Origin of the sequence: Mesorhizobium sp. WSM4310 (assembly GCF_007003935.1) — a bacterium.
Taxonomy (GTDB): domain Bacteria; phylum Pseudomonadota; class Alphaproteobacteria; order Rhizobiales; family Rhizobiaceae; genus Mesorhizobium.
The window spans coordinates 56729-110225 of sequence record NZ_VFTA01000011.1; the positions used below are offsets into that span (position 1 = coordinate 56729).

Consider the following 53497-nt stretch of genomic DNA (forward strand, 5'->3'; position numbering starts at 1 on the left):
CCGCCGAACATTCGCAAGTCACCGTGCAATGCCAGACGACAGGCGACCTCCTCCAGGTGCGCGTCGCGGATCGGGGGCTGGGCGTCGGGCGAGGCGAACTCGAACGGATCTTCCAGCCATTCTCCCGCGGGAACGACGCGGCACCGGGAGGCGGCTACGGGCTTGGCCTTGCGATCGCCAGGCAGGCGATCGAGTGCCATGGCGGGCGGGTATACGCGTCGTTACCGGATGTCGGCGGCCTGGCCATCATGCTGGAGATTCCCCGGCGGCCGGCGATGAGCGGCCCGGCGAACGATCGAGGCTGATCGCAAGTTTTGGTAGTGGGTCAGTTTGAATTACAGCACCATGGCAGGCGGCCTACTCAGCCTCATGCGTTGGCGGGTTGACCGCCGACACATATTTCTCCTCGATCCAGATCGAATGCATGTAGGCGGGTTCTCCAAAGACCTCACCGACCTCCAACTCCAGCAAGTGTGTCCCCGAATCATTCGTGACGCTGATAACCTCAAATTTTCGCCCGACACATCCGAGGAAAAGTTCTTTGGTGCGCATGTAATCGCCCGGAAGATCATCCTTAAGGTCCTCAGGCGCACCAATGACGGTCACTATGCTACCCGCAGAAATCATTAAGCGCCTCCAACGCTGAGAGGTTGGCGCGCCTGTGCTTTGTAGGGCCCGCGCACCGTCGGTTTCTCGGCTTCCTTAGCTTCAACGAGCGCGACAATATCACCAATTTCCGAAAGCCTGTCAGTGACGCCAGCGGCCATAGCTGGGGGAACGCGCAGCGTCTTATGGATGCGGACGAAGTTGTAATACACTGACCCACTACCCAAGTTTTACCCAACTTTACACTGCCTTTACGGCCATTAACGCCGGCATCGCTAAAGCTGGACCGTGATCCCGGTTCTTCAAATGCGAGAGAACGGACTGATGTCGGCGACCGATGCGGTGTTCCAGCAGGGCAAGAGGATGCGGTTCCTCTGGCTGGCCGTCCCATTGCTTTTGATGCCAATCCTGTTGTCGCAGAGCGCTTGGCCGCCGGAGACTCTTCCCCGCCAAGGCATGGAATTCATGGGTTGCGCCTTTATCCTCCTATGTATCGCCGGGCGGTGCTGGGCATCGCTGTATATAGGCGGACACAAGAATCGAGACCTCATTACGAACGGCCCTTATCGATACACCCGCAACCCGCTGTACTTCTTTTCTTCCCTGGGGCTTGCCGGCATCGGCCTGACTTTTGGGTCGATCGCTATTGCGGCCTTCTACTTTTTGTTCGGGTATCTGGTCTTCGCTTATGTCTGCGCCCGCGAATCGATCGCTCTGGACGGGCTTTTCGGCGATGCTTACCGGGAATACTGCCGCGAGGTTCCCGCCTTCTTCCCCCGCCTCGGACGAAGCGCCGGCGGCGCCGCAGATCAGTTGCCCATGACGTTCAACCCAGCTGCGCTGAAGCGTACTGCAATCGACAGTTCTTGCTTTCTCCTGGCAATCCCCGCGTCCGAACTCATCGAGACGTTGCGATTTGCAAGACTCCTCAAGCCTATGTTGCCCCTTTTTTGATAGCGGCTGCCCGCCCGTTGAGACGGTTTCGAACCTGCGTGCGGTTGCAGGGCCGCGCGATCACGCTGGCGCTTCCCCGGCAGCCGGCGATGTATGCGCCGGCTAAAGATCGAGGCTGATGGCAAGTTTTACCGAACTTTACACTGCCTTTACCGCCATTAACGCTGGGGCCGGTAAAGCCTGAACCCATGATCCCCGGTTCAGGCGATTTTGACAATGATCGTTAAGCTTCGGCGACTTGAAATGCGGCCGCGGGCAGCGCTCAGCGTGGCCCTGTTCTCATGGTTGTCCGCCTGCACAAATGTGCCCTTGCCGGAGGGCACGTCCCTCGATTCCTCCGCCGGAATGCGCCCATCGGGCGGCACCCTCACGCATGCAAAATTGCGCGTGGATTCCGCACCGTTGCTCGCGGCGCAGACTGTGCGCATTGTACCGACCTCTACGCAGGTCGGCAGCCGTGGCTTTGATACCAACGACCTGGCGCTGGTGACCAACGCGATCGACCGGGCACTCTGCACCGACCTTGCCGACCGCTTCAAGGTCGTGGCCGCGAGCCAGCCGGCGGACCTCACCGTCCAAGCGACGGTCACCAACATCGTTGCGACGAACCGTACGGCAGCGGCGGGTTCCGTCGTTGCGTCGCTCGGCGGCGCGGCGGCGGGGCTCGGGGTTCCAATCCCGCGCCTTCCGATCGGCCTCGGCGGCCTGGCGATCGAGGCCGAGGCGATCGACAAGGATGGTTCGCAAAGGGCAGCCATGCTCTGGTCGCGCGGTGCCAACATGATCACGACAAAGCCTCGGGTGTCCGCTGTCGGGGATGCGTACGCCCTCTCTTCGGCCTTCGCCGCGGACTTCGCCCGCATGGTGGTCACGGGCAAGGACCCATTCAAGGGAATGCCGGCGATACCATCCATGCAAAGACTGCGCGCTTCGCTGGGCGGCAATCCGAAATACGACGCCTGCAAGGCGTTCGGGAGGGCTCCCGGCATTTCGGGGCTCGTCGCCGCCCGATTTGGCTTGCCGCCCACCTGGACCGACAAGGGCGCTGTAGTCTCCCACTAGCGACGGAGAGCACATGTCGCGAGAATCGGCCACTACGGGTCTCGACCGTAGCCGCGCAGACACCGTGCCGCGCGACAGAATCTGCTCACCACCCGGTTGCGGCCTCGTCCTCAGCGGTTATTGAGGGGCCGTAATCAGACGTCGGTTTAGGCTCGATTGGCTAAGATATTCCAAAAGGACTTCGCTTCAGGACTGTCGCGGAGGCCATGGTCAATCAATGGTCACTGGCAGGTCTATGGGTCCCAAGAGGCCGCTCTGAACCGTCTCAGTTCGTCACAATCTTTGCTGCGAACGCGACCGCGAGCCGCCCAAATCGTCAGCCAAATTTCCGGCATCGCGATGGTGGGCAAGGCCCTTATGCTGGTCGCCGAGCAGTTGTTTGGCCGATTGGAGCCAGAACGCTGAGTTTCCCCGCGGCACTGACCTCCGGTCCTGCGTAGGTGGCGAAAGCGCCGGCCTCGTACGGTCGCTCACCTTCATCGGGCCCGACACGTCCAAGCCGATTGGGCACTCCTGCCGGAACTGTCAGCCGTCACGATCGTTTCATTCATTTGCGGGGCCAGGCTTGGAAAGCTAAAGAGAGGAGGACGAAAATTGACTGTCATCCTCATCGGTGCGTTACTCATCATCGCTGGCATTGTCTACATGGCAGGCGCGGCACTCTCATACGGTCGGCTCAGCAATTTGGCACCGCACGGCACTCCAGCCGACCGGTCGGCCTCAAGGCTGGCAACGCCTGGCCCAACTCTTGAGCCGCGCCGGCGTGGGCTCGGGTTTCTCGGCTTCTCGCGCAACTGGCCAGGGCTGCTAATGATAGCGGTCGGCATCGTTCTAATGTTGTCCGGCGCAGTGCCTTAGGCGCGGGAGCTAGGCGGCCTTTCGTGTACGGTTAGGACCAGCTATGACGCGACCTTGCGGTTCACGCCCTGCGGAAGCGCATTCCAAGCGCTCTGGTCCCTCAAACAGTGAATGGTCCGGCCTGCGATCCCCGCCGCGATCGTGTTCGTGGCCGATCCGGACAGCGCGCCGCAGACCGCGCAGGACCAGTTGAGCAATCTCTGTCGGCTGACCGCGGCCGCAGCCGCCGCGGCCATGGCGATCGCACGCGGCGAAGGGCTTCAGATGGTCGCGGATGAGCTTGAAATCAGCCCGGGCACGGCCCGCACCCAGCTGCAGCACCTATCCGAAAAGACGGAGACGCGGCGACAGGCGGAGTTGGTGCGCCTTATCGCGGCCTGTGGACTTTACGACCGACAATAGCCGGAGCGCAGACCTTGCGTGACCTCCGCCTCGCGCTCAAGTCGGTGAAGCGGCCGGCCGATACCGGCCGGCAACGATACGACGAAAGAGCCACAGGATGACCGGGCAAACCAGGAGCGCGACGGCGCCGAAGTCGAGCGCGGCGCTCGCGGAGCCGACCGATGTGGAGAGCTTTCCTCCGATCGCCGGTCCGGCCAGCATGCCGGCGTAGTAGACCGTGTAGAATAATCCCATTCCGATCGGCCGCGTTTTCTGTTCGAGCACGCGCGCGGGCAGGCTCATGATCGCACCAGCCGGCAAGCCGCAGAAGATTCCAAGAGCGACGACGATGGGAAGCACGGCGCCGCTTCGCGACAGGAGAAGTGTCAGTAGCGCGAAGGCAATGCAGCCTGTGACGACGATGGTCTCTCCGCGTTTGGTCCGATCGGCGAGGAAGCCGCCGAACGGAACCGAAAGCACGGCGAGCCAGAGCACGATACTGATGGTTGGTCCGGCGGCCGCACTGGACCAGCCTCGCTCGACAAGCATCGACGGCCCGAAACTGAAGATCATCGCAAAGCCGATATTGTAGAGGCACCAGATCAAGCCGGCGGCAATCACCGCGCAGACCGTGCCGGCGGTCAGGTTGCCGCGCTCTGCTTTGACCGCGACGGGCGCATCTGGCGCGCGATAGACCAAAGTCACGAGGCAGAGACCGATCAGGATCAACCCCGCGACCGCAAGGTTGACGGCATGCAGCCCGAATGTCGCTCCGATTGCTGGCAACAGCATCAGCGAGATTGCGATGCCAGCCGGCCACGAGTTGATGAAAACGGCCATCGCGGTGGCGATTTCCCGACCGGCAAACCAGTCCGCGACCATCTTGGTCATCAGAACGTTCAGGAGAACACCGCCGATGCCCGCCGTCAGTCGGCCCGCTATCTGCGCGCTCCATGACGGTGACGCGGTCATCAGCAGTTCGCCGGCCAGCATCATCACCAGTCCGGCGAGGACCGTCACCTTGTCGCCATAGCGGCGGCCGATCGCGCCGCCAGGCAAGGCCAGCATGGCGCCCGGCGCAAAATAGAGTCCGATCAGAACACCGATATCGGCCAGGCTCGCGCCGAGAGCCTGGCTGAGCTGTGGCGCGACGGCCGCGACGCTCTGAAACTGAAAAGCGATGGCGGCACGAGCGACGAACAGGACAGCAAGAATCGTCCAGCGGCTTCGCACCTGGATTTCGCCCAATGCCATAGGCTATGCCGTCGGCTTGATATTCTGGTTGAGACGGAAGAAATTGGTCGGATCGTATTTGTCCTTGAGCGCGACAAGGCGTGCGTAATTTTCACCATAGGCGTCACGCACCCGGTCCTCGCCCTCGTCACCGAGATTGTTGGCATAGACACCGCCGGTCGAATAGGGCCTGAGGGCGCTCCACAGCTCGCGCGCCCAACCCATGTTCGCGTCGTCATCGGCCGGATCGTTCCAGATCGCGATCGGAAAGCAGTCGAAGGCCGCATCGCGATTGGCGTAGGGTGAATCCGCTATCGGAACCCGTGCGATTGCCCCGCCGACGTGCTGGAAAACCAGCAAAGACGAGGTGTTGGGAGCTCGCGCATAGGCGTCGAGCAGCGCATCAATCGCGCCTATGCTGATCTGGCGCAGGAATTGCGCCTTCCAATAGTAGCGGCGGCCGCGCGGAAACAGGGCATCGCCGCCCGACTGAATCTCAAGATAAGGGACAGTTGCCAGGCGTGTCTCGACGGGCGAGCCGAACTTGACGATCGGTGAAAGGGCAAGCTCGCCGTCATGTTGCGAACCGACATAGCTGCCGGCGATGCTGAAGAACCGGTCGCCCGACGGCAGCGTTACGAGAGCTGCATCGACGTTTACCTCATCGGCAGCGTTTCGGGCGAATTCATCATAGAACTGCATGGCGCCACGCGCCTGATCGTAAGGATGAAGCGCCGACGCGACAAGCAGTGAAGTGCCGATCGCATGCAACTGGTATTCAAACGCCGTCACGATGCCAAAATTGCCGCCGCCGCCCCTCAAGCCCCAAAACAGGTCCGGGTGTTCGGTCGCGCTGGCCCTCAGGATCTGTCCCTCGGCGGTCACCACTTCGGCGGCAATCAGATTGTCGCAGGTCAGCCCGTATTTTCGCCCGAGCTTGCCGAAGCCGCCGCCAAGCGTGAGCCCGGCGATACCGGTATCGCTGTTGATGCCCATGGTGGTCGCCAGTCCGTGCGCCTGCGTGGCACGATCGAATTCGCCCAGATCGAGGCCGGCCTCCGCGCGCGCGGTTCGACGGACCGGATCGACATCGATGCGTCTCATCCGCGACAGGTCGATGACCATGCCGCCGTCACAGACCGAGAGGCCAGCGACATTGTGGCCTCCGCTGCGGACGGCTACCGGGAGCGCGCTGGATCTCGCGAACGTCACAGCCTCAACCACATCCTGGGCATCGGCGCAGTAGGCAATCATGGCCGGCTTTTTATCGATGGCGCCATTCCAGACCTTACGCGCCTCGTCGTAACCGGCGTTCCCCTCGAGGATCACATTGCCCTTGAGCCGTGGCCGTGGGGTGGGCCGAGGTCCGGGGCGCGATTTGCCTATCAGGCCGTCATATGGCTGTCGCTGCTCCATCCGATCTGCTCCTCGCCGCAAATGCCCATGCCATCATCTCATGGAGTGCCAAACCATTTCAAAATCGAAGAATTCAGGTGCTGGATGAGAAAATCTCATCTACGCTGATGGAATGAGGAAGCTTCCACCGCTTCGCGCGCTCCATGCCTTCGAGGCCGCAGCCCGGCATCACAGCTTCGGGACCGCCGCGAAGGAGCTCGGCGTGACGCCGACGGCAATCAGCCACCAGATCCGACAGTTGGAAGAGGCCTGCGGTGTCAAGCTGTTCCAACGCCGCCCGCGGCCGTTGCTCCTGACGAGCGCGGGCGCTCGTCTCTATCCGGCCTTGCGCAATGGCTTCGACGCGTTGGCCTCGGCGGTGGCGCTATTGATCGAAGAGGATGTACAAGCGCCGTTGCGCGTGACGAGCCCGAACGCGTTCGCCAGCAAATGGCTGGTTCCGCAACTGCCGAAATGGCGTGAAGCAAACCCCGCCGTCCCTTTGGAGATCATCGGCACGGACACCGTCCTCGATCTGAGGGCGGGCGCCGCGGACGTCGCAATCCGCTATGCGCGAAAGCCGCCGCTCGATTTTGTGGCACACGAGGTGTTTCGGGACGTATACATTCCCGTTTGCAGCCCACATCTGCTGGAGCGCCATGGACCGATCACGCGGGCTGCGGATCTCCTGCGTCTTCCTTTGATCCACTATGACTGGATGAACCGCGATCCGGAAGCGCCGACCTGGCGGCAATGGCTGGCGGTTGCACGGTCGATCGATCCCGATTTCACCCCCCTCGAAAAGGTCTGGGACCTGAGTTTCCGCGAGGAGCTCCATGCGATCGATGCCGTTGTCGGCGGACAGGGAGTTGCGATCTGCAGTGACGTGGTCGTGAGCAATGAATTGAGAAACGGACTGCTGGTGAAGGCGCATCCGCTCTCCCTGCCCGGCTACGGATTTTATCTCGTCTCCATGGCCCACAGTCCGCGGATGCCGGCCATCGCGGCCTTCTCGATGTGGCTGAGGGCGCTCAGTTGAAGACGGAAAACCGGCGACTGGCGACGTTGCGGCCCTGATCGATCTCACGGTCTTGTCGTCAAAGTCGAGAGCTGATCCGTGTCATAGCGGTTTCGCAGATCGGCGAGCGCCTTTGGGTCCGGCGCACCCTGCGCAGCGAGTTTCGCGAGTTCTTCGAAATAGTGCTCATGCCCGGGCGGAGAGACTGTCATCAGCACGCGGGCCGGTTTCTCGCTGACATTCGTGATGTTGTGTGGCACGCATGGCGGGATGAACAGATAGGTTCCGGGCGTTGCGCGGATCGTTTTGTCGCCGACATGCCACTCACACTCGCCCTCGAGCAGGTAGAAGGTCTCCTCCTGCACCCGGTGAACATGCCGCCCGGTGGCGAACCCCGCCGGGATCGTCCAGTCGAACATGCTCGTGTGCTTGGTATGTTCGCCGGTGACGAGGAAGACCATAGGATGACCACGCAGCATGACTCCGTTCTTCTCATCGGGCATGCGAATGACGGCATCGGCGCTCATGTGATCCTCCATCGACCATGTGCTGATTTCTGCAGGCACGTGCGTAAGATCGGTGCTCCGTGCCGGGAAGTCGTGAATCCGTTCCTAAAAATCTGCTAAAAGCGTTGAATGACAATCGGAGGCGACATCTACCGGTTCGGCCCGTTCCGCCTCGATCCGGCGGCGGGCATTCTCTACCGAGGGACCGAGCCGACCATGCTTGGGCGGCGCGCTGTCGCGCTGCTGCGTCAACTGCTCGAAAACGCGGGCGTACCGGTGTCAAAGGACGCGCTGGTCGAGGCCGGCTGGGGCGGATTGGCGGTTGCCGACAACAATCTGACGGTTCAGATCGCAGCCTTGCGCCGGGTGCTGGCGCAGGCGGCGGATGCGGAGAGCTGGATCGAAACGTTGCCGCGGCGCGGCTATCGCTATGTCGGACCGGCCGTTACGGCCAATGATCCTGCCCCTGCCGGGTCGGCACTGACATTGCCCGACAAGCCATCCGTCGCGGTTCTGCCGTTCTCGAACCTGAGCGGCGATCCAGAGCAGAACTACTTCGCCGAAGGGATGGTCGACGACATCATCACGGGCCTCGCACGCATTAAGTGGCTGTTCGTCATCGCGCGAAACTCGACCTTCGCCTACAAGGGTCGTGCCGTGGACGTGAAGCAGGTCGGTCGCGAACTTGGCGTGCGCTACGTGCTCGAAGGCAGCGTGCGAAAGGCGGGCTGCAACGTGCGTGTGACCGGCCAGATGATCGATGCATCGACCGGCGCTCATGTGTGGGCCGAACGCTACGACCGCAGCTCCGACGATATCTTCGCGCTTCAGGATGAGATCGCGCTGTCGGCCGTTGGCGCAATTGCACCAAGCATACGGCGTGCCGAAATCGACAGGGTGAAGCGCAAGCGTCCCGACAGTCTCGATGCCTACGATCTCGTGCTCCGAGCCCAGCTCGATGTCGATTCCGGCATGCCTGAGCAGATCACGCGAGCGCTTGTGTTGCTCGAACGTGCGATCGAACTCGATCCCGCCTACGCGTTGGCGCACGGCAGCGCGGCGATGTGCCACCATTGCCTCTTCCTCCGCGCCGGCTTGCAGGAAGCCAACCGTGCCGCTTCGATCCGCCACGCCCGTTCCGCGATTCTGCACGGACAGGACGATGCGGCGGCGCTGACGCTCGCGGGGTTTTCCATTGGCATGGATGGGCACGACCGCGGCGCTGCTTTCACCGCGCTGGAAGCCGCACTCGCCATCAGTCCATCGTCGGCACTGACCTACATCCTTGGCAGCGTCATTCTCGGGTGGGCCGGCGACGCCGAACGGGCCATCGAATGGAGCGAGCGCGGCATGCGGCTCAGCCCGTTCGATCCATGGACCTTCGCCGCGTTCGACGCACAGGCGATGAGCCATCTGCTGCGCGGCCGCTATGAGGAATCCTGCCGTGCGGCCTACAGGTCAGTTCAGGCCAATCCCGCGCACAGCATCACTTATGTGCAATTGGCCGCGGCGCTCGTGAAACTCGGACGGCTGGAAGAAGCAAAGGCAGCCGCCGCGAGGGTGCTCGAACTGCATCCAGCATTCCGCTATGGCCGCCAGTTCGCCGGGGTGAATTGTGCCCCGGCGCTTGCGGCAACTCTTGGCGATGCGCTGCGGACCGCCGGGCTCCCGGAGTAGCGTGCTGCTGCGCTTTTCGCCTTCCGCCATTTCCCGATCTCGGCTCGGGCGAGGTTCCGGCGGCTATCGGCGGGAAATTGTGGCGTCGCGCGGTGGCAGTGGATGAAATGGCGCGCCCGAAGAGATTCGAACTCCTGACCCCCAGATTCGTAGTCTGGTGCTCTATCCAGCTGAGCTACGGGCGCGCATCAGGCCATGTTTTCAACGGCCCCGCGATCCGATCCGAAGGACCGGCCGCGAATGTGTGCAGTTCCCTAACGACTGAATTTGGGAAAAGCAAGCCGATCCGGCAAAAGTTTTGTCGTGGGCGTGTCATCCGGTGACGACGGCCCCGATCCCAGGGCTTTGAAGCTGCCGCGAAGCCGGTCTCGCTCAGGCAGAGAGGGGAAAAGTCTCGGGCGAAGCTCATCGAAAGCGTCAGGCTCGAAGGGCAGAAGCCTCGGGAAAACAGCGCCGAGGCCGTCACGCCGGGCGGCGCAGGCTGCCGCGGGCCTGATCGAGCCGCACCGGCTGGTCGGGAATGGTGACGGTGAAAGTGGTGCGCCCGCCGATCGATTCGACCAGTTCCACAGTACCGCCATGCGCCCGGATCAGTTCGTGAGCGATCGCCAGGCCAAGGCCGGTGCCGCCGCTGCGCGCCGAGCCGCGGAACGCCGCGAACAGGTTTTCGCGCGCCTTCGGCGGCAGGCCGGGGCCGGTATCGGTGACGGCGATGCGGCTGACGCTGCCCATGCGCTCGGCCGATACGGCGAGCCGCCGCACCACGGCGCTCTCCGTGTCGGCCGCCATCGCCTGCACCGAGTTGCGGCACAGATTGGTGAGCACCCTGAACAGCTGGTCGGAATCGGCGTCCACCTCGAAAGCCGCCTCGACGGCGTTGATGAACTCGATGCCTTCCTCGATGTCGAGCAGGCCGTGCACGTCCTCGACCAGCTGGCGCAGCCGCACCCGGCGGCGCGAAGGCGGCGGCTCCTGCGTGCGGCCATAGTGCAGCACGCCTTCCGAATAGGAGACGGCCCGGTCGAGCGCGCGCAAGAGCTTCGGCGCGAAGGCCTGCACGGTTGGGTCCCTGACCTGGCGCAGGCGGTCCGATATCAGCTGCGCCGAGGCCAGGATGTTGCGCATGTCGTGGTTGATCTTCGACACCGCCAGGCCGAGATCGGCAAGGTGTTTCTGCTCCGAAAGCATCTTCTGCAGCCGCTCCTGCATCTGCGACAGCTCGCGTTCGGCGACGCCGATCTCATCGGAGCGGGCGGCGGGACGGATGATGCGGCCGGGATCGTCGGGCGCTTCGGAGAAGGACAGCATCGAGCGCGTCATGGTGCGGATCGGCCCGATCATGATCAGGTCGATCGCGGCATAGACCAGCATGGCGGTGAACAGCGAGATCAGCAGCGAGACGAAGGCGACGTTGCGCGAATAGATGAGCATGGCCTTGCGCAGCGAGTAGTCCGGCATGATCAGCTCGAATTCCTTGTCGCTGTCGCCGACCGGACCGAAGACGCGCAGCATCCGGTCGCCGCCGAAGAACAGCGTATCGAGCGCGCCGGTCATGCCCTTGATCATGCCGACGCTGGCGAGGTCGATATGCTCGTCGACCTGAGGCGGCATGTCCGCCACCACCAGAAGCCGCGAGACGCCGCCGTCGCGCACCGCGATCGCCTTGGCGCCGATCGCCATCAGCACGTCATTCTGCGCCGTGCGCGACAGCGAAGTCGACTCGCCCTGCACCAGCACGATCGACACGGCCGCCGCTGTGCTCAGCCGTTCCTTGAGCCAGCTCAGCCGGTAGCTGGCGATCCAGGGCAGGAAGATGAGCACTTCGGCCAGAAGCACAAAAACGATCGTCAGCAGCAGCAGTTTCGTCGACAGGCCGCGCGACAGAGGTACCGTGCGGACGGCGGCGGGCGCCGTTCCGTTCCCTTCCCCCGCTTGGCTGGTTTCGCTCATGCGTTCCTGTCTTCACAATCACTTGATCGGCCAAGATTAGGCGATTACGGCATTTTTGCCAATTTCATCCTTTGGCCGGAACATTAAATTACCGTCATGAAGCCTGCGTCCACGCCGCACTGGCGCCGGATTGACTTCCAAAACCCTTCTTTCTATAAGCCCGCTCACGCTCGGGCCATTCGTCCCGGCGCGGTTTCGATCGCGCCAAAGCCGGCCCGGCAAAGCTCCTGTTACAGAGTGACAGAATCAAGAAGGGCCGCACCCCGCGGTATTAAAACAAATGAAGCGTACCTACCAACCGTCCAAACTCGTCCGCAAACGCCGGCACGGTTTCCGTGCCCGCATGGCCACCAAGGGTGGTCGTGGCGTCGTCGCAGCTCGCCGCAACCGCGGCCGCAAGCGGCTCAGCGCCTAAGCGAGACGATATCGTTGCCCGCAACCGGCAAGCCAGTGGGGCAAAATCCCAAGCGGCTTCTGAAACGCGCGGAATTCCTGGCCGTCCGTCGTGGTGAAAAGCGACGCGGACGGTTTTTCCTCGTCGAGGTCCTCGACCGCGGCGATGGCGGAGTGCCGCGCGTCGGCTACACCGTCACCAAGAAGGTCGGCAACGCTGTTGTGCGCAACCGCGTCAGGCGGCGGCTTAAAGAGGCCGTCCGCGTCCATGCCGCAGATGACATGGTGCCCGGCAATGATTATGTCATCGTCGGGCGCGATGATGCGCTGCGCGCCCCCTTCGGCCAGTTGAAGGCCGAACTCTCCCGCCGACTTCGCGGAACACGATAGGCCAAGGGCTCTCGATGGAAAACAACCGGAACTTCTTCATCACCATCGCGCTGTCGGTGCTGATCCTGACTTTGTGGCAGGTTTTCTACATGAACCCGCGCGTCGAGCAGCAGCGCGAGGCCGCCAAGATCGAGCAGCAGCGGGTGGAAGAGCAGAAGAAGGCGGCCGAGGCCGCCAATCCGGGTGCTGGAACGCCGGCTCCGGCGCCGGGCACCATTCCCAACGCGCCCGGCGGTCACACCGTCACCGCGGCCGGCCGCGGTCAGGCGCTGGCCGCTTCCAAGCGCGTCAAGATCGACACGCCGAGCCTCGAGGGCTCGATCAACCTGACCGGCGCCCGCCTCGACGACCTCAAGCTCAAGCACTACACCGAGACCGTCGACAAGAATTCGCCCGAGATAGAACTGCTCAACCCGCAGGCGCTGCCTACCGGCTATTTCGCCGAGATCGGCTTCGTCGGCAACGACAAGACCGGCATGGTGCCGGGTGCCGAAACGGTGTGGAATGTCGACGGCAATCCGACGCTGAGCCCGTCGACGCCGGTGACGCTCACTTACACCAATGACAAGGGCCTGACCTTCAAGCGCACCTTCTCCGTCGACGCCAACTACATGTTCACGGTCACCGACACGGTGCAGAATTCCGGCACCAGCGCGGTTTCGCTGTTCAACTACGGCCGCGTCACCCGCTACGACAAACCGGCCGTCGCCAGCACCTATGTGCTGCATGAAGGCCTGATCGGCTTCACCGGCACCGAAGGCCTGCAGGAACACAAATACGCGTCCATCGAGAAGGACAAGCAATACCAGCCGGGCAAGTCGAGCGACGGCTGGCTCGGCATCACCGACAAATATTGGGCCGTCACGCTTGTGCCGACAGAGAAGCAGCCGTTCCAGCCGCGCTATGCCTATTTCGAGGATGGCCGCCACCGCTATCAGTCCGACTTCCTGACCGACGCGATCAATGTCGAGGCCGGCCAGTCGGCGACCGTCGAGACCGAGGTCTTCGCCGGCGCCAAGGAAGTCGCCAAGATCAACGCCTATGCCGAAGAGCGCCACATCAAGCGGTTCGACCTTCTGATCGACTGGGGTTGGTTCCACTTCATCACCAAGCCGATGTTCTGGCTGATCGACACGCTCTACAAATTCCTCGGCAATTTCGGCCTGGCGATCCTCGCCACCACCGTCATCGTCAAGGCCATCTTCTTTCCGCTCGCCAACAAGTCCTACGCGTCGATGGCGAACATGAAGAAGGTGCAGCCCAAGATGCTGGAGATCCGCGAGAAATACGCGGACGACAAGATGAAGCAGCAGCAGGCGATGATGGAGCTGTACAAGACCGAGAAGATCAATCCGCTTGCCGGCTGCTGGCCGGTGGCGCTGCAGATCCCGGTCTTCTTCTCGCTCTACAAGGTGCTCTACATCACCATCGAGATGCGCCATGCGCCGTTCTTCGGCTGGATCCAGGATCTGGCGGCGCCCGATCCGACCTCGATCTTCAACCTGTTCGGCCTGGTTCCGATCACGTTGCCGCACATGCTGATGATCGGTGTCTGGCCGCTGATCATGGGCGTCACCATGTTCCTGCAGATGCGCATGAACCCGACGCCGCCGGATCCGACGCAGGCCGCGATCTTCACCTGGATGCCTGTTATCTTCACCTTCATGATGGCGGGCTTCCCGGCCGGCCTCGTCATCTACTGGGCCTGGAACAACACGCTGTCGATCCTCCAGCAGGGTGTGATCATGAAGCGCCAGGGCGCCAAGATCGAGCTATGGGACAATCTGATGGCACTGTTCAAAAAGAAACCGTCGCCGGCGGAATAAAAGCTCCCCTCTCTCTAAAAGCCCGGTTCGTCCGGGCTTTTTCTTTGGGCGGACATTCGTTCACGTTCCCGTGATCGGCGAAACTGCAAGCGGTCGCGGAGCGTGACTGCGTGTGCATTTCCAAAGGCTATCAATTCCGATCAGCCCTCACCCGGAGGAAGACCACATGCGCTTGCCGTCGTTCAGGATCATCGCCGTTTCCGCTCTCGTCGCCGGCGTGGCGATTGCCGCCCCCGCCTACGCCAAGAACCCTGTTGTCGGCGGGGCGCCGATGTACACCACCAAGAACATCGTCGAGAACGCCGTCAATTCGAAGGACCACACCACGCTCGTCGCCGCCGTCAAGGCCGCCGGCCTGGTCGACACGCTGCAGGGCGCCGGCCCGTTCACCGTCTTCGCGCCGACCAATGAGGCCTTCGCGGCACTTCCGGCCGGCACGGTCGATACGCTGCTCAAGCCCGAGAGCAAGGACAAGCTCACCAAGGTGCTGACCGCGCATGTCGTGGCCGGCAAGATTTCAGGCGCCGAGATGATGAAGCAAGCCAAGGCGATGGGCGGCAAATACGAGATGAAGACCGTCTCCGGCGACACGCTGACCGCCGAGGTCAAGAAGGGCAAGCTCTACATCGTGGACGAGTCCGGCGGCGAGGCGAAGGTGACCATCGCCGACGTCAACCAGTCGAACGGCGTCATCCATGTCGTCAGCAAGGTGCTGTTGCCGAAATAGCGTCTTCCGGCGAAAGGGGGCAGTGGCAGGTCGTTGGGGCTTTCTTGGCCTGCCATCCCGCCTCGTGACGAGGTGCCAAGTTTCTTGGGGAAGTCGTTATCGGCGAGGCCGGGGTCCTGTAGTCACTCACAGGGCCCCGGTTTCTTTTTGTGTACCGTGAAGACGCTGGGCTTCAGCGATCGAACATCAACCGTTTCCGGCGCATCATTCCATCACGGCACGATGGTCGAGCTTGGCCGGCGTGCCTGGCTTGCGCAGCAAGAGCGGCAACACATGAGCCTGGCACGCACGGAAGACTCGCTCCCCGGCCGATTGGTGCTATAGGGCGGATCACGTTATTTTGACCAGTCGCCTCCGGCAGCGGATGCGCCTGTCTGCCAATTCCCGGACGAACCGACATGGACGGACCCAACCCCAACATCAAGCACCCGATCCCGATGCACACGCGCGTCGGCTTCCTGAAGCCGCTGGTGACGGAGCCGAACATCGAGATCGGCGACTTCACCTATTATGACGACCCGGAGGGACCGGACAAATTCGCGCAGAAATGCGTGCTGCACCACTATCCCTTCATCGGCGACAAGCTCATCATCGGCAAGTTCTGCGCCATCGCCGAAGGCGCGCGCTTCATCATGAACGGCGCCAACCACGCAATGTCCGGCTTTTCCACCTATCCGTTCAACATTTTCGGCCATGGCTGGGAACAGGGTTTTGACCCGGCGACATGGTCGAAGGAGGTGCGCGGCGACACGGTGGTCGGCAGCGATGTCTGGATCGGCATGGAGGCGGTGATCCTGCCCGGCGTGGAAATCGGCCATGGCGCCATCATCGCCGCCAAATCGGTTGTGACGCACGATGTGCCGCCCTATGCCATTGTCGCCGGCAACGCCGCCAAGGTGGTGAAGATGCGTTTCGACGACAGGACGATCAGGCGGTTGCTGGCACTGGCATGGTGGCATTGGCCGGTGGACAAGATCGGCCGCAACCTCGATGCCATCAGGGGCGCCAACATCTCTCTTCTGGAGGCAGCAGCTTGAACGCTCTGAACAGCACTGTGATCACCACCGACCTGTTCACGCGCGGGTGGATCTTCATCCGCGGCGTGCCGGCCATGAAGTTCCTGCCGCCGGAAGGGCCGCCGGAAATCGCCTTTGCCGGCCGCTCCAATGTCGGCAAATCGTCGCTGATCAACGCGCTGGTCAACCAGAAAGGGCTGGCGCGCACCTCCAACACGCCGGGGCGCACGCAGGAACTCAACTATTTCGTGCCGGACGGATTTTCGGGCGAGGGCGCCGACCTGCCGCCGATGGCGCTGGTCGACATGCCGGGCTACGGCTACGCCACCGCGCCCAAGGAGAAGGTCGACGAGTGGACCAAGTTGGTCTTCGACTATCTCAAGGGCCGGGTGACGCTGAAGCGGGTCTATGTGCTGATCGATGCCCGCCACGGCATCAAGGCCAAGGACGACGAGGTGCTGTCGCTGCTCGACAAGGCGGCGGTGTCCTACCAGATCGTGCTGACCAAGACCGACAAGATCAAGGTCGCCGGCGTACCGCGGCTGATCGAGGAGACGCTGCAAAAGATCAAGAAACGGCCGGCGGCGTTTCCGTTCGTCCTGGCGACGTCATCGGAAAAGGGCGAGGGGCTGGAGGAATTGCAGGCCGCGATCGTGCTTGCCGCCAATGGCGGCTAGGGCAATTCCAGGAAAAGTGCGAGCGGTTTTCCCTTGGGAATTGCGTCAAAACAGTGAGTTAGAGCGGTTCGCCGTTTCCATGAAACGGTGAAACGCTCTAGGCCTTTGCCTCCAGCGCTATCATCTGGTGGCTTTCTTCCTCGGCGAGCCGTTCGGTGCCGTAGTTCTTCAGGAACATGCCGACGCCCGACCTGACGATGTGGTCGATCTCTTCGTCGCTCGGAGCCTTGGTGCGGTAGGCGAAGATGCACTGCCGGAAGAGGCCGGCCAGGCACAGTTCGGTGAACTGGTAGGCGGCAAGATCGACATCGTCGATCTTGAGCAGGCCGCGTTCGATGGCGGCATTGAGAAACTCCACCACCTTGTCATGGCCGCGTTTGGGGCCGCGTTCGTAGAACCGCGCGCCCATGTCGGGGATCCTGTCGGAGGCGCCGATCACCGTGCGCTGCGCCTGGATGACCTTGGCCGAGGTGATCTTCATCGACAGCACCGTGCCGAACTTCACCAGCGTCTGGCGCAGATCGTCGGCGCGGTCGAGCATGTCGTACATGTTCTTGAAGATAGTGCCGCGCTCTTCTTCGATCAGCGCCTCGAACAGCTCTTCCTTGTTGGCGAAGTAGACATAGATGGTGCCCTTCGACACGCCCGCTTCGCGCGTGATGTCGTTCATCGAGGCGGCCTCGAAGCCCTTGTCTATGAAGACACGGCGGGCGCCATCGATGATCTGGCTGCGCTTGACCGGGTCCTGTCCGGCCGCCGGCCTGCCACGGCGCAGGCTCTCCAGCAGATCGCCGCATTTGTCGTTTTCGACGTCGGGCGTTGTCTCGGCCATAAAAGTCACACCTCGAAAATAATTCGAACCAACCGGTTCGATTGCCTCTTGATATGGTCCTCTTTTCACGCTATGTCAACGGCCGGATCGAACCGAACGGTTCAGTATTATTACTTTAGAGAGATGTCATGTCCTCGAACGCGCCCAGCACTGCCGAAGTCCGCCCTTTCCCCAACGCCAAGGTCGCTCCGGCGACGGAAGCACCGGAAATTCCCGTCCTGCCGGTGGCACCGCCGCCGGCGGCTGAAGCTCCGGCCAAGAAGCAGCGCTCGGTGCGCTCCTTCCTGCTGCCGATCATCGGCCTTGCCCTCCTGAGCGGCGGCGCATGGTACGGCTATGACTACTGGACCACGGGCCGTTTCATGATCTCGACCGACGATGCCTATGTCCAGGCCGACATGGCGTTCGTTTCGCCCAAGATCTCCGGCTATGTCGACCAGGTCAAGGTCAGCGAGAACCAGCTGGTCAAGGCCGGCGATCCGCTGCTGACGATCGACGATGGCGACTACAAGATCGCCGTCGCCCAGACCGAGGCGCAGATCGCCACGCTGGCCAAGACGCTCGACCGCATCGACGCGCAGACCAAGGCAGCACAGGCGTCCCTGCAACAGGCCCAGGCGCAGAAGGTCGCCGACCGGGCCGCTGCCGACAACGCCGCCCGTGCCCAGCAGCGCGCCGCACAGCTGGTCAAGACCCATGTCGGTACGCAGGCGCAACTGGACGACGCGCAGACCGCGCTCGACCAGGCCAATGCAGCGCTGGTTGGCGCCGATGCGCAGATCGCCGCCGCGCAGGCCAATATCGGCGTGTTCGAGGCGCAGCGCGCCGAGTCCGCGAGCACGCTCGCTTCGCTGCAGCTCAGCCGCGACAAGGCCGCGCGCGACCTGTCCTTCACCGTGCTCAAGGCGCCTTATGACGGCGTCGTCGGCAACCGTTCCGTCGAGCAGGGCGACCTCGTCAGCCCTGGCCAGAAGCTCGCCGTCGTCGTGCCGTTGGACAAGCTCTACATCGTCGCCAACTTCAAGGAGACGCAGCTTGCCCGCCTGGTTCCCGGCGAAAAGGTCAACATCTCGGTCGACGCCATAGACGGCCATCCCATCCAGGGAACCGTCTCGTCGCTCGCTCCTGCCTCAGGCGCGGTCTTCTCGCTGCTGCCGCCGGAAAACGCCACCGGCAACTTCACCAAGGTTGTGCAGCGCGTCCCGGTCCGCATCGACGTGCCGGCCGATGCCCTGAAGGCCGGCAAGCTGCGTGCTGGCTTGAGCGTTGTCGTCAACGTCGACAGCCGCACCGCACCTGCCGCGACGACCAACTAAGCGCTTTCGGAGGGCGGCTCGGCGGCTGATGAAGCGCTGGGCCGCCCGGCCTGCCTCAAGGAGGCCCATGAAATGGCAACCGCAACCATCACCGCAGGAGCGCCGCCGGCAAGGCCGGCGGTTCCTGACACCATCTCCACGCGCCGCGTCATCGCCTTCCTGGCGATGGTGTTCGGCATGTTCATGGCGATCCTGGACATCCAGATCGTCTCCGCTTCGCTGGCCGAAATCCAGGCGGGCCTCAGCGCCAGCTCCGACGAAATTCCGTGGGTGCAGACGGCCTATCTGATCGCCGAGGTGGTCATGATCCCGCTGTCGGGCTTCCTCAGCCGGATGCTGTCGACGCGCGTGCTGTTCACCATCGCCGCTGCCGGCTTCACCGCGGCCAGCGCGCTTGCCGCGACCGCCACCAACATCGACCAGATGATCGTCTACCGCGCCGTGCAAGGCTTCATCGGCGGCGGCATGATCCCGAGCGTCTTTGCCGCGGCCTTTACCATCTTTCCGCCCTCCAAGCGCGCCGTCGTCTCGCCGATGATCGGTCTGGTGGCGACGCTGGCGCCGACCATCGGCCCGACCGTCGGCGGCTATATCAGTCACGCCTTTTCATGGCACTGGCTGTTCCTGGTCAATGTCGTGCCCGGCATCCTGGTGGCGACCGCCGCCTGGTCGCTGATCGATTTCGACAAGCCCAATCTCAAGCTGTTCAACAAGTTCGACTGGTGGGGCCTCGCCGGCATGGCGGCCTTCCTCGGCTGCATGGAATATGTGCTGGAAGAGGGTCCGAACAATGACTGGCTGCAGGACCAGGGCGTGTTCATCTGCGCCATCGTCATGAGCATCGGCGCGGTGATCTTCTTCTGGCGTGTCTTCACCGCCGAGGAGCCGATCGTCGATCTCAGGGCCTTCAGCAACGTCAACTTTGCCTTCGGCTCGCTGTTTTCCTTCGTCATCGGCATCGGCCTCTACGGCCTGACCTATCTCTATCCGGTCTTCCTCGGCCGTATCCGCGGCTATGATTCGATGATGATCGGCGAGGCGCTGTTCGTCAGCGGCCTGGCGATGTTCGTCACCGCGCCGATCTCCGGCATCCTGTCGAGCAAGATGGATTTGCGGCTGATGATGATGATCGGCTTCTTCGGCTTCGCCACCGGCACCTGGTGGATGACGCATCTGACCGCCGACTGGGATTTCTACGAGTTGCTCATCCCGCAGATCCTGCGCGGCTGTTCGATGATGCTGTGCATGGTGCCGATCAACAACATCGCGCTCGGCACCTTGCCGCCCGACCGGCTGAAGAACGCGTCCGGCCTGTTCAACCTCACCCGCAACCTCGGCGGTGCCGTCGGCCTTGCCCTCATCAACACCGTGCTGATCGACCGCAACGCCTTCCACTATGCGAGGCTGGCCGAGCATGTGCAGTGGGGCAGTGCCGCCGCGCAGACCAAGCTGCAGAACATGACGCTGAACTTCGAGCAGACATCAGGCCTCGACGCGGCCGGTGCGGCGATCTCCAAGCTGTCGGGCATGGTCCATCAGCAGGCGGCGCTGCTGTCCTTCATGGACGTGTTCTACATGCTGACGGTGCTGTTCGCGACGCTCGGCCTGTTCACCATGCTGATCAACAAGCCGGCCGCGCCCAGTGGAGGTGGGGGCGGCGGGCACTAAGCAATTCCAGGAAAAGTGTGAAGCGGTTTTCCGTCAGGAATTGCGCCAAAACAGAATAACCAACACGTGGGCAGCGGTTTCGGGAAGTTCCTCCAGTCCACGCCCGAAAAGCTCTGACCGCGCAAAAAAACTCCGGGCCGCAAGACCCGGAGTTTTTCGTTTCCGGTCTAACTCGTCAGGCCGTGGCCGGCTTGAAGGTCAGTGCCACGCCGTTGATGCAGTGGCGCAGGCCGGTCGGCGCCGGACCGTCGTCGAAGACATGGCCGAGATGACCGCCGCAGCGGCGGCAATGCACCTCGGTGCGGGTCATGCCGAGCGACCTGTCCTCGGTCTTGCCGATGCCGTTGGCGATCTCCTGCCAGAAGCTCGGCCAGCCGGTGCCGGAATCGAATTTCGTCTCAGAGGGGTAGACCGGCAGGTCGCAGCCTGCGCAGGCGAAAATGCCCTTGCGGTGCTCGTTGAGCAGCGGGCTAGTGCCCGGATATTCCGTGCCTTGCTTGCGCAGCACGTCGAAAGCGGCGGGCGACAATATGGCTTTCCACTCGTCGTCCGTCTTGGTGATCTCGAACTTCTCGGCCGCCAGCGCGGGCTGCGGAGTGCCCATGCGCAGCATGGTCGCGGCGGCTCCGACGACGCCAATGGCGGCGGCCCCGCTCAAAAGAAAGTCGCGACGGTTCATGACCAGTTCCTCCGGTTGTCCTTTTGCCAAACTATACCGCCACGCCAAAATCAAAAGCCGGTGACGGTTGCCCCAAACGACACTCCGCGCCGTTCCATGGTTGACCATGCGCGGCGCGGAGCGTGCGCGTCGATTGCGGATCACGGGAGCGGGATGACGCAATCGGCGGAGAGCTCTTGCCGCAGGTTCGTCCGCGGCAAGCCCCTTGTTACATCTTCGGCAAAAGAACCTTGTCGATGACGTGGATGACGCCGTTGGACTGCTCGACATCGGCGATCGTCACATTGGCGACATTGCCGTTCTCGTCGGTGACGGTGACCTTGCCGCCCTCGGCCTTCAGCGACAGCTCGCAGCCGCCGACCGTCTTGACCTTGTGCGTGCCGCCGTCAGCCTTGGCCATCGAGGCCACATCCGCCGCCATCGCCTTGGCGCCGATGACATGGCAGGTCAGGACCTTGGTCAGCTTGTCCTTGTTCTCGGGCTTGAGCAGCGTGTCGACCGTGCCGGCCGGCAGTGCCGCGAAGGCCTCGTTGGTCGGCGCGAAGACGGTGAACGGACCGGCGCCCTGCAGCGTCTCGACCAGGCCAGCGGCCTTGACGGCGGCGACCAGCGTGGTGTGATCCTTCGACTTCACGGCGTTCTCGACGATGTTCTTCTGGGCATACATGGCGGCGCCGCCAACCATCGGGTTTTCGGCATAGGCCGCGGTGGCAAGAGCGGAAATAGCGATCGTACCGGCAAGCAAAAGGGTGGCATATCTACGCATGATGTTCAAACTCCTCGGGTTTCTCTTCCCATTTGTGGGAACGCGAGGAGATACGGCACACAAACGCACGAGTTTCAGAATATTCTCAGATTTTTGATTTTTTCGCTCGGGCAAAGAGATCTGCTGGCGTACCTTCTTGCCGGCACGCACACCTGTTCCAGGCATGTGTTACATAAGATATATTGGGAACATTCCGGAGACGGCTTCGCTGCGATATGCAGCAGGTCAGATGCCCTTCAGGTCGCCAGCGGCAACCACCGGTCCGGTCGGTTCTCCCGTCGGCGAGCCGCCGGCCGGTTCCAGGCTAACGGCCAGCACCGCGCCCTGCGCCAGCTTCTGCTGCGTGGCGGGCGAGACCCCGATATGCGCGGTCGCGCCGGCCGGGATGACGCCCATCGAGACCGGAGCGTTCTTGCCCTCGATCATCCAAAGTTCGAAGTCCTTGCCGGAAGCGAGCGTGCCGGAAACATGCGAAAGGCTGACGTCATGCCGCTCGGAATCATAGACGGCGAGATATTTTACATCGCTGCCGTCGGCCGCCAGCGAGGCGACAAGCCGCGCCTGCGGCTGTTCGGCCGGCCGATTGACATAGGGCACGGCGATATAGAGCGCCAGGGCCGCGACCGCAGCCACGGCAAGGCCGCGCCAGAAGGCGAGGCTGGACCACAGGCCGGCGCGTGCCTCGGCCGATGTGGCCGCGCTCGATGCGAACAGCCGGCGGTCGACGGCGGCTTTCACCGAAGGCGGCGGCTCGACCTCCGCATAGGTTGATGCCAACGGCGAGAGGCGTACCTCCCAGCCATCGACGAGCCGCGCGAAATCGGTCTCGCTGTCGATGCGCCTGGAGGCGATCTGCCGCTCTTCCACCGGCAGAACACCGAGAACGTATTCGGCGGCGAACAGGTCGTCGCCTCCACGTTCCGGTCCATTGTCCTCTGCCAGTGTCATCGTTCCAGACATTCTCTCAGTTTCATCAGGCTACGGCGCAGCCAGGTACGCATCGTGTTCAGCGGCACGCCGTGGCGCTCCGCCAGTTCGGCATAGCTTTCGCCTTTGAGATAAGCGCCCCGGACGGCCGCCGCCCGGTCCTTCTCCAGCTCCTCGAGACAATGATGGATGCGTACGGATTCGTCGCCCGCCACCACCATCGCTTCAGGTCCCGGTGCCGGATCGGCCACGTCAAGCGCGGCATCGATATCGGCGGCAGGCTTGCGCCGCGCCCTGACGCGATCGATCGCGTGGTTGCGGGCGATTGCCACCAGCCAGGAGATCGGGCTCAGATCGGAGACGGCAAAACGATCCGCCTTCGTCCATATCTTGACGAAGACTTCCTGTAGCGCTTCTTCAGCATCTCCCCGGTCGTTCAATACACGAAGGCACACACCGAAAAGTTTCGCGCTGGTCTGCCGGTAGAGCAGATCGAACGCGGCCCGATCCTTCATCGAAGTCCGGACGATCAGCTTGGTGATGTCCTGCGGCGTCATGCGCGCCAAGTTAGGCGATTGCGTTGTATTTGCAACGCTGGAAATATTCGGTGCACCTAAAGTCCGGCGTCCTGGCGCAGGCTTCGATTGCCAAGGGATGAGCCGCTGGCTAGCTTGGCGGGGAACGGGGAAGCGCCGATGTCGGTCGAACGGATCCTGTGGCGAGAAGACGCGACCGGCCTCGCCGGTCTGGTGCGCAAGGGCGAGCTGTCGGCGATCGAGCTGACCGACGCGGCGATCGCGCGCGCCGAGGCCACAAGGCCTGACATCAATGCCACGGCCGAGCCGCTCTACGAGGCCGCGCGGGCGCGGGCGAAAACCATGGACCGCTCGCTGCCACTGGCCGGAGTGCCCTTTGCCATCAAGGACCTCGGCATCGCCGTCAAGGGTGTGCCCTCGCATGGCGGCAGCCGCATTCCGGCCTCGGTGCCCGACGTCAATTCGGTTATGACCGACCGCTACCTCGCCGCCGGGCTGATCCCGATCGTCACTTCGACATCGCCGGAGCACGGGCTGCGGCTGATGACTGAATCCAAGGCCTTCGGCATCACCCGCAATCCCTGGAACACCGGCCACACCAGTGGCGGCTCGTCGGGCGGCGCGGCGGCCCTGGTCGCTGCCGGCGTGGTGCCGGTGGCGCATGCCTCCGATGGCGGGGGCTCGATCCGTGTGCCTTCCGCCTGCACGGGCCTGGTCGGCCTCAAGACCTCGCGCGGACGCATCCCGCTGACGCCGCTGGTCAGCGAAAGCTGGTACGGCATGGTGGTCGATCATGCCGTCACCCGCTCGGTGCGCGATTGCGCGCTGCTGCTCGACCTCACCCACGGTCCCGACTCCCTGTCGCCCTATGCGGCACTGCCGCCGAAGGGCACATTCGCCGCCGCTGCCGCGCGTGATCCGGGCAAGCTCAGCCTGGCCGTCTACCGCAAGTCGCCGCTTGGCCTGCCGATCTCGGCCGAAACGATGAAAGCGCTCGACACCGCCGTGGCGCTTGCGCGCGAGGGCGGCCACACCGTCGTGGAGATCGACCTGCCGTTCATCGGCCGCGATTTCATGGCCGATTTCTGCAGTACGGTTGCTTCCGCCGTCGCCGGCATGCTGCGGGCCGAAGCGCTGCGCGTCGGCCGTTCCGTTACCGGCGACGTCGAGCGCGCCACCCGGGTGCTCGGCCGGTTGGGCGAAATGGTCTCTGCCGGCGAGATCTATGCCGGCCTGCAGCGGCTACACGCCGCCTCGCGCCGGATGATCGAGGAAACCGCGCACTATGATGCGGTGCTGATGCCTGTTATCGCGCACCCGCCGCTCGCCTGCGGCGCCATGGACCCGAAAGGCGCCGACGAGCTGATCGAAAACCTGCTCGACAAGCTTCATCTGACGCCTTTGCTGAAGCTCAAGCCACTGTTCGGCCAGCTGATGGACAAGAGCCTTCTGTTCACGCACTGGCCGGCGATCCACAATGTCAGCGGCCAGCCGTCGATCGCGCTGCCCGTCCATGTCACCGAGGCCGGCCTGCCGCTTGGCATCCAGGCCGCCGGGCGCCCGGGCGACGAGGAGACGCTTTTGTCCTTCGCCGCGCAGATGGAAAAGCTTTCGGGTTGGCTGAAACGGCGGGCGCCGCTGATGGTGCCGTCATGATGACGAGGCCGTGAACGCGGCGAATATGACAGCAATGCCATTTGCCCCCCGCGCCAATTCCCGCTAAGACGCCGCCGTCTTTACCTGATGCATGTCTCCCAAAAGTGCCCGGCGGTTTTGGGGCAACGACATGCACAAACCAAAAAGCCAGGGAACCGCCCGATGACGGACATCGCCGCCACCGCCGAAATGCAGGCCGCCCTGCTGTCTCGCGCTTTGCCCTACATGCAGCGCTACGAACACAAGACCGTCGTGGTGAAATATGGCGGCCACGCCATGGGCGACATCGAGCTCGGCAAGGCCTTCGCCCGCGACATCGCGCTGCTGAAGCAATCGGGCGTCAACCCGATCGTCGTTCATGGCGGCGGGCCGCAGATCGGCGCCATGCTGACCAAGATGGGCATCGAATCCAAATTCGAGGGCGGCTTGCGCGTCACCGACCAGAAGACGGTCGAGATCGTCGAGATGGTGCTGGCCGGCTCGATCAACAAAGAGATCGTCGCGCTGATCAACGCCGAGGGCGAATGGGCGATCGGCCTCTGCGGCAAGGACGGCAACATGGTGTTCGCCGAAAAGGCGCGCAAGACCATGATCGATCCCGATTCCAACATCGAGCGCGTGCTCGATCTCGGCTTCGTCGGCGAGCCGGTCGAGGTCGACCGCACGCTGCTCGACCTCCTGGCCCGCTCCGAAATGATCCCGGTGCTGGCGCCGGTGGCGCCCGGGCGCGACGGCCATACCTATAACATCAATGCCGACACTTTCGCTGGCGCCATCGCCGGCGCCTGCAAGGCCTCGCGCCTTTTGTTCCTCACCGACGTGCCCGGCGTGCTCGACAAGAACAAGAAGCTGATCGACGAATTGACCGTCGCCGAGGCCAGGGCGCTGATCAAGGACGGCACGGTCTCCGGCGGCATGATCCCCAAGGTCGAGACCTGCATCGAGGCGATCGAGCGCGGCGTCGAAGGCGTCGTCATCCTCAACGGCAAGACGCCGCATGCGGTGCTGCTCGAACTCTTCACCGAACACGGCGCCGGCACGCTGATCGTGCCTTGAGCAGCACGCTCGTCGCTCCCGCTCAGCCGATCAGGCGGGTTGCGGAAGGCGCGCGATGACCTTTATCTCGAAGTCGAAGCCCGCCAGCCAGTTCACGCCCACCGCGGTCCAGTTCGTGTAGGGCGGTTCGCCGAACACCTTCAGTCGGACGGCGTCGATCGCCTGCCACTGCGCGGCGGGATCGGTGTGGAATGTGGTGACGTCGACAATGTCGTCGAACGTGCAGCCTGCGGCCTTCAGTACGGCCGCGAGGTTGTCGAAGGCAAGCTGGACCTGCTTTTCGAAGACAGGCTCGGGTGACCCGTCCTCGCGGCTGCCCACTTGCCCTGAGACGAACAGAAGGTCTCCCGAGCGGATCGCCGCCGAATAGCGGTTGATGTCATAGAGAGCCTGCCGACCGGCAGGGAAGATCGCGTCACGTTTGGTCATTTTCACTCCGTTCAAACAAAGGCAGGCCCGATCTCCCGACGATCGCGACCTGCGCTCCACTGTCCGGGGCAATTTACATACGCCCCGTATGCCGAATGTGGGTGCATACGCGGCGTATGTCAATATTGATACGCTGCGTATTTTTGTGAGAGTGGCAAGCCGGTCAGGCGCCCGGCGAAATCGCGGCGGCAGCTTCGGCCGGCTTGCGCGGTGGACGTGCGACGATCATCGATTCCTCCTCGGCGTCCTGCGGCGCGCCCCAGAATTCGGCAAGCGTCGGGCCGTCCTTCACCCTGATGTCTCGGACCAGGAAACCCCAGACCTCGCGAAACCAGACCCGGCGGCCCATCCTGGTGTACCAGCGCATCGAATGCCGCTGCTCGGGGTCGGGGTGGAACAGGATGCGCGCCAGCGCCTTCGGCCGCGATTGCACGGCAAGCTCGATCAGCTTGACGCTGAAGAACAGCATCCACGGCTTCAGCCGTGTCATCTCCAGCACCTGGTGCTTGTAGTCCCACAGCCGGGCATCCTTCTGGATGACCTTGCGGTCGCGCGCGATGCGGAAGAACGGCGTCCAGCGATGCGGCGTCACATAGAGCGCCTGGATCTGGTCGGGGTCATAGGCGATGAGCTGGCGAAAACCGCGCCACAGGTCGCGAAACCCCTCATCCTCGAAGCCGGCCACCCACGTCGCCATCGACAATATGCCATGCTTTCGCAGCAGCCTTATCGCCTCGCGGTCGGACGAGGTGCTGCCGCCCTTGCGGATCAATTGCAGCGTCTGCTCGTCGGTGTTTTCCATGCCGAGCAGCCAGCGGATGACACCGGCCCTGCGGTAGAGATGCAGGATGTCGGCGTCGCGCACGATGTCGTCGGCACGCGTCGAGCCGACGATCAGCACCGGCACGTTCTCGGCGATCAGGGCGTCGAGAAAGGCCCGCCACGCCTTCTTCGAAACCGTCGGGTTTTCGTCGGCGAGATTGACCAGCTCGACGCCATGTTCGCGGTGCAGCCAGGCGATCTCTTGCGCGAACCTTTTTGGATCGCGATGCCGCCAGCGGGTCCAGAAGCCGCGCTGGCCGCAATAGTTGCACAGATGCGGACAGCCGCGCGAAAACTGCATCACCACGGCGCGCTTGCCGCCCCAGTAACTGTAGCGGCGGTGGTCGATCAGCTCCCAGCCGACGCGGTAGGCGTCGAGTTCGGCAATGGTCATGGCCGCCTGCGTGGCGAAGGGCCGGCGCAGATCGTCGCGAAAGGCGATGCCGGCGACGCTCGCCGGCGGCTGGTGCATTTCCAGCGCCTCGACCAGCGCCACCACGGTCGCTTCGCCCTCGCCGCGCACGATGAAGTCGAAGACGTCGGTCGCCGCCAGTATGTCGCGCCAGTGGTAGGTCGGGAAGACGCCGCCATAGATGATGATGGTCACCGGCTCGTGCTCCTTGATCATTTTGGCGATCAGCAAGGCGGTCGGGTGTGCCGAGGTCGAGCCGGAATGGCCGATCAGGACGAAGTCCGGGATGTCATCCAAGGCGTCGTCCATCACCTTGTCGAGCGGCATCGGTCCGAACTCGGCATCGACGAGGCGTACGTCGTGGCCGGCATCGATGAGCGGGCCGCCGATCGCCAGCAGTCCAAGCGGCGGCAGATGATCATCCGGCACCCGGCTGCCGATGGCGGTGTGCGGCGGATTGATCAGGACGATTTTCATGGCGGACCTCCGAGAGATTGGTCCGCGCATGCTGGCCGGCGATCTAGCCGCCCGATTGGCCCGTTTCAGCAGTTTGCGTGCAGCTTTTCCGCAGGAGCGCTGGAGATGGCGCTACTTCCTGAGATGCGCGAGCGGCACGTGGCCGGGGCCCTTGATGTTCTGCAGCACGAGCTGCGTGTGGACGTCGCGCACGCCGTCGAGCCGCATCAGCCGATGCATGACGAAGGCGTTGAGCTCGTCGACCGAAGGCACCATCACATGCAGCAGGAAGTCGTGGTCGCCGGTCATCGTCCAGCACGAGGACACCTCGTCCATGCGCTGCACCGCAGCAATGAATTTTTCCGGCGAGCCGTCGCTGTGGCTGACCAGGCGCACCTGGATGAACACCTCGACCATCAGGCCGACCGCGCGGCGGCTGATCACCGCGGCAAAGCCCTTGATGATGCCGGCATCCTGCAGCGCCTCGAAGCGCCGCGCGCATGGCGTCGTCGACAGGCCGATCTCTTGCGCCAGTTCGGAGACGGGCTTGCGCCCGTCGCGTTGCAGCACATCGAGCATCTTGATCTCGAAGTCGTCAAATTGAGGCATTTTCACTCCTCCGATCCGGATTGTGAGTGAATGTTATCCCGAATATCGCTGATGAGCCACCATCAGAACCAAATTGCCTCGGCAAATCCGGTTACCCTTCGGACACGTCTGCCATTGCAGATTTGCGAGGAGAAAAACCATGACGACGATGAGTGTTGCCGAATATGCCCGCGATTGCGCGGCGCAGGGGTTGCGCGGCGACTATTCGGTATGCCGTGCCGATTTCACCGTGGCCCAGGGCTATGACTACAGCGGCGAGGAACAGGCGGTGTGGCGCACATTGTGCGACCGCCAGACCAAGCTGACGCGCAAGCTCGCCCACCATTCCTATCTCGACGGTGTCGACAAACTCGGCCTGCTCGACCGCATTCCCGACTTCGAGGACGTCAGCACCAAGCTGCGCAAGCTGACCGGCTGGGAGATCGTTGCGGTGCCGGGCCTCATTCCCGCCGCCCCCTTCTTCGATCATCTCGCCAACCGCCGCTTCCCGGTCACCAACTGGCTGCGCACCAGGCAGGAGCTCGACTACATCGTCGAGCCGGACATGTTCCATGATTTCTTCGGCCACGTGCCGGTGCTATCGCAGCCGGTCTTCGCCGACTTCATGCAGATGTATGGCAAGAAGGCCGGCGACATCATCGCGCTCGGCGGTAACGAGATGATCACCCGGCTCTACTGGTACACGGCCGAATACGGCTTGATGCAGGATGCCGGCCAGCCGTTGAAGGCCTTTGGCGCCGGCCTGATGTCGTCCTTCACCGAATTGCAGTTCGCCGTCGAGGGCAAGGACGCCCACCATGTGCCTTTCGATCTCGAAACGGTGATGCGCACCGGCTACGAGATCGACAAGTTCCAGCGCGCCTATTTCGTGCTGCCATCCTTCGACGCCTTGCGCGATGCTTTCCAGACGGCCGATTTCGAGGCGATCGTCGCGCGCCGCAAGGACCAGCCGGCACTCGACCCGGCGACGGTCTAAAACACAAAGCGCGTCGCATGAATCCGTTTCAACGCGACGCGCTTTGGACGCTTTGATCCCGCTGGGCTATTGCATGGCGGCGGGGTTCATCCACAGGAGCTCCCAGACGTTGCCGTCGGGGTCTTCGATGTGGCGGTTGAACATGAAGCCGAGGTCCTGCGCGGGGTTGGGATCGGCGCGGCCGCCGGCCGCGACGCCCTTCTCGATCGTGGCATTGACCTCGTCCTTGCTGCCGGCGGTGAGCGCGATCAGCATCTGGCTGTCACGCCTGGCGTCGCCGATCTGGCGGGTTGTGAACTGGCCGTAATGCTGGTGCGTCAGCAACATCACGCCGATCGCGTCGGAGAACATGATCGAGCTCGCCTGGTCGTTCGAGAACTGCGGATTGAGCGTGCCGCCGATCGCGAGATAGAAGTTGGTCGCTGCCTGCAGATCGCGCACCGGCAGATTTATGAAGATCATCTTGGTCATCGGTCTAAGCCTTGCCTTCGTTGACAGGTACTAGTCAGTCCAGTACCGTTTCATGGCTACCATGAGAGAACGGTACCGTCTAGTACTGGTTGGAAGGGCGCAATGAAAACCGACGGTGAGACCAGATCGGCTCGCAAGGATCGTGAGATCATCCAGGCGGCCACGGCGGCGTTCATCAGCAAGGGTTATGACGGGACCAGCATGGAGGAAATCGCCACCAAGGCGGGGGCTTCCAAGCAGACCGTCTACAAGCATTTCACCGACAAGGAGACGCTGTTCGGCGAAGTCGTTCTGTCAACCGCTACCCAGGTCAATGACATCATCGAGGCCGTGACGACGCTGCTTTCCGAGGCGAAATTCATGGAAGGCGGCCTGCAGCAGCTTGCCCGACGCCTGATAGCGGTTCTCATGGATGAAGAGTTGTTGAAGCTGCGGCGCTTGATCATTGCCAACGCGGATCGAATGCCGCAGCTTGGCCGCGCTTGGTACGAAAAAGGTTTTGAGCGCATGCTTGCCTCGACGGCGTCCTGCTTTCAAAAGCTCACCAGTCGAGGATTGTTACAAACCAGCGATCCCTATCTGGCAGCCAGCCATCTTTTTGGGATGCTTCTTTGGATCCCCATGAATGAAGCCATGTTCACGGGCAGCAACCGGCGCTCCAAGGCCGAACTGGAACGGCACGCGGATGCCTCAGTGGAGGCATTTCTGGCCGTCTACGGGGCCCAGCCGAAATAGTGCCGTTCCCCGCCGACGTTTGCGACAACGCCGCCGACATACCGCACCCTATCATCCAGGGATGTCCGGCCCCTCGGCCTTCAGCCGTGCAAGCTGGGCACGCTGCAGGTCGAGCGCGGCGTTGACGAAGCGTGATATGGTCGCGAGCTCGGCGTCGCTGAAGGTGGCGATCACCTTTTCGCCCTCCTTGGCGATGGCGCCGTAATAGCGCGCCGACAGCTCCCGCGTCGCCTCGGTCGCTTCAATCACCACCTTGCGCCTGTCCTCGAGACTGCGCGTGCGCGTCAGCAGCCCGCGCGCCTCCAGCCGGTCGATCAGCGCCGTCACGGCGGCCGGCGTCAGGCCGGTCGCGGTCGCGATCGCGCCAGCCGATTGCGGGCCGCCATGGAGCAGCCCGATGCAATGGCGCTCGGCCATATTCAGCCCGAGCCTCATCCCCACCGCCTCGTCATAGGCCTGGGTGGCGTCCTGCCATTGCATCACGGCAACGCCGATCGCGGCCGCCATTTCGTCGCGATACTCGCTTGACGAATTTGTTTCGATCATCTAACTATCAATCCGTCTAACATTTAGACTATCGCAGCAATATGCGGCGGCAGTGCCGACAAGGCAAGGGCCGGCCGCCGACACGGAGTGAAAAATGAGCTCGATCGAACAACGTACCCCTCTCTCGCACGAAGACGAATTCAAATACGCCAAGCTGGCGATGGAATGGTACGGCTGGGGTTCCCCCATCGGCCTCGGCATCCTGCTCGTGGCGCTGGCCGCCGCGGCGGTGCTGGTGCGCATCGCCGTCTACGGCTTCTGAACTGGAGCATGATGCCGCACACCTGCCGGCGCCATCACTGGCGCCGGCTACCGTGGAATGTCAGACAGCGACCACCTTGCTCAGGTGATCTCCCAGCCGGCAGGCCAGCGCGGTGATCGTCGTCGTCGGGTTGGCTTGGCCGGATGTGCAGAACACCGAGGAACCGCCGACATAGAGATTGTCCATGCCGTGCACCTTGCCGTTGGCGTCCACCACGCTTCTGCTGATGTCGATGCCCATCCGCGTGCCGCCCATGTGATGGTGGCCGGCGGTCTCCTCGTCGGTCGGATAATCCTCGCTATTGGCAATCCAGTCCATGAGACGGACACGGCCGAGATTCTTCTCGATGAGCGTCGTGCCGAACAGCTTCAGGCCTTCGACAAGCGTGCGGCGCTCGAGCTCCGATTTCTTCCAGTGCAGCTCGATGCGCGGCACGCCGGCATGGTCGACATCGGTCTTGGACAGCTCGATCCGGTTGGAGGCCAGCGGCGCCTGTTCCCAGGCGACGTAGAGCTGCGCCGCGCAGCGCAGGTTCTGGCTGAGCCGATAGGCGACCCATTCGGCCATGTCGGGCGCCGTGCAGGCGAGGTCGGCAATCACATGTTTGACGCCGGCATAGGGCGTCTCGATCAGCCTGATGCCGAAATTCATGATCCGCAGGCGCTCCATCGCGGCAAGCGTCGGCGAGAAGAAGGCCTCGTTGACGGCATCCACTTCGAACTCGCCATAGTCGGCAAGAATGGCATTGCCGCCCTCGAAGGTCGGGTGTTCCATCCAGTAGCGGCCAAGTGCCGTGGCGTTCGGGACGACGCCGCCATTGGAACGCTGGTTCGACCACAGAAGCAGCCGCGAATTCTCCAGCCCGCCGGTGCAGACGATGAAATAGTCGGCGCTGAAGGCGCCCGCGTCCTGGCCGTTGGACCATAGTTTGGCGCCGGTCACCCGTTTGCCGTCGCCGGCAAGCTCGGTGGCATAGGTGTTGAGCACGACGGCGATGTTGCGGCTCTTGTCGAGCTCGTCGGCGAATTTCTCGCCGAAGCGCACCGCCGGGCTCTTGATCAGCTGCACCCAGCGAATGTCGTCCGAGATCGGCACATCAGGCCGGAAATCGGGAAGTTCGAGGATATCGTGCACCTCCGGCAGATAGGGCTCGATGTCGGTGCGGCGGATCGGCCAGCCTGTGTCGGGTGCCCAGGCCTTCGGCTCGAAATCCTGCTTGTCGAGCACGCGGCACCAGCCGGCCCAATGGTTGGAGCTGCCGCCCATATACCGCAGCCGGGTGATGTCGAGGTCGAAATAGAAATCGCCGACCGTGGTGCCGCGGTAGAAATCCTGCGACTCGTCGCTGAACTCGCGCGAGCCGGCCTCCAGCACCACGACGGGGATGCCGGCGGCGCCCAGCTTGCGGGCAATGGTGGTGCCGGCCGGACCCGAACCGAGGATGCAGACCTTGGGTTTGAAGTTGGCGGCGCGATACGCCTCATGACTGTCGAAGATCATGCCAGGTCGCTCCGCTTCAGGATCCAGCCATTGACCTCGACGATCTCATTCGGGTCGGCCGGTGACGGATCGGCCCTTGAAGGACCGGCACGGGCCGCGTCGGCTTCAGGCAGCTTGCGGAACAAGGACAAGGCAGGCAGGGCGATCAGCGCCTGCACGAGCGTGCGGCGCGACATTTTCTTGAAGAAGCTCATGCCGGGTCTCTCGGATAAGGGCCTCGATGCGCGCATGACATTCCCCAAACGGCACACGCATCGTCACAGACGCCAGTATCGTGCCAAGCCCGGCCCCAAGGCGTGAAAAGGCGGGCAAGTGCTACAACCGAATGCAAACAGGGTTAGAAATTCCTTAACGGGCGAGGTGTGCCCGACCGGCCGGCTCACGCGGCCGCGGAAATGTCCGTATCGAGGATCGTCAGGTTGCGGCCGCCATGCTTGGCCTGGTAGAGGCGCCGGTCCGCGGCGCGCATCAAATCCGATACGTTGACGTCCTCGCCGCACACGGTGCCGCCGATGCTGACGGTCAGCGGAATGGTCCGTTCGTCCACCGGCCGGAAGCGGATCAGCTCGACCTCTCGGCGAATGCGCTCGGCGACACGCTTGGCTTCCTGCTCGGTGGCGCCGACCAGAAAGGCGCCGAACTCCTCGCCGCCGATGCGGCCAAGCACGTCGCCGCTGCGCACGCCGCGCTCGATGGCGCTGGCGATCAGCAGCAGCGCGTCGTCACCGGTCAGGTGGCCGAAACTGTCATTGATCTTCTTGAAATGGTCGGCGTCGATGATCAGCAGCGCGCCGCGGTCGGACTTGCGCCGCGAACCGTCCAACGCGGCAAAGAAGCTTTCCCGGTTGAGCATGCCGGTCATGTCGTCGCGGCTGGCCTTCTCCGACAGGCGGCGGTGCGCGGCTGCAAGCTGGGCGTGTGCCCGGGCCAGTTCGCGGTGCGCGTTCTTCAGCCTGTCGCTCTGCCAGAAGGTGCTGGCGCAGGCCACCCATGCAAGCACCAGCGGACAGAGCGTCGAACTCAGCCAGATCGTTCGGCTGATCGGGAATCCCAAGGCCGGAACGATGATCAGCGTCAGAACAAGCGAGGCGGCGACGGAGGCGAAAGCGATAGCGGCGGATTTCAGAATGATGCTGTTCATCGCGGGCTCCCCACAGGACTTTCTCTGTGCCAGCAAGCCCTGAAGGCCACCTTTCCCGGTTGCATAAAATTTGAATCTTGCGGCCATTTCTGCCACCAAAAGCGCGTGGAAGTTGTGGATAAAGTCCATTTCAGAATCCGCGTTTCATGCCATAAGGAGCGCATGACCACGCAGCCTGACCCCGCCCGCTTCGCCCATGTCACCGACTGGGTGTTCGACCTCGACAACACGCTCTATCCGCATCATTCGAATCTGTTCTCGCAGATCGACGTCAAGATGACCGCCTATGTCGGGGAGCTGCTGTCGCTGCCGCGCGAGGAGGCGCGCAAGCTGCAGAAGGAGCTTTATCGCGAATATGGCACGACGCTGAACGGGTTGATGGCGCGCCACGGCATCGATCCCGACGATTTCCTCGAGAAGGTGCATGACATCGACTATTCATGGCTGGTGCCCGACCCTGTCCTGGGCACCGCCATCCGCCAGCTTCCCGGCCGCAAGTTCATCTTCACCAATGGCGACCGCCGGCATGCCGAGCGCACCGCGCGCCAGCTCGGCATCCTCGACCATTTCGACGACATCTTCGATATCGTCGCCGCCGGCCTCAATCCCAAGCCCGCGCGCCAGACCTACGAGAAGTTCGCCGAGCTGCATGCCGTTACCGGCCACAATGCGGTGATGTTCGAGGACCTCGCCCGCAACCTGGAGGTGCCCAAGGCGCTGGGCATGACCACCGTGCTCGTCGTGCCGCGCAATTTCGAGCCGACCTTCGCCGAGATCTGGGAACGCGACCCTACGCAGGAAGACGACGTCGATTTCGTCACTGACGATCTGGCGGGGTTTTTGACCGCGATTGTGGAGAGGGAGTAGGGGAATTGAAGAACTGAAGAACTGAAGAATTGGGGATTTGATCGGGAATGCGGGGGCCACGATCCTCCTCAATTCCTCAATTCCTCAATTCCTCAATTCCTCAATTCCTCAATTCCTCAATTCCTCAATTCTCCAGTTCCCCAACTCCTCCCTCACTCCCCCAACTTGTAGAACCGGCTGACAATCCCCCAGGCCTCGTCGGCGGTGTCGACGAAATCGATGATGTCCTGGTCGCCGGGGCTGATCGTGCCTTGCTCGGCGAGGAAGTCGAGGTTGATCGCGCGTTTCCAGAACGATTTGCCGAACAGGATCACCGGCACGCGCTCCATGCGTCCGGTCTGGATCAGCGTCAGCGTCTCGAAGAACTCGTCCATCGTGCCGAAACCGCCGGGAAACACCGCCACCGCCTTGGCGCGCATGACGAAATGCATCTTGCGGATGGCGAAATAGTGGAAGTTGAAACACAGCTCCGGCGTCACATAGACGTTCGGCGCCTGCTCATGCGGCAGCACGATGTTGAGTCCGATCGACGGCGCGCCGACATCGTCGGCGCCGCGATTTCCCGCTTCCATCACGCCGGGGCCGCCGCCGGTCACCACGACATATTCGCGGTAGTATGAGGCGGCCGATTGCCGCGAGCACAGGCGGGCGAATTTGCGCGCCTCCTCGTAATATTTGCTGTTTTCCTCGAGGTTCTTCTTCTGCGTCTCGTTCTTGGCCGCCCAGGCCACGCCGCCGGGTTCCGGCAGGCGCGCGCCGCCGAACAGGATCATCGTCGAACGGATGCCGCGCTCGGCCAGGATCATTTCCGGCTTCAAGAGTTCGAGCTGCAGCCGCACCGCGCGCAATTCGCGCCGCGTCATGAAGTCGGGATCGTTCCAGGCAAGCCGGTAGGTCTCGGCCCGCGTCTGCGGCGTGTCCGGCACGCTTTTCGACCGCTCCAGATCCTCGTCCGAATGCGGCAGCGGCGTCCACCCCGCCTTTTCCATAGGTGTCATCAAATTACCCGTCCAAATTTCCTTGACTGCGCCGTCCCATGACGCAGGTGCGATTGACCCTCACTGAGCCTTAACATAAGCAGGTTCCGCAAACGTGTCCGGCGGTTTTGCGACAAGAACCTGCTTATGCAAAGACCCAGGCAGGCGAAGCACGCCCAGGGTCCACGCGACTTCAAAACAGGTTAAGGCGCGGCCCCTTAACAGCTTGGTAATGGAGCGAATTCATGTCGAAGCCCGATCTGGCGAGCCTCGAAAAGACCATCGAGAAGGCCTTCGACGAACGCGATACGATTTCGACCGCGACCCGCGGCGAGACGCGCGACGCCATCCAGGCCGCGCTCGACCTGCTCGACCGCGGCACGGCGCGCGTCGCCGAGCGCCAGGCCGACGGCAAGTGGCAGGTCAACCAGTGGCTGAAGAAGGCCGTTCTGCTCTCCTTCCGGCTCAACCCGATGGAGATCATCAAGGGTGGCCCGGGCCAGGCCGTCTGGTGGGACAAGGTGCCGTCCAAGTTCGATGGCTGGAGTGCGGTCGATTTCGAGAAGGCAGGCTTCCGCGCCGTGCCGTCGTCGATCGTGCGCCGTTCCGCCTATGTCGCGCCGGGCGCCGTGCTGATGCCATCCTTTGTCAATGTCGGCGCCTATGTCGATACGGGGACCATGGTCGATACCTGGGCCTCGGTCGGCTCCTGCGCCCAGATCGGCAAGAACGTGCATCTGTCGGGTGGCGTCGGCATTGGCGGCGTGCTCGAGCCGATGCAGGCCGGCCCCACCATCATCGAGGACAATTGCTTCATCGGCGCGCGTTCGGAAGTCGTCGAGGGCTGCATCGTGCGCGAAGGCTCGGTGCTCGGCATGGGCGTGTTCATCGGCCAGTCGACCAAGATCGTCGACCGCGCCACCGGTGAGATCTTCTACGGCGAAGTGCCGCCCAATTCGGTGGTCGTCGCCGGCTCGCTGCCGGGCAAGCCTTTGCCGAACAACGAGCCGGGGCCTAGCCTCTACTGCGCCGTCATCGTCAAGCGCGTCGACGCCAAGACCCGGTCCAAGACCTCGATCAACGAATTGCTGCGCGATTGATCTTTCCGCAAAGCGGGCGCACCTTCCGCCGGCGCGACAATCCGTCGCGCTGGTTCAACATGGAGGGGTGACATGGACTGGAAATATCTGCTGACAAGTTTCGACGGCCGCATCAATCGCGCCAAGTTCTGGGCCGGCATCGGCGTGTTCATCGTTATCGGCATCGTCGCCTTCATTCTCGACTCGATCCTTGGCACGCGTTTCACCACCAGCAGCGGCGCTCAGGTCGGCATCATCGGCATCCTCTTCGCGCTGGCATCGATCTATTTCGCTATTGCCCTCTACGCGAAACGCTGGCACGACCGCGACAAGTCGGGCTGGTGGACGCTGATTGGCCTCGTACCTGTCATCGGCGGCATCTGGCTGCTGGTCGAACTCGGCATCCTCCAAGGCACCAGCGGTGCCAATCAATACGGACCGGACCCGCTTGCCTGACAGTCCAAATCTCACCTGGCTTTTCTTCAAGACATCGGGCCGCGTCAGCCGCGCGGCCTATTTTCTTGGTGGCCTGCTCGTCGCCATTATCCAGGCCTTCCCGCTCTACCGCTTCACGCTGGTGCCGGAAGGTTCGGCCGAGGGCAATATGTGGTCGTTCATCTTCTTCATCGCTTTCATTGCCTCGCTATGGTCGAACATCGCGCTGGCGGTGAAGCGGCTGCACGACCTCGACAAGCCGGGTATTGCCGCGCTGATCCTGTTCGTACCGGTCGTCTCGATCGTCGCCTTTCTTGTGTTGTGCCTGTTTCCAGGGCAGCCTGGGCCCAACCGCTATGGCCGGCGCACCAACGAGCCGGCGCAACGCTAGAGCCGGATGATTTCAGGTCGAATCGACCTGAAATCTGAATCCGTCTCTAAATCAAAGAGATAGAGCATGATGTCGTCCGAAGACCGCTTCACACTTTTCGGCATCATGCTCTGAGGGCCGATCGGACATGCGCTACCGCACGCTTGATCCGAAACTGATCATCGAGACCGCCGAACGGCTTGAGGAGCGCGTTGCAGAGCGGTTTCCCCAGGCCGGGCTGCGCGGCGTCGCCGCAGAACTGGTGTCGCTGTCACGCGATCTGGCCAAGGCGGCCCAGGCGCTCGAAGCGCCGATCTGGTGGCTGCGCGGGCTCATCATCGCCGCCGTCCTCGCCGGCGCGTTGATCTTCCTGTTCGTCGGCACCATCCTGCCGCTCATTCACATCTCCCAGGCTGACGATGCGGTGCAGTCGGTGCAAGGCATCGAAGCCACGATCAACATGATCATCCTTGCCGTGCTCGGCCTGCTGGCGCTGATCCGCACCGAGGAGCGCATAAAGCGCAAGCGGGTGTTTCGCCAGCTGCACGGCCTGCGCTCGCTGATCCATGTCATCGACATGCACCAGCTGACCAAGGATCCGGCGGCGCTCTCGGCAGATTTCAAGCCGACGGCGCATTCCCCGGCCCGCATCACCAATGCCGCCGATCTCGCTCGCTACCTCGATTATTGCTCCGAAATGCTGTCGATCACCGGCAAGATCGCCGCGCTGTTCGCGCAGTCGGTCAATGACAATGTCGTCATCGACGGCGTCAATGACATCGAGAACCTGGCGTCCAACCTGTCGCGCAAGATCTGGCAGAAGATCACGCTGATCGAGAGGCACCCGGCGGCACGACCTGTTCCGGCGCCAGGCCGGGCGGGCCAAGCCGCGCCGCTTCCGCCGCGCGCACCAAAGCGGTAACGCTTTTCAAGAGCGGCGCCGGCGTCTCCGTTTTTTCGGCGAGGCCGAGCACCGCGCCTTGCAGTTCGCCGATTTCCGTCGGCCGGCGGCGCTGCAGATCGTCCCACATCGACGAGCGTGCCTGAGGGTCGATCGCCAGCATGCGCCGCGCCAGCAGTTTGAACAGCCAGTCCGGCAGCCGGAGCACTTTCGGCAGCAGCGCCGGCCGCGGTCCGGCGATCCGCGCCGGCGCGATGCCGGAGGCTTTCATCGCCCGCAGCGCCTCGTCGATCTGGCCGGCCAGGATCAGCCGCCAGCGCCGATCGGCGAGTTCGCTCGCCAGCGGCAGGTCCGACAATGCCACCAGAGCGTTGTTGAGGTTCATCAAAAGCTTGCCCCACAGCACGGCCTTCATGTCGCCATGCGTCTCTGCCGCCAGCCCTTCGACATCAAGAAGACTGGCGACATCGAGAAGGCCGGCGACATCGAGACGGCCGGCAGGGCCGCCATCCTCGATCATCACCTTGCCGTCGCTGGCGCGGTGGACGCGCAGCGGCAGCTCGCCGTCAGGCGATTGCACCACATTGAACGGCACCATGCCGGCCAGCACGGTGCGCTGGCCAGACCCGGCGCGCAGCCTGTCGGCATTGTCGACGCCGTTCTGCAGGCTGACCACCACCGCATCGGGTCGGGCATGGGCCTCGATCAGCGCCGCCATCGCCTGCGTCGCGCCGCTCTTGACGGTCACCAGGATCACATCCGCCCGCGGCAGAGCGACGGCGGGATCGGCGGTGATCCCGAGCGCCTCAGGCTTGATCAGGCGATCGCGGCCTTCAAGGTCGCTGACGCGCAATCCGCCCTGCCGCAGCGCTGCCTCGATGCGCGGCCGGGCCAGCAGCACAACCGGCCGCCCGGCAAGCGCCAGGCAGCCGCCGACATAGCAGCCGATGCTGCCGGCACCGGCGACGACAATCCGTTTTTCCCCGTCAGCCATCTCTTGCTCCGCACCGGCCCGACTATACGACATGAAAACCATAATGTCGGCGGCATCGTCTGCCATTGCGCTGGCTCCTATGTCTGCCCGTGACAGGCCCTCAGCTTTCGACTATCGCTTTTGCCATGACGCTGCCGACCGATCCCGCCGCAAACCTCGCCGCCCTTATCCGTTGCGCCTCCGTGACACCAGCCGAAGGCGGTGCGCTGGGCGCCCTGGAAACGATGCTGAAACCGCTCGGCTTCCTGGTCGACCGGCCGGTCTTTTCGGAAGACGGCACGCCCGACATCGAGAACCTCTATGCAAGGCGGTCCGGCAACGGCCCGCATCTGATGTTCGCCGGCCATACCGATGTCGTGCCGGTCGGCGACGAGGCCGCCTGGACGCATCCGCCTTTCGCCGCCGAGATCGCGAATGGCGAGATGTATGGCCGCGGCGCCGTCGACATGAAGGGCGGCATCGCCTGCTTCATCGCGGCGATAGCGCGCCATGTCGAGAAGCATGGCGGCCCCAAGGGCTCGGTCTCGCTGCTGATCACCGGTGACGAGGAAGGCCCGGCCATCAACGGCACGGTCAAGCTGCTCGAATGGGCGGCTTCCAGGGGCGAGAAATGGGATGCCTCGATCGTTGGCGAGCCGACCAACCCGGATGCGCTGGGCGACATGATCAAGATCGGCCGGCGCGGTTCGCTGTCCGGTTCGGTCACCGTCAACGGCCGCCAGGGCCATGCCGCCTATCCGCAGCTTGCCGACAATCCGGTGCGCGGTCTGATCGGCTTGGTCGACGCCTTGCTGCATCCCGTCTTCGACAAGGGAACCAGGGATTTCCAGCCGACCAATCTGGAGGTCACCTCCATCGATGTCGGCAATCCGGCCACCAATGTCATCCCGGCGAAGGCGACCGCGACCTTCAACATCCGCTTCAACGACACCTGGACGGCCGAGACCGTCCAGGCCGAAATCCACAACCGGCTCGACCAGGCGGCGAAGCGCAAGAAGTACCGACCGGGCAAGAAGACGCCGGTCGACTACGACCTTGTCTGGCGCGACCGGCCAAGCCATGTCTTCCTGACCCGCGACGACAAGTTGGTCGACACACTTGCCGGCTCGATCAAGGCGGCGGTCGGCAAGGAGCCGACATTGTCAACCTCCGGCGGTACGTCGGATGCGCGTTTCATCAAGGATTACTGCCCGGTGGTCGAGTTCGGTCTGGTCGGCAAGACCATGCATATGGTCGACGAGCGCGTCGCCCTTGCCGATCTCGAAACGCTGACGCGGATCTACCAGCGCTTCATCGAAGACTGGTTCGGACAGGGCTGAGCAGCATGCTTTCGGCGGATGAAACCCAAGCTTCGTTGACCGGTGCCTGGCGGCTTATGCTCGGCAAGGCCGACGGCCTGCGCCTGCTCGACCTGTCGGCCGACGGTTTCTGGAATTCCTTCTTCGCCATCGTCGTTGCCGCGCCGGCGCTGATCGTGGGCTGGGTCGGCATCGCCAACGAGATCGGCGATCCCAACGCCTTCGTGGGCCGTTTCGGCATGCTGGTGCGCCTGGCGACGGTCGACATCGGCTCCTGGGTGCTGCCGCTGGTCGTGCTTGCCCTGGTCGCGCCGCGCGCCGGCATTGGCGGGCGCTTCGTCCACTATGTCGTCGCCAGCAACTGGGCCTCGGCCATCACTGCCTGGCTCATGCTGCCCTCGGCGCTGATCAGGCTTTTCCTGTCGTCGGCAAGCCAGGTCTCGAGCCTTGTGTCGCTGCTGCTGTTCGCCTTGTCGATGGCGCTGACCTGGCGCATGACCAATGCCACGATCGGCAAGGGCGCGGCGGTCGGCACCGCCGTTTTCGTTGGCATGTTCATCGCTTCGCTGCTGGTGTTGTTCGGGCTGCAGATGCTGCTTGGCATCACCGTGCCGGACGATATCGGGGCCCAGAGCCTTTCCGGACCGTTTCCGGGGTTGGAGCCTGCCGGGCTCTGAATAGGGCCTACCGGTTCTTTTCGGAATAGAGCCTTCGGACTCTATTCCGTACAGAGCTTCTGCACTCTGTTCAGGGATAATCGACGCCAATGAGAAAAAGCCCGTCGGGCGGCGCCACCTGGCCGCAGGCGGCGCGGTCGCGCGCTTCGAGCGCTGCCTTGAGGTCGGCCTCGGTCCAGCCGCCATCGCCGACGCGCTTGAGCGAGCCGACCATGGAGCGCACCTGGTTGTGCAGGAAGGAACGGGCCGAGGCTCTCACCTCGATCATGTCGCCAGCCCGGCTCACATCGAGCCGTTCCAGTGTCCGAACCGGGCTGTTGGCCTGGCACTGGGTCGAACGGAAGGTGGTGAAGTCATGCCGGCCGAGCAGGAGTTTCGCGGCCTCGTGCATGGCGCCGGCATCGAGCCGCTTCGGCACCCACCACACCTTGCCCTTTTCCAGCGCCGCGGGCGCGCGGCGGTTGAGGATGCGGTAGAGATAGTGGCGGCCGGTGGCCGAGAAGCGCGCGTCGAAATCGTCCGGGACGATCGCCGCCTTCAGGATGGCGACATGCGCGCCGGCTGCCTGCAGGTGGGCGTTGACGGCATCGCGCACCTTGTCGCCAGGCCAAGGCTTGGCGAGGTCGGCATGCGCCACCTGGGCGCTCGCATGCACGCCGGCATCGGTGCGGCCGGCGGCGCGCAGCCGCACCGCCTCACCGCAGAATTTCTCGATCGCCAGCTCGATCGCCTGCTGCACCGAAGGCTGGTCGGCCTGGTGCTGCCAGCCGGCAAACAGGCTGCCGTCATATTCGATGTCGAGGCGAAAACGCGGCATGCCGGCAGCTTATACGCTTTCGCCTACGCGGCGAGAGCCGTGAAGGCGGAAGCGTAGACCAGCCTGCCGGCCTCAGGAGCGTCGCCCCAGACCAGCGCCTGCAGCGCCTCGCCTTGATATTCGCTCTCGAACTTCTCGGCCCGCGCATGGCTGTAGCCGAACCGGCCGTAATAGGCCGGGTCGCCAAGCACCACGGCCAGAGTCTCGCCGGCATCCCTGAGGCGGATATGCGCCTCGCGGATCAGCGCGCCGCCAATGCCGCTGCCGTGAAACGAAGGCTCCACCGCCAGCGGCGCCAGCGCCACGGCCGCGAAGCTCTTGCCGCCATTCTGGACGAACAGCCGTGAAAACAGGATATGGCCGACCACCTGGCCGTCTTCTTCCGCCACCAGTTCGACGACGGCGTCGCCGCCGGTCACCAGCGCGTCGACCAGCCCGGCCTCCGCCTGCTGGCCGAAGGCGTGTTCCTCGACGAGGCGAATTGCCTCGCGATCCCGCGGCGTTGCCGCGCGTATCGACATCATGCTCATGAGAACTTCATTCCTTTTACGATCTTGGCTCCGCGCAGGAATTCCGACGCGGCGGCGGGCTTTCCGCCCGCGCGTTGAACTTCGACCAGCCTGATCGCGCCTGCCCCGCAGGCGACCGTCAGCCGGTCATCGAGAATTCCTCCCGACTCGCCCAAACCTTCCGAAAGCGACAGGCCTTCGGACAGCGTCGAGCGAAGCAGTTTCAGCCGTTCCATGCGGCCGCCAATGTCTATTTCGGACCAGGCGCCGGGAAAGGGTGACAGGCCGCGAAGATGGTTGTGGACCTCGGCCGCAGGCCGCGTCCAGTCCACCCGCGTCTCGGATTTATCGATTTTTCTGGCGTAAGTCACCCCTTCCGCCGCTTGCGCGGTAAATGTCAGGGTGTTCCCCTCCAGCCGCGCCAGCGCTTCCACCATCAGGGCAGCACCGACGCGCATCAACCGATCATGCAGATCGCCGGCTGTCATATCGGGTTCGATGGTGCATTTTTCAAGCAATCCCACCGGTCCGGTGTCCAGCCCCTCTTCCATGCGCATTACCATCATGCCGCTTTCCAGGTCACCAGCCATGATGGCGCGCTGGATGGGGGCGGCACCGCGCCAGCGCGGCAAAAGCGATGCATGGCCGTTGATGCAGCCAAGCCGGGGCGCGTCAAGAATCGCCTTCGGCAGCAGCAAACCATAGGCGACGACCACGGCGATATCGGTCCGCAGGGCGCTGAAAGCCGCCTGCTCGGCGTCGCCCTTGAGGGATATCGGCGTGCGCACCTCGATGCCCAGCCGTTCGGCCTCGCGCTGCACCGGCGACGGCGTCAGCTCCAGCCCGCGCCGGCCGCCGGCGCGCGGCGGCTGCGTGTAGACGGCGGAAATCTCATGTCCGGCCTCGGCGATCGCGCGCAGCGTCGGCACCGAAAACTCCGGCGTGCCCATGAAGATGACGCGCAGGGGCATGTTCCCCTATCCCACCAGCTTGCCCGGCGCCTTGTCCTTGGCGAGCTTCTTGAATTTCTTCACCACCATGTCGCGCTTCAGCTTGGAGATATGGTCGATGAACAGCACGCCGTTGAGATGGTCGATCTCGTGCTGCAGGCAGGTCGCCATCAGCCCCTCGGCCTCCATCTCCTGCAGTTTGCCGTCGCGGTCGAGATATTTCACGCGAACGGAAGCCGGGCGTTCCACCTCGGCGTAATAGTCGGGAATCGACAGGCAGCCTTCCTCGTAGACCGAGCGCTGATCGGCGCTTTCCAGGATCTCCGGGTTGATGAAGACATGCGGCGCCGGCGTTTCGTCTTCCTTGGCGAGATCGATCACCAGCATGCGCAGCGGCTCGCCGATCTGGATTGCCGCCAGCCCGATGCCGGGCGCGTCATACATGGTCGCCAGCATGTCGTCGGCCAGTTTGCGCAAAGGCGCATCGACGCGCTCCACCGGCTTGGAAACCTGGCGCAGGATGGGATCGGGAAGGATGATGAGCGGCTTGATCGGCATGGCGTCCCACGTAAGACGTCCAGCGAAAAGCGTCAACCGGTGGACCTGAGTATCGTTCACGTTTTGATCTGTGCCAGCCCACCGAATCGGCTATGCTGTCCACATGAATGATCTGAGCACCATCCTTTCGCAGCCCGTCGCACGGCTTGGCGCCTCGACAATCACGCTGGGCCACGCCCTGGCCTTCGGCGCCTTGTTCTTTCTCGGCCTGTTCGTGGCGCTGGTCGTCGCGCTGTGGCGCTCGGCCAAGGCGCGCGCGGTCGCTGCCGCGGAAGCCGCCGATCATGCCCGCGACGCCGAGGCGCGGATGGCCGGCATCTTGCAAAGCCAGGCCGAGATGCAGGGCCGCATGGGCGCCATCGCCGAAGTGTTCGGCGCGCGCCAGGCGGAGCTGACCCAGTCGATCGGCCAGCGCCTCGACGCCATGACCGGCCGCCTCGGCCAGACCATGACCGAGCAGACCAAATCGACGCATGAGAGCCTGGCCAAGCTGCAGGAGCGGCTGGCCATCATCGATGTCGCGCAAGGCAACATCCAGTCGCTCGCCGGCCAGGTCGTGCAGCTGCAGGCGATCCTTTCCAACAAGCAGACGCGCGGTGCCTTCGGCCAGTCGCGCATGGAGGCGATCGTCGCCGACGGCCTGCCGCATGGCGCCTATGAATTCCAGGCGACGCTGTCGAACGGCAGCCGGCCCGACTGCCTGGTGAAGATGCCGAACGGCGCGCCCTCGCTGGCCATCGATGCCAAGTTCCCGCTGGAAGCCTGGAATGCCATCCGCGCGGCCGACGGCGCCGACCTGCAGAAGGTCGCGTCCCAGGCCTTCCGCCGCGACATCGAGATCCATGTCCGCGATATCTCGGAAAAATACCTGATCCAGGGCGAGACGCAGGACACCGCCTTCATGTTCGTGCCGTCGGAATCGGTGTTCGCCGAGATCCACGAGAATTTCGAGGCGATCGTCCACAAGGCGCACCGCGCCCGCGTCGTCATCGTCTCGCCGTCGCTGCTGATGCTGTCGATCCAGGTCATCCAGGCGATCCTCAAGGATGCCCGCATGCGCGAACAGGCGCATCTGATCCAGGGCGAGGTCATCCGGCTGATGGAGGATGTCGCGCGCGTCGACGAGCGCGTGCGCAAGCTGCAGGTGCATTTCGGCCAGTCGGCCAAGGACATCGACGATATCCTGGTCTCGACATCGAAAGTGACCAAGCGCGGCCAGAAGATCGAGGCGCTGGAGTTCGGCGCGCAGGCCGATGGCGATGCCGGCCCGGAGACGCCGTCACGGGCGCCCGCGGCGAAACTCGAGCCCGGTCCGCGCGCTGCCGATTCAAAGACCGGGCAGCTCAGGCTGCGGGTCGTCGAAGGCGACGACTAGAGCAATTCCAGGAAAAGTGTGAAACGGTTTTCCGTCCGGAATTGCGTTAAAACAAAGAGTTAGAGCGGGTTGCCGTTTCCGTGAAACGGTGAACTGCTCTAGCCGGCAATTCCGGCCTAGGCCATGGCCACGATGACGTGCGCCTGGATTTTGGCGGCAACCGCGCCGCTGCCATGTCTGGCCGCAATCGCGGATGCGGCGTAATCCGTTGCGGCGTCCAGTTTCCCGGGATCCCTGGCCTCGATTTCGGTGCGAAGCACCGTTCCCTGGCAATAGGCCACGGCCGGCAGGCGCGGCGAGGGGGCGCGGCTTTGTTCAGCCCTCGTTTCGATCGCCACACCGGAAAAGCCGGCCTCTTCCAGCTCGCCGCGGATCAGCGCCGTATCGTGGTAGCCATGCGGCGTGCGGGCGAGAAAGCGCGGCGGATCGTTCGCAAACATCCTGGCCAGTGCATTGGTCACATCATCGGCGAAGACATTCTCCTCGATGCGATCCCAAACGTTGAACAGGAAATGCCCGCCGGGTTTCAGCACCCGCCTGGCCTCGCGGTAGGCGGATGGGCGGCTGGGAAAGAACATCGCGCCGAACTGGCAGCAAACGAGATCGAAGGCCGCGTCTTCGAACGGTAGCGCCATGGCATCGGCCTGGCGCCATTGGATGCGACCGGCGCGAGCCTGTCGCGAAGCGGCGTAGTCGAGCATCGGCTGGTTGAGGTCGGTCACGACATAGGTTGCGTCAGGGGACAGTTTTGGCGCCAAGGCGCGGGTGACGACCCCGGTGCCCGCGGCGACTTCCAGGACGGCTTTGGGCGAAAAGGACGCTGCCCGCCGTGCAAGGTCCGCGGCGAATGGCTCGAAAATCAACGGCACCATATAGCGGTCGTAGTTTTCCGGGATCGAGCCGGCGAACAGTTTGTCCGTTTCCAACATCGCTATTACCCGCCGCTTGATGGTGAGCGAGGCTAGCACAGAATTGCTTGTCCTGGGGCGGCTTTCGACCGGGAGCGCGGGGCTATTGCTCCTCCACGATGCTCATGCCTTCGAATTCGGGAAGCCAGTGCAGGGCCGACCGGTGCCATTTCTGTTGTGTCGGCACCAGATCCTCGCGTTGCCGCGCGGTGCCCGCCCTGATTCCATAGACCTTCGGGCCGTCGCCAACCGAAGTCGCGAAAAGATGCGAACCGCAGTCGCCACAAAAGGCCTGGGCGCGCTTGGCGCCGCTCGATCCGGTCTTGATATAGAGTTTTGGCGTGCCCCTGGTGATCCGGTAGTGATCCTCGGGCGCGGGAACAGTGACGCGAAAGGCCGTGCCGGTCAGCTGCTGGCAGTCCGTGCAATGGCAGATCGAGGTCTTCGCCGGGTCGACCTCCGCCTCATAGGTGATGGCGCCGCAATGGCACCCGCCGTCGATCTTCATGGTCGTTCCTCCGAAATCCGTCGCCTGATCTTAGCAAGGCAATGCGACGGGGCAACGGTGCAGCGCTGGTCCAGGACTAGTTCGATGCCGTTTCGATCAGCTTGCGCCGCTGCTCCCAGGTGCCCGTGGTCTGCGGCTTGACGAACAGCCGCGTGATCTCCGGCATCTCCTTCTTCAGCCGTGCCTCGATGCGCTCGACACAGGCTTCGATTTCCGGCGCTGCCAGATGGTCCTCGAATTCGATGCTGAGCCCGGCAACGATCTCTCGCGGTCCCATATGGACGGTCAGGACACCGTTCGCGCGCTGCACCGCCGGATCCTGCTGCACGATCGCCAGCACCTTTTTTTGCACTTCGGGCGACGCCGGTTCGCCGATCAGCAGCCCCTTGCTTTCGCGGGCGAGGAAAATCGCCGTGGCGCCGAGAATGAGCGCGATGCCGATCGAGGCGGCGCCGTCGAGTTCCGGCATCTCGAGCAACTCCGCCGCCAATATGCCGGCAAAGGCGACGATCAGGCCGACAAGCGCCGCGCTGTCCTCGAACAGCACGGTATAGACGCTCGGGTCCTTGCTCGACTGCACGGCCTGCAGCCAGCTCTGTTTGCCTTTCTCTCGGCGGAATTCCTTCAGCGCCACCAGCCAGGAGCTGCCCTCGAACAGGAAGGACAGGCCGAGAACGACATAGTTCACCTTGACGTTGGCGACAGGCTCCGGCGCCATGATGTGGATGATGCCCTCGTAGAACGACACGCCGGCGCCCAGCGCGAAGACCAGGAGGGCAACGATGAAGCTCCAGAAATAGAGTTCGCGGCCATGCCCGAGCGGATGCGTGCGGTCGGCCGGGCGCGCGGCACGGTGCATGCCGTAGAGCAGCAGGCCGCCATTGCCGGTATCGACCAGCGAATGCACACCTTCCGACAGCATCGCCGAGCTGCCGGTGAAGAAGGCGGCGGCGAATTTGGTCAGCGCGATCGCCAGATTGCCGGCAAGTGCCGCATAGATGACCATTTTGGAGCCGCCGTGACCGGCCATGCGGTTTGGTCCTCGTTCAACGTGCCCCTGTCTAACGGCCGGACGGCCGCAGCTCCACCATAACGCGCCAACTGCCGGGTCGTTCAAGACGCGATTTGTTTGGGACCGGCCGGCGGGAGACCGCGACTATTCGACGATCTCGTCGGTCCACACCTTGAAGCCGGCCAGTGTCCCCGGTCCGAAAATATGGGTTAGCGGCACATCCGCGGCGTCGCGCCCGGAAGCGATCAGGATACGGCCGATGCGCGGCGCATTGTTGCGCGGGTCGAAGACATGCCAGCGGCCGCCGAGATAGACTTCCATCCAGGCGGCGAAATCCATGCTCGACCACGGCTTCGGCATACCGATATCGCTGATGTAGCCGGTGCAGTAGCGCGTCGGGATGTTGAGCGCCCGGCAGAAGGTGACGGCAAGATGCGCGAAATCGCGGCAGACGCCGCTCCGTTCCCGATAGGCTTCCGCAGCGGTGCGCGTCGGCCGCGCGTTGCCGTAGTTGAAGACGATGTGGTTGTGGACGAAATCGCACACCGCCTGCACGCGCGGAATGCCGAGCGGCGTATGGCCGAACAGCCGCCAGGCTTCGTTGGCCAAAAGGTCGCTTTCGCAAAACCGGCTGGGCAGCAGGAACAGCAGCGTCTCGGCCGGCAGGTCGCGCATCTCGTGCTGCCAGGCCATCGGCTCGCCCATCTCGAATGTGCCGGTGTCGCGGATCACCGCATCCGTACCGAAGGTGAATCGCCCGGGCGGCGCGACGAAGCGATTGCACCAATTGCCGAAACTGTCGCGATAACCCTCAACCGGAACTGGCGGGCTGGAGGTCAGGAAATCCGGCCGCTCGAGGTCGGAGGCGCGGGAATAGTGGACATTGAGCATCGCGATGAGCGGCGTCTCCTGCGGGAAGTCGAAACTCATCGCGCAGCCGATGTGGATCCGCATTGTCGTCCTGACCGGCCTGCCCGACGATCACCCGGGCGAAGGCGCGGGTCGATGCTGCAGTGCGAAAACGAGAATGGCACGGACGGCCATGGTTTACGAGCAAATTAGAAACCGGTTGAAAGCAATCGGCCGGCGGTTGCGACAGACACTGCCCACTTGCAGCAAAGCGTTTCTCTTGTTTCACTTCGCTCCCCGCAACTGGAGGAACGAATCATGGCTAAAGGTGCGATGAAGGCAGGCAAGGAAGCCCGCAAGCCGAAGAAGGATGCCAAGAAGCCGGCACCCGCTCCCGCCCTGAAGGCGCCGCCGGTCAAGGCGATGCGCATCAAGGAAAAGTAGGCCTCGGCAAGTCAGGCACGCAAATCCCACCGGCGGCGTCAGACAATGCCGCCGGGTTGATCGGGCGTTTGGACAGCCTATATCGACGGTGCGGGGACGACCCCGCGCCTCCCCAACAATACGGTCGGGACGACCCGCCATAATGATCGGTATCTGAGGATCGGATCCTGTCTCCGGCCCGGTGCTGGATGGAGCGTTCCGATGTCCTGGACTTTTCTGTTTTTCGCTGGCCTCTTCGAAATCGGCTGGGCGATCGGCCTCAAATACACCGACGGATTTACCAGGCTGGTTCCGACCGTGCTCACGGTCGCCTCGATGATCGTCAGCCTCACCTTGCTTGGCCTGGCGCTGAAGGCGCTTCCCGTCGGCACCGCCTATGCGGTGTGGACCGGTATCGGCACGGTCGGCACGGCCCTGTTCGGCATCTGGCTGCTCGGCGAGCCCGCCACCGCGATCCGCCTCGGCTGCATCGCGCTGATCGTTTGCGGCATCATGGGGCTGAAATTCGCGGCCTGAAAGCGGCGTGGGACAGCGATATGCGTCCAACAGGAAAAAGCGCCGCACAAACACCTTCAGGGCCGCTGCAAGACGACCCTGATTCAATGTTCGAGCTTGGCTGCGCCGAAGCTGCTAGCGGGCGGAAAAGCCCGGAGGAGCCCTGCCGGTCCGTGCCTTGCGCGCCGCATAGCGCGCGTCGCGCTTGGCCTTGCGCTCGGCCTCGTCGGCGAGCAGGCGGGCAATGCGCTCGGTCTCTTCGGCTTCCCGAATTTTGGCCACGGCCTGGGCTGCCTCTTCGGCGGCGATGCGTGCCGCTTCGGCTGCTGCCTCGCGCTCGGCCTTCTCCGCGGCTTCGCGTGCCAGCTTTTCCTGCTTCAGCCTTGCCTTCTCGGCTTCGCGGATCTCACGAGCCTGGAGGATTGCCTTGCGTTCGGCCTGTCGCGCCAGCACCGCAGGATCATCTGCCGCCGGCTTTGACTTGAAGCGCTCCAGAAGCGCCTTCTTTGCCTCGTTCGCGGCGTTGCGCCGCTCGAAAATGTCTTTTTCCCTGTAGATAGCCAAGTCCACTTCCCTGAAGTCAATTCGCGAGGCTTACATACGCGCGAATGCCGAGAGTTCAAGCGCCAAAACGGTATGCCAGCCATGAAATTCCGTGATGTTGCCGTCGGGAGACGCCTTTTGCCGCCCAAACCGACATGCACTGTTCACCGTCCACGCCTCTGGCGGCAAGACAGTTCGCTCGCTACGTCTAGCTGCAAAACCCAACGCCAGGATGACATCAAATGGAACTCGGTCTCTACACTTTCGCCGACGTCAGCCCGCAGCCCGGCCCGGGCGCCATCGGGCCGCATGAGCGCTTGCGCAACCTGATCGAGGAGGTCGAACTCGCCGACCAGGTCGGTCTCGACGTCTTCGGTCTCGGCGAGCATCACCGGCCCGATTATGCCGCCTCCGCGCCGGTCGTGGCGCTCGCCGCTGCCGCCGAGCGCTCGAAGCGCATCAAGCTGACCAGCGCGGTCACGGTATTGTCCTCCGACGATCCGGTGCGCGTCTTCCAGCAATTCGCCACGCTCGATCTTCTCTCGGGCGGCCGTGCCGAGATCATGGCCGGGCGCGGTTCGTTCATCGAATCCTTCCCGCTGTTCGGCTACAATCTGGAAGACTATGACGAGCTCTTTGCGGAAAAGCTGGATTTGCTGCTCGCCATCCGTGACAGCGTCAAGGTCACCTGGTCCGGCAATCTGCGTGCGCCGATCAACGATCGCGGCGTCTATCCCCGGCCCTTCCAGGACAGGCTGCCGGTCTGGATCGCGATTGGTGGGACGGCGCAGTCCGCCGCCCGCGCGGGCGCGCTCGGCCTGCCGCTGGCGCTTGCCATCATCGGCGGCGAGCCGGCGCGCTTCGCGCCACTGTTCGACCTCTACCGCGAGGCCGCCAGGCGCGCCGGCAGCGACCCGGCGGGTCTCGCCACCAGCATCAACGTGCACGGCTTCATCGCCGACACCACCGAACAGGCGGCCGACGATTTCTACGGCCCGCAGGCCGAGGTGATGAACCGCATCGGCCGCGAGCGTGGCTGGGGCCCGACATCGCGGGCGCATTTCGACCAGTCGCGTGGTCCCGACGGCGCCCTGTTCGTCGGCAGTCCAGAACAGGTGGCCGAGAAGATCGTCGCCCAGCACAGGGTCTTCAACAATGACCGCTTCCTGCTGCAGATGGCGATCGGCACCATGCCACATGCCAAGATCATGAAGGCGATCGAACTCTACGGCACCAAAGTGGCGCCGATCGTGCGCAAGGAAACGGCGAAGCCCGCGCCGGCGGTGGCCGCGCCCGTCGCATAAAGGGCCTTGCCGGCTAAAGGAACCTTGCTGGCGCGCCGGCGTTTTTCGTCAACGGACTGCACCAGATACGGTGCGTCGCTGAGGGTCCATGATGAAAGCCGAACCCGACGCTACGGGCGCTGGCGTTGCCGATAGCCCGGATCCGCGCGTCGAAGCCCGCGCGGACACCCACCTGATGCGTTCGCTGCTGGTCGGCATCTTCATCTTCATGACCGTCTATGCGCTCTATTTCGGTCGTGCCTTCTTCATGCCGGTCATGCTCGCTTTCCTGCTGGCGCTGACATTGACGCCGATCGTGCGGCTGCTGCGCAAGCGCGGCATTCCCGAAGCGGTTTCGGCGACGCTCCTGGTGCTTTTGTCCATCTGCGTGTTCGCCAGCGCCGGCTATTTGCTCTCAGGTCCTGTCATCGATCTCCTCAACAACACCTCGTCGATCGGCCAGCAACTCACCGAGCGGCTGGCGCAATTGCGGCGTCCGCTGGAAAGGATCATGCAGGTCTCGCATCAGATCGAGCAGATGACCGAAACCTCGCAGGAGCCTGGCGTCCAGAAGGTGGCCGTCGCCCAGTCCGGTATCCTGTCGTCGGCCGCCAGCAACATCCTGGCGGCGGGTACAAGCCTCACCATCATCTTCGTGCTGTCGCTGTTCCTGCTCGCCTCGGGCACGATGTTCTACGAGAAGATCATCCAGTCCTTCGCCAGCCTCACCGAGAAGAAGCGGGCGCTGCGCGTCGTCTATGACGTCGAGCACGAAATCTCGCACTATCTGCTCACCGTCACCATCATCAATGCGGGTCTCGGCACCGTCATCGGCCTTGGCCTGTGGGCGCTCGGCATGCCCAACCCGCTGGTCTGGGGTGTCGCCGCCGCATTGTTCAACTTCCTGCCCTATGTCGGCGCGCTGCTGACCATCGTGCTGGTCGCGGTGATGGCGCTGATCAGCTTCGACAGCATCTCCTACGCGCTTCTGGCACCGGCCTTCGTGCTTTTGTGCGATGTCGTCGAAGGCCAGTTCGTGACACCGATGGTGGTCGGCAGGCGCCTGGAAATCAACGCGGTGGCGATCTTCATCGCCATTGCCTTCTGGTCGTGGCTGTGGGGTTTCGTCGGCGCGCTGATGGCGGTGCCGCTGCTGGTCGTCATCAAGGTATTCTGCGACCATT

61 protein-coding genes, 1 tRNA gene and 1 pseudogene (2 of these 63 cut by a window edge) are annotated in these 53497 nt (G+C 63.5%); 32 read left to right on the top strand and 31 right to left on the bottom strand.

What is annotated here, in order from left to right; translation table 11 throughout:
* Window positions 1-305, top strand: the end of a protein-coding gene (locus tag FJV80_RS14240; protein ID WP_142876713.1) for a HAMP domain-containing sensor histidine kinase. The gene continues 985 nt to the left of window position 1, outside the view; only the last 305 of its 1290 coding nucleotides appear in the window; its start codon lies off the left edge, out of view; the stop codon is at window positions 303-305.
* 52 nt (window positions 306-357) lie between these two features.
* On the opposite strand, the gene FJV80_RS14245 is transcribed toward FJV80_RS14240, so the two are convergent.
* Together FJV80_RS14245 and FJV80_RS35035 are read right to left on the bottom strand one after the other, a co-directional pair.
* On the bottom strand, window positions 358-627 hold the full coding sequence (locus tag FJV80_RS14245) for a hypothetical protein (protein ID WP_095773285.1): 270 nt from the start codon (window positions 625-627) through the stop codon (window positions 358-360).
* Window positions 627-821 (bottom strand): annotated as a pseudogene (locus tag FJV80_RS35035) (hypothetical protein); the annotation flags it as partial. The gene FJV80_RS14245 and the pseudogene FJV80_RS35035, both read right to left, overlap by 1 nt.
* Before the next feature lie 109 nt (window positions 822-930).
* Here FJV80_RS35035 and FJV80_RS14250 point away from each other — a divergent pair.
* The 4 genes from FJV80_RS14250 (at window position 931) to FJV80_RS14270 (ending at window position 3882) form a co-directional block, all read left to right on the top strand.
* Window positions 931-1560, top strand: a complete 630-nt coding sequence (locus FJV80_RS14250; protein WP_185975210.1) for an isoprenylcysteine carboxylmethyltransferase family protein — start codon at window positions 931-933, stop codon at window positions 1558-1560.
* Window positions 1561-1776: 216 nt separating this feature from the next.
* Entirely contained in the window at window positions 1777-2622 is an 846-nt protein-coding gene (locus FJV80_RS14255) for a DUF3313 domain-containing protein (protein ID WP_142876715.1), read from the top strand.
* 594 nt (window positions 2623-3216) lie between these two features.
* The gene (locus tag FJV80_RS35040; protein ID WP_095773282.1) at window positions 3217-3480 is read left to right on the top strand and encodes a hypothetical protein; all 264 of its coding nucleotides are present in this window, start codon (window positions 3217-3219) and stop codon (window positions 3478-3480) included.
* Between the two features lie 111 nt (window positions 3481-3591).
* The gene (locus FJV80_RS14270; protein ID WP_142876716.1) at window positions 3592-3882 is read left to right on the top strand and encodes a helix-turn-helix transcriptional regulator; all 291 of its coding nucleotides are present in this window, start codon (window positions 3592-3594) and stop codon (window positions 3880-3882) included.
* A gap of 36 nt (window positions 3883-3918) precedes the next feature.
* On the opposite strand, the gene FJV80_RS14275 is transcribed toward FJV80_RS14270, so the two are convergent.
* Window positions 3919-5115 (bottom strand): MFS transporter, encoded by a 1197-nt coding sequence (locus tag FJV80_RS14275; protein ID WP_245437765.1) that lies wholly within the window; start codon window positions 5113-5115, stop codon window positions 3919-3921.
* 3 nt (window positions 5116-5118) lie between these two features.
* Window positions 5119-6510 carry an FAD-binding oxidoreductase gene (locus FJV80_RS14280; protein WP_142876717.1) on the bottom strand — a complete coding sequence of 464 codons (1392 nt, stop codon included), beginning with the start codon at window positions 6508-6510 and terminating at the stop codon, window positions 5119-5121.
* Between the two features lie 112 nt (window positions 6511-6622).
* Here FJV80_RS14280 and FJV80_RS14285 point away from each other — a divergent pair, with 112 nt between their 5' ends.
* The gene (locus FJV80_RS14285; protein WP_095773279.1) at window positions 6623-7528 is read left to right on the top strand and encodes a LysR substrate-binding domain-containing protein; all 906 of its coding nucleotides are present in this window, start codon (window positions 6623-6625) and stop codon (window positions 7526-7528) included.
* A gap of 44 nt (window positions 7529-7572) precedes the next feature.
* Here the strand turns inward: FJV80_RS14285 and FJV80_RS14290 are convergent, their stop codons facing one another.
* Window positions 7573-8034 carry a cupin domain-containing protein gene (locus tag FJV80_RS14290; RefSeq protein ID WP_095788677.1) on the bottom strand — a complete coding sequence of 154 codons (462 nt, stop codon included), beginning with the start codon at window positions 8032-8034 and terminating at the stop codon, window positions 7573-7575.
* A 108-nt stretch (window positions 8035-8142) separates the two neighbouring features.
* Here FJV80_RS14290 and FJV80_RS14295 point away from each other — a divergent pair, with 108 nt between their 5' ends.
* Complete coding sequence (locus FJV80_RS14295; protein ID WP_142876718.1) at window positions 8143-9690, top strand: winged helix-turn-helix domain-containing tetratricopeptide repeat protein; 1548 nt, start codon at window positions 8143-8145, stop codon at window positions 9688-9690.
* 108 nt (window positions 9691-9798) lie between these two features.
* Here FJV80_RS14295 and FJV80_RS14300 read toward each other — a convergent pair.
* Window positions 9799-9875: transfer RNA gene (locus FJV80_RS14300), tRNA-Arg, on the bottom strand.
* Window positions 9876-10152: 277 nt separating this feature from the next.
* The gene (locus tag FJV80_RS14305; protein ID WP_142876719.1) at window positions 10153-11640 is read right to left on the bottom strand and encodes a HAMP domain-containing sensor histidine kinase; all 1488 of its coding nucleotides are present in this window, start codon (window positions 11638-11640) and stop codon (window positions 10153-10155) included.
* Between the two features lie 280 nt (window positions 11641-11920).
* Here FJV80_RS14305 and rpmH point away from each other — a divergent pair, with 280 nt between their 5' ends.
* The 6 genes from rpmH to yihA all read left to right on the top strand — a co-directional run bounded on the left by rpmH (window position 11921) and on the right by yihA (window position 16669).
* Window positions 11921-12055, top strand: a complete 135-nt coding sequence (rpmH, locus tag FJV80_RS14310; RefSeq protein WP_008833937.1) for a 50S ribosomal protein L34 — start codon at window positions 11921-11923, stop codon at window positions 12053-12055.
* A gap of 14 nt (window positions 12056-12069) precedes the next feature.
* Window positions 12070-12423: a ribonuclease P protein component gene (rnpA, locus tag FJV80_RS14315; protein WP_027040889.1), complete on the top strand. Its 354-nt coding sequence runs from the start codon at window positions 12070-12072 to the stop codon at window positions 12421-12423.
* Between the two features lie 14 nt (window positions 12424-12437).
* A complete protein-coding gene (yidC, locus tag FJV80_RS14320; RefSeq protein WP_142876720.1) occupies window positions 12438-14249 on the top strand; it encodes a membrane protein insertase YidC in 1812 nt (603 codons plus the stop codon).
* Between the two features lie 166 nt (window positions 14250-14415).
* On the top strand, window positions 14416-14976 hold the full coding sequence (locus tag FJV80_RS14325) for a fasciclin domain-containing protein (protein ID WP_142876721.1): 561 nt from the start codon (window positions 14416-14418) through the stop codon (window positions 14974-14976).
* 398 nt (window positions 14977-15374) lie between these two features.
* Complete coding sequence (locus tag FJV80_RS14330; RefSeq protein ID WP_142876722.1) at window positions 15375-16013, top strand: CatB-related O-acetyltransferase; 639 nt, start codon at window positions 15375-15377, stop codon at window positions 16011-16013.
* Window positions 16010-16669 (top strand): ribosome biogenesis GTP-binding protein YihA/YsxC, encoded by a 660-nt coding sequence (gene yihA / locus FJV80_RS14335; RefSeq protein ID WP_019862432.1) that lies wholly within the window; start codon window positions 16010-16012, stop codon window positions 16667-16669. Before FJV80_RS14330 ends, yihA begins: the two co-directional genes overlap by 4 nt.
* Before the next feature lie 97 nt (window positions 16670-16766).
* Here yihA and FJV80_RS14340 read toward each other — a convergent pair whose 3' ends face one another.
* Complete coding sequence (locus FJV80_RS14340; protein WP_142876723.1) at window positions 16767-17501, bottom strand: TetR/AcrR family transcriptional regulator; 735 nt, start codon at window positions 17499-17501, stop codon at window positions 16767-16769.
* A 128-nt stretch (window positions 17502-17629) separates the two neighbouring features.
* Here FJV80_RS14340 and FJV80_RS14345 point away from each other — a divergent pair, with 128 nt between their 5' ends.
* Together FJV80_RS14345 and FJV80_RS14350 are read left to right on the top strand one after the other, a co-directional pair.
* Entirely contained in the window at window positions 17630-18817 is a 1188-nt protein-coding gene (locus FJV80_RS14345; RefSeq protein ID WP_142876724.1) for an HlyD family secretion protein, read from the top strand.
* 72 nt (window positions 18818-18889) lie between these two features.
* The gene (locus FJV80_RS14350) at window positions 18890-20485 is read left to right on the top strand and encodes a DHA2 family efflux MFS transporter permease subunit (RefSeq protein WP_142876725.1); all 1596 of its coding nucleotides are present in this window, start codon (window positions 18890-18892) and stop codon (window positions 20483-20485) included.
* Window positions 20486-20660: 175 nt separating this feature from the next.
* Here the strand turns inward: FJV80_RS14350 and msrB are convergent, their stop codons facing one another.
* The 4 genes from msrB to FJV80_RS14370 all read right to left on the bottom strand — a co-directional run bounded on the left by msrB (window position 20661) and on the right by FJV80_RS14370 (window position 23414).
* Window positions 20661-21164, bottom strand: a complete 504-nt coding sequence (gene msrB, locus FJV80_RS14355; protein ID WP_095773270.1) for a peptide-methionine (R)-S-oxide reductase MsrB — start codon at window positions 21162-21164, stop codon at window positions 20661-20663.
* 208 nt (window positions 21165-21372) lie between these two features.
* A complete protein-coding gene (locus FJV80_RS14360; protein ID WP_095773439.1) occupies window positions 21373-21930 on the bottom strand; it encodes a fasciclin domain-containing protein in 558 nt (185 codons plus the stop codon).
* 225 nt (window positions 21931-22155) lie between these two features.
* Window positions 22156-22878 (bottom strand): anti-sigma factor, encoded by a 723-nt coding sequence (locus tag FJV80_RS14365; protein WP_142876774.1) that lies wholly within the window; start codon window positions 22876-22878, stop codon window positions 22156-22158.
* Window positions 22875-23414 carry a sigma-70 family RNA polymerase sigma factor gene (locus FJV80_RS14370; RefSeq protein WP_095788500.1) on the bottom strand — a complete coding sequence of 180 codons (540 nt, stop codon included), beginning with the start codon at window positions 23412-23414 and terminating at the stop codon, window positions 22875-22877. The genes FJV80_RS14365 and FJV80_RS14370 overlap by 4 nt, the downstream gene beginning before the upstream one ends.
* A gap of 138 nt (window positions 23415-23552) precedes the next feature.
* Between FJV80_RS14370 and FJV80_RS14375 the strand changes: the two genes are divergently transcribed.
* Together FJV80_RS14375 and argB are read left to right on the top strand one after the other, a co-directional pair.
* Window positions 23553-25049: an amidase gene (locus FJV80_RS14375; RefSeq protein ID WP_142876726.1), complete on the top strand. Its 1497-nt coding sequence runs from the start codon at window positions 23553-23555 to the stop codon at window positions 25047-25049.
* Window positions 25050-25211: 162 nt separating this feature from the next.
* Window positions 25212-26105, top strand: coding sequence for an acetylglutamate kinase (gene argB / locus FJV80_RS14380; protein WP_038651183.1), 894 nt, complete (start codon window positions 25212-25214; stop codon window positions 26103-26105).
* Window positions 26106-26135: 30 nt separating this feature from the next.
* Here the strand turns inward: argB and FJV80_RS14385 are convergent, their stop codons facing one another.
* The 3 genes from FJV80_RS14385 to FJV80_RS14395 all read right to left on the bottom strand — a co-directional run bounded on the left by FJV80_RS14385 (window position 26136) and on the right by FJV80_RS14395 (window position 28833).
* Complete coding sequence (locus FJV80_RS14385; RefSeq protein ID WP_010912737.1) at window positions 26136-26534, bottom strand: RidA family protein; 399 nt, start codon at window positions 26532-26534, stop codon at window positions 26136-26138.
* Window positions 26535-26697: 163 nt separating this feature from the next.
* A complete protein-coding gene (bchE, locus tag FJV80_RS14390; RefSeq protein ID WP_142876727.1) occupies window positions 26698-28245 on the bottom strand; it encodes a magnesium-protoporphyrin IX monomethyl ester anaerobic oxidative cyclase in 1548 nt (515 codons plus the stop codon).
* 111 nt (window positions 28246-28356) lie between these two features.
* Window positions 28357-28833, bottom strand: coding sequence for an Lrp/AsnC family transcriptional regulator (locus tag FJV80_RS14395; protein ID WP_095788497.1), 477 nt, complete (start codon window positions 28831-28833; stop codon window positions 28357-28359).
* Window positions 28834-28972: 139 nt separating this feature from the next.
* Here FJV80_RS14395 and phhA point away from each other — a divergent pair, with 139 nt between their 5' ends.
* Window positions 28973-29809 carry a phenylalanine 4-monooxygenase gene (gene phhA, locus FJV80_RS14400; protein WP_142876728.1) on the top strand — a complete coding sequence of 279 codons (837 nt, stop codon included), beginning with the start codon at window positions 28973-28975 and terminating at the stop codon, window positions 29807-29809.
* A gap of 66 nt (window positions 29810-29875) precedes the next feature.
* Here the strand turns inward: phhA and FJV80_RS14405 are convergent, their stop codons facing one another.
* On the bottom strand, window positions 29876-30280 hold the full coding sequence (locus FJV80_RS14405) for a VOC family protein (protein ID WP_095773263.1): 405 nt from the start codon (window positions 30278-30280) through the stop codon (window positions 29876-29878).
* Window positions 30281-30382: 102 nt separating this feature from the next.
* Between FJV80_RS14405 and FJV80_RS14410 the strand changes: the two genes are divergently transcribed.
* The gene (locus FJV80_RS14410; protein WP_142876729.1) at window positions 30383-31015 is read left to right on the top strand and encodes a TetR/AcrR family transcriptional regulator; all 633 of its coding nucleotides are present in this window, start codon (window positions 30383-30385) and stop codon (window positions 31013-31015) included.
* 51 nt (window positions 31016-31066) lie between these two features.
* Here FJV80_RS14410 and FJV80_RS14415 read toward each other — a convergent pair whose 3' ends face one another.
* The gene (locus FJV80_RS14415) at window positions 31067-31561 is read right to left on the bottom strand and encodes a MarR family transcriptional regulator (protein WP_142876730.1); all 495 of its coding nucleotides are present in this window, start codon (window positions 31559-31561) and stop codon (window positions 31067-31069) included.
* A gap of 94 nt (window positions 31562-31655) precedes the next feature.
* Between FJV80_RS14415 and FJV80_RS34545 the strand changes: the two genes are divergently transcribed.
* Window positions 31656-31823, top strand: coding sequence for a hypothetical protein (locus tag FJV80_RS34545; protein WP_179295942.1), 168 nt, complete (start codon window positions 31656-31658; stop codon window positions 31821-31823).
* A gap of 60 nt (window positions 31824-31883) precedes the next feature.
* Here the strand turns inward: FJV80_RS34545 and FJV80_RS14420 are convergent, their stop codons facing one another.
* From FJV80_RS14420 to FJV80_RS14430, 3 genes are all read right to left on the bottom strand, one after another.
* Window positions 31884-33323, bottom strand: a complete 1440-nt coding sequence (locus FJV80_RS14420) for a GMC family oxidoreductase (RefSeq protein WP_142876731.1) — start codon at window positions 33321-33323, stop codon at window positions 31884-31886.
* Window positions 33320-33517: a hypothetical protein gene (locus FJV80_RS14425; RefSeq protein ID WP_095773259.1), complete on the bottom strand. Its 198-nt coding sequence runs from the start codon at window positions 33515-33517 to the stop codon at window positions 33320-33322. Before FJV80_RS14425 ends, FJV80_RS14420 begins: the two co-directional genes overlap by 4 nt.
* Before the next feature lie 185 nt (window positions 33518-33702).
* Complete coding sequence (locus tag FJV80_RS14430; RefSeq protein WP_095773258.1) at window positions 33703-34464, bottom strand: GGDEF domain-containing protein; 762 nt, start codon at window positions 34462-34464, stop codon at window positions 33703-33705.
* A 162-nt stretch (window positions 34465-34626) separates the two neighbouring features.
* Here FJV80_RS14430 and FJV80_RS14435 point away from each other — a divergent pair, with 162 nt between their 5' ends.
* Window positions 34627-35331 carry a pyrimidine 5'-nucleotidase gene (locus FJV80_RS14435; protein WP_095773257.1) on the top strand — a complete coding sequence of 235 codons (705 nt, stop codon included), beginning with the start codon at window positions 34627-34629 and terminating at the stop codon, window positions 35329-35331.
* Window positions 35332-35483: 152 nt separating this feature from the next.
* Here the strand turns inward: FJV80_RS14435 and FJV80_RS14440 are convergent, their stop codons facing one another.
* Entirely contained in the window at window positions 35484-36329 is an 846-nt protein-coding gene (locus FJV80_RS14440) for an LOG family protein (RefSeq protein ID WP_142876732.1), read from the bottom strand.
* Window positions 36330-36553: 224 nt separating this feature from the next.
* On the opposite strand from FJV80_RS14440, the gene dapD reads away from it, so the two are divergent.
* The 4 genes from dapD (at window position 36554) to FJV80_RS14460 (ending at window position 39114) form a co-directional block, all read left to right on the top strand.
* Complete coding sequence (gene dapD, locus FJV80_RS14445; RefSeq protein WP_095788492.1) at window positions 36554-37408, top strand: 2,3,4,5-tetrahydropyridine-2,6-dicarboxylate N-succinyltransferase; 855 nt, start codon at window positions 36554-36556, stop codon at window positions 37406-37408.
* Between the two features lie 72 nt (window positions 37409-37480).
* The gene (locus FJV80_RS14450) at window positions 37481-37843 is read left to right on the top strand and encodes a DUF805 domain-containing protein (protein WP_095773254.1); all 363 of its coding nucleotides are present in this window, start codon (window positions 37481-37483) and stop codon (window positions 37841-37843) included.
* Entirely contained in the window at window positions 37836-38213 is a 378-nt protein-coding gene (locus FJV80_RS14455) for a DUF805 domain-containing protein (RefSeq protein ID WP_179296442.1), read from the top strand. Before FJV80_RS14450 ends, FJV80_RS14455 begins: the two co-directional genes overlap by 8 nt.
* 127 nt (window positions 38214-38340) lie before the next feature.
* A complete protein-coding gene (locus FJV80_RS14460) occupies window positions 38341-39114 on the top strand; it encodes a hypothetical protein (RefSeq protein ID WP_095792496.1) in 774 nt (257 codons plus the stop codon).
* Here FJV80_RS14460 and FJV80_RS14465 read toward each other — a convergent pair.
* On the bottom strand, window positions 39017-40087 hold the full coding sequence (locus tag FJV80_RS14465; RefSeq protein WP_142876733.1) for a 2-dehydropantoate 2-reductase: 1071 nt from the start codon (window positions 40085-40087) through the stop codon (window positions 39017-39019). The genes FJV80_RS14460 and FJV80_RS14465 overlap by 98 nt on opposite strands.
* A gap of 125 nt (window positions 40088-40212) precedes the next feature.
* On the opposite strand from FJV80_RS14465, the gene dapE reads away from it, so the two are divergent.
* Window positions 40213-41406 (top strand): succinyl-diaminopimelate desuccinylase, encoded by a 1194-nt coding sequence (gene dapE, locus FJV80_RS14470; RefSeq protein WP_095773251.1) that lies wholly within the window; start codon window positions 40213-40215, stop codon window positions 41404-41406.
* Between the two features lie 5 nt (window positions 41407-41411).
* Complete coding sequence (locus tag FJV80_RS14475) at window positions 41412-42062, top strand: transporter (protein WP_095773250.1); 651 nt, start codon at window positions 41412-41414, stop codon at window positions 42060-42062.
* 70 nt (window positions 42063-42132) lie between these two features.
* On the opposite strand, the gene truA is transcribed toward FJV80_RS14475, so the two are convergent.
* The 4 genes from truA to def are packed head-to-tail and all read right to left on the bottom strand — an operon-like array spanning window position 42133 to window position 44896.
* Window positions 42133-42879 (bottom strand): tRNA pseudouridine(38-40) synthase TruA, encoded by a 747-nt coding sequence (gene truA, locus FJV80_RS14480; RefSeq protein ID WP_142876734.1) that lies wholly within the window; start codon window positions 42877-42879, stop codon window positions 42133-42135.
* 23 nt (window positions 42880-42902) lie between these two features.
* The gene (locus FJV80_RS14485; RefSeq protein ID WP_142876735.1) at window positions 42903-43409 is read right to left on the bottom strand and encodes an N-acetyltransferase; all 507 of its coding nucleotides are present in this window, start codon (window positions 43407-43409) and stop codon (window positions 42903-42905) included.
* Window positions 43406-44353, bottom strand: coding sequence for a methionyl-tRNA formyltransferase (fmt, locus tag FJV80_RS14490; protein WP_179296453.1), 948 nt, complete (start codon window positions 44351-44353; stop codon window positions 43406-43408). Before fmt ends, FJV80_RS14485 begins: the two co-directional genes overlap by 4 nt.
* Before the next feature lie 12 nt (window positions 44354-44365).
* On the bottom strand, window positions 44366-44896 hold the full coding sequence (gene def, locus FJV80_RS14495) for a peptide deformylase (protein WP_056573548.1): 531 nt from the start codon (window positions 44894-44896) through the stop codon (window positions 44366-44368).
* A 103-nt stretch (window positions 44897-44999) separates the two neighbouring features.
* Between def and FJV80_RS14500 the strand changes: the two genes are divergently transcribed.
* A complete protein-coding gene (locus FJV80_RS14500) occupies window positions 45000-46271 on the top strand; it encodes a DNA recombination protein RmuC (protein WP_142876736.1) in 1272 nt (423 codons plus the stop codon).
* A 116-nt stretch (window positions 46272-46387) separates the two neighbouring features.
* On the opposite strand, the gene FJV80_RS14505 is transcribed toward FJV80_RS14500, so the two are convergent.
* The 4 genes from FJV80_RS14505 to FJV80_RS14520 all read right to left on the bottom strand — a co-directional run bounded on the left by FJV80_RS14505 (window position 46388) and on the right by FJV80_RS14520 (window position 49653).
* A complete protein-coding gene (locus tag FJV80_RS14505; protein ID WP_142876737.1) occupies window positions 46388-47200 on the bottom strand; it encodes a class I SAM-dependent methyltransferase in 813 nt (270 codons plus the stop codon).
* Between the two features lie 82 nt (window positions 47201-47282).
* On the bottom strand, window positions 47283-47687 hold the full coding sequence (locus FJV80_RS14510) for a GFA family protein (protein WP_095788484.1): 405 nt from the start codon (window positions 47685-47687) through the stop codon (window positions 47283-47285).
* Between the two features lie 76 nt (window positions 47688-47763).
* On the bottom strand, window positions 47764-48717 hold the full coding sequence (locus FJV80_RS14515) for a cation diffusion facilitator family transporter (RefSeq protein WP_142876738.1): 954 nt from the start codon (window positions 48715-48717) through the stop codon (window positions 47764-47766).
* Between the two features lie 126 nt (window positions 48718-48843).
* Window positions 48844-49653 carry a transglutaminase family protein gene (locus FJV80_RS14520; protein WP_142876739.1) on the bottom strand — a complete coding sequence of 270 codons (810 nt, stop codon included), beginning with the start codon at window positions 49651-49653 and terminating at the stop codon, window positions 48844-48846.
* Window positions 49654-49866: 213 nt separating this feature from the next.
* Here FJV80_RS14520 and FJV80_RS35565 point away from each other — a divergent pair, with 213 nt between their 5' ends.
* Window positions 49867-49992, top strand: coding sequence for a hypothetical protein (locus FJV80_RS35565; protein WP_013891842.1), 126 nt, complete (start codon window positions 49867-49869; stop codon window positions 49990-49992).
* Between the two features lie 201 nt (window positions 49993-50193).
* Window positions 50194-50508, top strand: coding sequence for a quaternary ammonium compound efflux SMR transporter SugE (sugE, locus tag FJV80_RS14530; RefSeq protein WP_095773242.1), 315 nt, complete (start codon window positions 50194-50196; stop codon window positions 50506-50508).
* A gap of 114 nt (window positions 50509-50622) precedes the next feature.
* Here sugE and FJV80_RS14535 read toward each other — a convergent pair whose 3' ends face one another.
* Window positions 50623-51051 (bottom strand): DUF6481 family protein, encoded by a 429-nt coding sequence (locus FJV80_RS14535; RefSeq protein WP_142876740.1) that lies wholly within the window; start codon window positions 51049-51051, stop codon window positions 50623-50625.
* Window positions 51052-51272: 221 nt separating this feature from the next.
* Between FJV80_RS14535 and FJV80_RS14540 the strand changes: the two genes are divergently transcribed.
* A complete protein-coding gene (locus tag FJV80_RS14540) occupies window positions 51273-52334 on the top strand; it encodes an LLM class flavin-dependent oxidoreductase (protein WP_142876741.1) in 1062 nt (353 codons plus the stop codon).
* A gap of 91 nt (window positions 52335-52425) precedes the next feature.
* Window positions 52426-53497, top strand: the 5' portion of a protein-coding gene (locus FJV80_RS14545) for an AI-2E family transporter (RefSeq protein ID WP_142876775.1). 98 nt of this gene lie beyond the right edge of the window; the window shows 1072 of its 1170 coding nt (coding positions 1-1072); the start codon lies at window positions 52426-52428; its stop codon lies beyond the right edge, outside the window.

Bases quoted from the DNA above. Each gene is read 5' to 3' on its own strand.
- FJV80_RS14515 (WP_142876738.1), bottom strand. From the start codon at position 48,717: ATGGCCGGTCACGGCGGCTCCAAAATGGTCATCTATGCGGCACTTGCC.
- FJV80_RS34545 (WP_179295942.1), top strand. From the start codon at position 31,656: ATGAGCTCGATCGAACAACGTACCCCTCTCTCGCACGAAGACGAATTC.
- FJV80_RS14385 (WP_010912737.1), bottom strand. From the start codon at position 26,534: ATGACCAAACGTGACGCGATCTTCCCTGCCGGTCGGCAGGCTCTCTAT.
- FJV80_RS14325 (WP_142876721.1), top strand. From the start codon at position 14,416: ATGCGCTTGCCGTCGTTCAGGATCATCGCCGTTTCCGCTCTCGTCGCC.
- FJV80_RS14475 (WP_095773250.1), top strand. From the start codon at position 41,412: ATGCTTTCGGCGGATGAAACCCAAGCTTCGTTGACCGGTGCCTGGCGG.
- FJV80_RS14500 (WP_142876736.1), top strand. From the start codon at position 45,000: ATGAATGATCTGAGCACCATCCTTTCGCAGCCCGTCGCACGGCTTGGC.
- FJV80_RS14510 (WP_095788484.1), bottom strand. From the start codon at position 47,687: ATGAAGATCGACGGCGGGTGCCATTGCGGCGCCATCACCTATGAGGCG.
- FJV80_RS14435 (WP_095773257.1), top strand. From the start codon at position 34,627: ATGACCACGCAGCCTGACCCCGCCCGCTTCGCCCATGTCACCGACTGG.
- sugE (WP_095773242.1), top strand. From the start codon at position 50,194: ATGTCCTGGACTTTTCTGTTTTTCGCTGGCCTCTTCGAAATCGGCTGG.
- FJV80_RS14270 (WP_142876716.1), top strand. From the start codon at position 3,592: ATGGTCCGGCCTGCGATCCCCGCCGCGATCGTGTTCGTGGCCGATCCG.
- def (WP_056573548.1), bottom strand. From the start codon at position 44,896: ATGCCGATCAAGCCGCTCATCATCCTTCCCGATCCCATCCTGCGCCAG.
- FJV80_RS14485 (WP_142876735.1), bottom strand. From the start codon at position 43,409: ATGAGCATGATGTCGATACGCGCGGCAACGCCGCGGGATCGCGAGGCA.
- FJV80_RS14365 (WP_142876774.1), bottom strand. From the start codon at position 22,878: ATGACACTGGCAGAGGACAATGGACCGGAACGTGGAGGCGACGACCTG.
- FJV80_RS35565 (WP_013891842.1), top strand. From the start codon at position 49,867: ATGGCTAAAGGTGCGATGAAGGCAGGCAAGGAAGCCCGCAAGCCGAAG.
- FJV80_RS14305 (WP_142876719.1), bottom strand. From the start codon at position 11,640: ATGAGCGAAACCAGCCAAGCGGGGGAAGGGAACGGAACGGCGCCCGCC.
- dapE (WP_095773251.1), top strand. From the start codon at position 40,213: ATGACGCTGCCGACCGATCCCGCCGCAAACCTCGCCGCCCTTATCCGT.
- FJV80_RS14280 (WP_142876717.1), bottom strand. From the start codon at position 6,510: ATGGAGCAGCGACAGCCATATGACGGCCTGATAGGCAAATCGCGCCCC.
- FJV80_RS14460 (WP_095792496.1), top strand. From the start codon at position 38,341: ATGCGCTACCGCACGCTTGATCCGAAACTGATCATCGAGACCGCCGAA.
- bchE (WP_142876727.1), bottom strand. From the start codon at position 28,245: ATGAAAATCGTCCTGATCAATCCGCCGCACACCGCCATCGGCAGCCGG.
- msrB (WP_095773270.1), bottom strand. From the start codon at position 21,164: ATGAACCGTCGCGACTTTCTTTTGAGCGGGGCCGCCGCCATTGGCGTC.
- FJV80_RS14520 (WP_142876739.1), bottom strand. From the start codon at position 49,653: ATGCGGATCCACATCGGCTGCGCGATGAGTTTCGACTTCCCGCAGGAG.
- FJV80_RS14350 (WP_142876725.1), top strand. From the start codon at position 18,890: ATGGCAACCGCAACCATCACCGCAGGAGCGCCGCCGGCAAGGCCGGCG.
- truA (WP_142876734.1), bottom strand. From the start codon at position 42,879: ATGCCGCGTTTTCGCCTCGACATCGAATATGACGGCAGCCTGTTTGCC.
- FJV80_RS14375 (WP_142876726.1), top strand. From the start codon at position 23,553: ATGTCGGTCGAACGGATCCTGTGGCGAGAAGACGCGACCGGCCTCGCC.
- rpmH (WP_008833937.1), top strand. From the start codon at position 11,921: ATGAAGCGTACCTACCAACCGTCCAAACTCGTCCGCAAACGCCGGCAC.
- FJV80_RS14345 (WP_142876724.1), top strand. From the start codon at position 17,630: ATGTCCTCGAACGCGCCCAGCACTGCCGAAGTCCGCCCTTTCCCCAAC.
- FJV80_RS14340 (WP_142876723.1), bottom strand. From the start codon at position 17,501: ATGGCCGAGACAACGCCCGACGTCGAAAACGACAAATGCGGCGATCTG.
- FJV80_RS14330 (WP_142876722.1), top strand. From the start codon at position 15,375: ATGGACGGACCCAACCCCAACATCAAGCACCCGATCCCGATGCACACG.
- FJV80_RS14245 (WP_095773285.1), bottom strand. From the start codon at position 627: ATGATTTCTGCGGGTAGCATAGTGACCGTCATTGGTGCGCCTGAGGAC.
- FJV80_RS14275 (WP_245437765.1), bottom strand. From the start codon at position 5,115: ATGGCATTGGGCGAAATCCAGGTGCGAAGCCGCTGGACGATTCTTGCT.
- FJV80_RS14410 (WP_142876729.1), top strand. From the start codon at position 30,383: ATGAAAACCGACGGTGAGACCAGATCGGCTCGCAAGGATCGTGAGATC.
- FJV80_RS14250 (WP_185975210.1), top strand. From the start codon at position 931: ATGTCGGCGACCGATGCGGTGTTCCAGCAGGGCAAGAGGATGCGGTTC.
- FJV80_RS14360 (WP_095773439.1), bottom strand. From the start codon at position 21,930: ATGCGTAGATATGCCACCCTTTTGCTTGCCGGTACGATCGCTATTTCC.
- FJV80_RS14255 (WP_142876715.1), top strand. From the start codon at position 1,777: ATGATCGTTAAGCTTCGGCGACTTGAAATGCGGCCGCGGGCAGCGCTC.
- FJV80_RS14540 (WP_142876741.1), top strand. From the start codon at position 51,273: ATGGAACTCGGTCTCTACACTTTCGCCGACGTCAGCCCGCAGCCCGGC.
- FJV80_RS14465 (WP_142876733.1), bottom strand. From the start codon at position 40,087: ATGGCTGACGGGGAAAAACGGATTGTCGTCGCCGGTGCCGGCAGCATC.
- FJV80_RS14285 (WP_095773279.1), top strand. From the start codon at position 6,623: ATGAGGAAGCTTCCACCGCTTCGCGCGCTCCATGCCTTCGAGGCCGCA.
- FJV80_RS14290 (WP_095788677.1), bottom strand. From the start codon at position 8,034: ATGAGCGCCGATGCCGTCATTCGCATGCCCGATGAGAAGAACGGAGTC.
- FJV80_RS14425 (WP_095773259.1), bottom strand. From the start codon at position 33,517: ATGAGCTTCTTCAAGAAAATGTCGCGCCGCACGCTCGTGCAGGCGCTG.
- FJV80_RS14295 (WP_142876718.1), top strand. From the start codon at position 8,143: ATGACAATCGGAGGCGACATCTACCGGTTCGGCCCGTTCCGCCTCGAT.
- FJV80_RS14505 (WP_142876737.1), bottom strand. From the start codon at position 47,200: ATGTTGGAAACGGACAAACTGTTCGCCGGCTCGATCCCGGAAAACTAC.
- FJV80_RS14430 (WP_095773258.1), bottom strand. From the start codon at position 34,464: ATGAACAGCATCATTCTGAAATCCGCCGCTATCGCTTTCGCCTCCGTC.
- FJV80_RS14370 (WP_095788500.1), bottom strand. From the start codon at position 23,414: ATGACGCCGCAGGACATCACCAAGCTGATCGTCCGGACTTCGATGAAG.
- FJV80_RS14440 (WP_142876732.1), bottom strand. From the start codon at position 36,329: ATGACACCTATGGAAAAGGCGGGGTGGACGCCGCTGCCGCATTCGGAC.
- dapD (WP_095788492.1), top strand. From the start codon at position 36,554: ATGTCGAAGCCCGATCTGGCGAGCCTCGAAAAGACCATCGAGAAGGCC.
- phhA (WP_142876728.1), top strand. From the start codon at position 28,973: ATGACGACGATGAGTGTTGCCGAATATGCCCGCGATTGCGCGGCGCAG.
- argB (WP_038651183.1), top strand. From the start codon at position 25,212: ATGACGGACATCGCCGCCACCGCCGAAATGCAGGCCGCCCTGCTGTCT.
- FJV80_RS14450 (WP_095773254.1), top strand. From the start codon at position 37,481: ATGGACTGGAAATATCTGCTGACAAGTTTCGACGGCCGCATCAATCGC.
- FJV80_RS14420 (WP_142876731.1), bottom strand. From the start codon at position 33,323: ATGATCTTCGACAGTCATGAGGCGTATCGCGCCGCCAACTTCAAACCC.
- FJV80_RS14395 (WP_095788497.1), bottom strand. From the start codon at position 28,833: ATGCCTCAATTTGACGACTTCGAGATCAAGATGCTCGATGTGCTGCAA.
- FJV80_RS14405 (WP_095773263.1), bottom strand. From the start codon at position 30,280: ATGACCAAGATGATCTTCATAAATCTGCCGGTGCGCGATCTGCAGGCA.
- yidC (WP_142876720.1), top strand. From the start codon at position 12,438: ATGGAAAACAACCGGAACTTCTTCATCACCATCGCGCTGTCGGTGCTG.
- FJV80_RS14415 (WP_142876730.1), bottom strand. From the start codon at position 31,561: ATGATCGAAACAAATTCGTCAAGCGAGTATCGCGACGAAATGGCGGCC.